General features: G+C 72.9%; 50 protein-coding genes and 1 pseudogene (2 of these 51 only partly in view). 33 read left to right on the forward strand and 18 right to left on the reverse strand.

Going from position 1 to position 56,716, the window contains the following annotated elements; translation table 11 throughout:
• Nucleotides 1–645 carry the 5' portion of a WD40/YVTN/BNR-like repeat-containing protein gene (locus tag ACQUQ1_RS10870; RefSeq protein ID WP_435064317.1) on the reverse strand. It extends 585 nt beyond the left edge of the window, so only the first 645 of its 1,230 coding nucleotides appear in the window; the start codon lies at nt 643–645; its stop codon lies off the left edge, out of view.
• Nucleotides 646–915: 270 nt separating this feature from the next.
• Here ACQUQ1_RS10870 and ACQUQ1_RS10875 point away from each other — a divergent pair, with 270 nt between their 5' ends.
• Nucleotides 916–2,427: a lipopolysaccharide biosynthesis protein gene (locus tag ACQUQ1_RS10875; protein ID WP_435064318.1), complete on the forward strand. Its 1,512-nt coding sequence runs from the start codon at nt 916–918 to the stop codon at nt 2,425–2,427.
• A gap of 70 nt (nt 2,428–2,497) precedes the next feature.
• On the opposite strand, the gene ACQUQ1_RS10880 is transcribed toward ACQUQ1_RS10875, so the two are convergent.
• Nucleotides 2,498–3,796, reverse strand: coding sequence for a Gfo/Idh/MocA family protein (locus tag ACQUQ1_RS10880; protein ID WP_435064319.1), 1,299 nt, complete (start codon nt 3,794–3,796; stop codon nt 2,498–2,500).
• A gap of 291 nt (nt 3,797–4,087) precedes the next feature.
• Here ACQUQ1_RS10880 and ACQUQ1_RS10885 point away from each other — a divergent pair, with 291 nt between their 5' ends.
• From ACQUQ1_RS10885 to ACQUQ1_RS10895, 3 genes are all read left to right on the forward strand, one after another.
• Nucleotides 4,088–5,599: an antibiotic ABC transporter permease gene (locus ACQUQ1_RS10885; RefSeq protein ID WP_435064320.1), complete on the forward strand. Its 1,512-nt coding sequence runs from the start codon at nt 4,088–4,090 to the stop codon at nt 5,597–5,599.
• Nucleotides 5,599–6,606: a hypothetical protein gene (locus ACQUQ1_RS10890; protein WP_435064321.1), complete on the forward strand. Its 1,008-nt coding sequence runs from the start codon at nt 5,599–5,601 to the stop codon at nt 6,604–6,606. Before ACQUQ1_RS10885 ends, ACQUQ1_RS10890 begins: the two co-directional genes overlap by 1 nt.
• Before the next feature lie 72 nt (nt 6,607–6,678).
• Nucleotides 6,679–7,773, forward strand: coding sequence for a DUF354 domain-containing protein (locus ACQUQ1_RS10895; RefSeq protein ID WP_435064322.1), 1,095 nt, complete (start codon nt 6,679–6,681; stop codon nt 7,771–7,773).
• A gap of 57 nt (nt 7,774–7,830) precedes the next feature.
• Here the strand turns inward: ACQUQ1_RS10895 and ACQUQ1_RS10900 are convergent, their stop codons facing one another.
• Complete coding sequence (locus ACQUQ1_RS10900; protein ID WP_435064323.1) at nt 7,831–8,109, reverse strand: hypothetical protein; 279 nt, start codon at nt 8,107–8,109, stop codon at nt 7,831–7,833.
• Between the two features lie 379 nt (nt 8,110–8,488).
• Here ACQUQ1_RS10900 and ACQUQ1_RS10905 point away from each other — a divergent pair, with 379 nt between their 5' ends.
• The 3 genes from ACQUQ1_RS10905 (at nt 8,489) to ACQUQ1_RS10915 (ending at nt 11,463) form a co-directional block, all read left to right on the forward strand.
• The gene (locus ACQUQ1_RS10905) at nt 8,489–9,067 is read left to right on the forward strand and encodes a metal-dependent hydrolase (protein ID WP_435064324.1); all 579 of its coding nucleotides are present in this window, start codon (nt 8,489–8,491) and stop codon (nt 9,065–9,067) included.
• A gap of 185 nt (nt 9,068–9,252) precedes the next feature.
• Nucleotides 9,253–10,089: a glycosyltransferase family 2 protein gene (locus ACQUQ1_RS10910; protein WP_435064325.1), complete on the forward strand. Its 837-nt coding sequence runs from the start codon at nt 9,253–9,255 to the stop codon at nt 10,087–10,089.
• Between the two features lie 174 nt (nt 10,090–10,263).
• Entirely contained in the window at nt 10,264–11,463 is a 1,200-nt protein-coding gene (locus ACQUQ1_RS10915; protein WP_435064326.1) for a glycosyltransferase family 2 protein, read from the forward strand.
• Nucleotides 11,464–11,759: 296 nt separating this feature from the next.
• Here ACQUQ1_RS10915 and ACQUQ1_RS10920 read toward each other — a convergent pair whose 3' ends face one another.
• The gene (locus ACQUQ1_RS10920; protein WP_435064327.1) at nt 11,760–12,374 is read right to left on the reverse strand and encodes a DUF7344 domain-containing protein; all 615 of its coding nucleotides are present in this window, start codon (nt 12,372–12,374) and stop codon (nt 11,760–11,762) included.
• Between the two features lie 830 nt (nt 12,375–13,204).
• Here ACQUQ1_RS10920 and glmS point away from each other — a divergent pair.
• The 3 genes from glmS to ACQUQ1_RS10935 all read left to right on the forward strand — a co-directional run bounded on the left by glmS (nt 13,205) and on the right by ACQUQ1_RS10935 (nt 16,120).
• Nucleotides 13,205–15,028, forward strand: coding sequence for a glutamine--fructose-6-phosphate transaminase (isomerizing) (gene glmS / locus ACQUQ1_RS10925; RefSeq protein ID WP_435064328.1), 1,824 nt, complete (start codon nt 13,205–13,207; stop codon nt 15,026–15,028).
• A 180-nt stretch (nt 15,029–15,208) separates the two neighbouring features.
• A complete protein-coding gene (locus ACQUQ1_RS10930; protein ID WP_435064329.1) occupies nt 15,209–15,724 on the forward strand; it encodes a DUF7344 domain-containing protein in 516 nt (171 codons plus the stop codon).
• A 111-nt stretch (nt 15,725–15,835) separates the two neighbouring features.
• The gene (locus ACQUQ1_RS10935; protein ID WP_435064330.1) at nt 15,836–16,120 is read left to right on the forward strand and encodes an ArsR family transcriptional regulator; all 285 of its coding nucleotides are present in this window, start codon (nt 15,836–15,838) and stop codon (nt 16,118–16,120) included.
• A 356-nt stretch (nt 16,121–16,476) separates the two neighbouring features.
• On the opposite strand, the gene ACQUQ1_RS10940 is transcribed toward ACQUQ1_RS10935, so the two are convergent.
• Nucleotides 16,477–16,899 (reverse strand): hypothetical protein, encoded by a 423-nt coding sequence (locus tag ACQUQ1_RS10940; protein WP_435064331.1) that lies wholly within the window; start codon nt 16,897–16,899, stop codon nt 16,477–16,479.
• Nucleotides 16,900–17,123: 224 nt separating this feature from the next.
• Here ACQUQ1_RS10940 and ACQUQ1_RS10945 point away from each other — a divergent pair, with 224 nt between their 5' ends.
• Together ACQUQ1_RS10945 and ACQUQ1_RS10950 are read left to right on the forward strand one after the other, a co-directional pair.
• The gene (locus ACQUQ1_RS10945) at nt 17,124–17,249 is read left to right on the forward strand and encodes a hypothetical protein (RefSeq protein WP_435064332.1); all 126 of its coding nucleotides are present in this window, start codon (nt 17,124–17,126) and stop codon (nt 17,247–17,249) included.
• A gap of 209 nt (nt 17,250–17,458) precedes the next feature.
• Nucleotides 17,459–17,920, forward strand: a complete 462-nt coding sequence (locus ACQUQ1_RS10950) for a hypothetical protein (protein WP_435064333.1) — start codon at nt 17,459–17,461, stop codon at nt 17,918–17,920.
• A gap of 61 nt (nt 17,921–17,981) precedes the next feature.
• On the opposite strand, the gene ACQUQ1_RS10955 is transcribed toward ACQUQ1_RS10950, so the two are convergent.
• The 4 genes from ACQUQ1_RS10955 to ACQUQ1_RS10970 are packed head-to-tail and all read right to left on the reverse strand — an operon-like array spanning nt 17,982 to nt 22,534.
• The gene (locus ACQUQ1_RS10955) at nt 17,982–18,944 is read right to left on the reverse strand and encodes an NAD-dependent epimerase/dehydratase family protein (protein WP_435064334.1); all 963 of its coding nucleotides are present in this window, start codon (nt 18,942–18,944) and stop codon (nt 17,982–17,984) included.
• On the reverse strand, nt 18,937–19,932 hold the full coding sequence (locus ACQUQ1_RS10960; protein WP_435064335.1) for a hypothetical protein: 996 nt from the start codon (nt 19,930–19,932) through the stop codon (nt 18,937–18,939). Before ACQUQ1_RS10960 ends, ACQUQ1_RS10955 begins: the two co-directional genes overlap by 8 nt.
• Entirely contained in the window at nt 19,929–20,990 is a 1,062-nt protein-coding gene (locus ACQUQ1_RS10965) for a Gfo/Idh/MocA family protein (RefSeq protein ID WP_435064336.1), read from the reverse strand. The genes ACQUQ1_RS10960 and ACQUQ1_RS10965 overlap by 4 nt, the downstream gene beginning before the upstream one ends.
• A complete protein-coding gene (locus tag ACQUQ1_RS10970) occupies nt 20,987–22,534 on the reverse strand; it encodes a DolP-mannose mannosyltransferase (RefSeq protein WP_435064337.1) in 1,548 nt (515 codons plus the stop codon). The genes ACQUQ1_RS10965 and ACQUQ1_RS10970 overlap by 4 nt, the downstream gene beginning before the upstream one ends.
• Before the next feature lie 254 nt (nt 22,535–22,788).
• On the opposite strand from ACQUQ1_RS10970, the gene wecB reads away from it, so the two are divergent.
• The 16 genes from wecB to ACQUQ1_RS11050 all read left to right on the forward strand — a co-directional run bounded on the left by wecB (nt 22,789) and on the right by ACQUQ1_RS11050 (nt 42,105).
• Nucleotides 22,789–23,943, forward strand: a complete 1,155-nt coding sequence (gene wecB, locus ACQUQ1_RS10975; RefSeq protein ID WP_435064338.1) for a non-hydrolyzing UDP-N-acetylglucosamine 2-epimerase — start codon at nt 22,789–22,791, stop codon at nt 23,941–23,943.
• Nucleotides 23,944–24,057: 114 nt separating this feature from the next.
• On the forward strand, nt 24,058–24,411 hold the full coding sequence (locus ACQUQ1_RS10980) for an Htur_1727 family rSAM-partnered candidate RiPP (protein ID WP_435064339.1): 354 nt from the start codon (nt 24,058–24,060) through the stop codon (nt 24,409–24,411).
• Nucleotides 24,408–25,637, forward strand: a complete 1,230-nt coding sequence (locus ACQUQ1_RS10985; protein WP_435064340.1) for a TIGR04347 family pseudo-SAM/SPASM protein — start codon at nt 24,408–24,410, stop codon at nt 25,635–25,637. The genes ACQUQ1_RS10980 and ACQUQ1_RS10985 overlap by 4 nt, the downstream gene beginning before the upstream one ends.
• Nucleotides 25,638–25,724: 87 nt before the next feature.
• Nucleotides 25,725–26,150 (forward strand): pterin cluster protein, encoded by a 426-nt coding sequence (locus ACQUQ1_RS10990; RefSeq protein ID WP_435064341.1) that lies wholly within the window; start codon nt 25,725–25,727, stop codon nt 26,148–26,150.
• 190 nt (nt 26,151–26,340) lie between these two features.
• Nucleotides 26,341–29,559: a molybdopterin-containing oxidoreductase family protein gene (locus ACQUQ1_RS10995; RefSeq protein ID WP_435064342.1), complete on the forward strand. Its 3,219-nt coding sequence runs from the start codon at nt 26,341–26,343 to the stop codon at nt 29,557–29,559.
• Nucleotides 29,559–30,740 (forward strand): 4Fe-4S dicluster domain-containing protein, encoded by a 1,182-nt coding sequence (locus ACQUQ1_RS11000; protein ID WP_435064343.1) that lies wholly within the window; start codon nt 29,559–29,561, stop codon nt 30,738–30,740. Before ACQUQ1_RS10995 ends, ACQUQ1_RS11000 begins: the two co-directional genes overlap by 1 nt.
• Nucleotides 30,741–30,750: 10 nt before the next feature.
• A complete protein-coding gene (locus ACQUQ1_RS11005) occupies nt 30,751–31,500 on the forward strand; it encodes a TorD/DmsD family molecular chaperone (protein ID WP_435064344.1) in 750 nt (249 codons plus the stop codon).
• Nucleotides 31,497–32,567 (forward strand): ethylbenzene dehydrogenase-related protein, encoded by a 1,071-nt coding sequence (locus tag ACQUQ1_RS11010; RefSeq protein WP_435064345.1) that lies wholly within the window; start codon nt 31,497–31,499, stop codon nt 32,565–32,567. The genes ACQUQ1_RS11005 and ACQUQ1_RS11010 overlap by 4 nt, the downstream gene beginning before the upstream one ends.
• 25 nt (nt 32,568–32,592) lie before the next feature.
• Complete coding sequence (locus ACQUQ1_RS11015; protein ID WP_435064346.1) at nt 32,593–33,534, forward strand: HEAT repeat domain-containing protein; 942 nt, start codon at nt 32,593–32,595, stop codon at nt 33,532–33,534.
• A 10-nt stretch (nt 33,535–33,544) separates the two neighbouring features.
• Nucleotides 33,545–34,231 carry a hypothetical protein gene (locus tag ACQUQ1_RS11020; RefSeq protein WP_435064347.1) on the forward strand — a complete coding sequence of 229 codons (687 nt, stop codon included), beginning with the start codon at nt 33,545–33,547 and terminating at the stop codon, nt 34,229–34,231.
• The gene (locus tag ACQUQ1_RS11025; RefSeq protein WP_435064348.1) at nt 34,231–35,817 is read left to right on the forward strand and encodes a P-loop NTPase; all 1,587 of its coding nucleotides are present in this window, start codon (nt 34,231–34,233) and stop codon (nt 35,815–35,817) included. The genes ACQUQ1_RS11020 and ACQUQ1_RS11025 overlap by 1 nt, the downstream gene beginning before the upstream one ends.
• On the forward strand, nt 35,814–36,329 hold the full coding sequence (locus tag ACQUQ1_RS11030) for a molybdopterin-dependent oxidoreductase (RefSeq protein WP_435064349.1): 516 nt from the start codon (nt 35,814–35,816) through the stop codon (nt 36,327–36,329). Before ACQUQ1_RS11025 ends, ACQUQ1_RS11030 begins: the two co-directional genes overlap by 4 nt.
• A gap of 131 nt (nt 36,330–36,460) precedes the next feature.
• Nucleotides 36,461–38,755: a nitric-oxide reductase large subunit gene (locus ACQUQ1_RS11035; RefSeq protein ID WP_435064350.1), complete on the forward strand. Its 2,295-nt coding sequence runs from the start codon at nt 36,461–36,463 to the stop codon at nt 38,753–38,755.
• 114 nt (nt 38,756–38,869) lie between these two features.
• Nucleotides 38,870–40,063, forward strand: coding sequence for a tellurite resistance/C4-dicarboxylate transporter family protein (locus ACQUQ1_RS11040; RefSeq protein WP_435064351.1), 1,194 nt, complete (start codon nt 38,870–38,872; stop codon nt 40,061–40,063).
• A gap of 149 nt (nt 40,064–40,212) precedes the next feature.
• Nucleotides 40,213–41,319: a copper-containing nitrite reductase gene (nirK, locus tag ACQUQ1_RS11045; protein ID WP_435064352.1), complete on the forward strand. Its 1,107-nt coding sequence runs from the start codon at nt 40,213–40,215 to the stop codon at nt 41,317–41,319.
• A gap of 165 nt (nt 41,320–41,484) precedes the next feature.
• A complete protein-coding gene (locus ACQUQ1_RS11050; RefSeq protein ID WP_435064353.1) occupies nt 41,485–42,105 on the forward strand; it encodes a histidine phosphatase family protein in 621 nt (206 codons plus the stop codon).
• A 66-nt stretch (nt 42,106–42,171) separates the two neighbouring features.
• Here the strand turns inward: ACQUQ1_RS11050 and ACQUQ1_RS11055 are convergent, their stop codons facing one another.
• Both ACQUQ1_RS11055 and ACQUQ1_RS11060 read right to left on the reverse strand, forming a co-directional pair.
• Nucleotides 42,172–43,497 carry a hypothetical protein gene (locus tag ACQUQ1_RS11055; RefSeq protein ID WP_435064354.1) on the reverse strand — a complete coding sequence of 442 codons (1,326 nt, stop codon included), beginning with the start codon at nt 43,495–43,497 and terminating at the stop codon, nt 42,172–42,174.
• Nucleotides 43,494–44,174: a hypothetical protein gene (locus tag ACQUQ1_RS11060; RefSeq protein ID WP_435064355.1), complete on the reverse strand. Its 681-nt coding sequence runs from the start codon at nt 44,172–44,174 to the stop codon at nt 43,494–43,496. Before ACQUQ1_RS11060 ends, ACQUQ1_RS11055 begins: the two co-directional genes overlap by 4 nt.
• A gap of 156 nt (nt 44,175–44,330) precedes the next feature.
• Between ACQUQ1_RS11060 and ACQUQ1_RS11065 the strand changes: the two genes are divergently transcribed.
• Nucleotides 44,331–44,690, forward strand: a complete 360-nt coding sequence (locus ACQUQ1_RS11065) for a cupin domain-containing protein (protein ID WP_435064356.1) — start codon at nt 44,331–44,333, stop codon at nt 44,688–44,690.
• Between the two features lie 56 nt (nt 44,691–44,746).
• Here the strand turns inward: ACQUQ1_RS11065 and ACQUQ1_RS11070 are convergent, their stop codons facing one another.
• From ACQUQ1_RS11070 to ACQUQ1_RS11080, 3 genes are all read right to left on the reverse strand, one after another.
• Nucleotides 44,747–45,130, reverse strand: a complete 384-nt coding sequence (locus ACQUQ1_RS11070) for a DUF2249 domain-containing protein (RefSeq protein ID WP_435064357.1) — start codon at nt 45,128–45,130, stop codon at nt 44,747–44,749.
• A gap of 61 nt (nt 45,131–45,191) precedes the next feature.
• A complete protein-coding gene (locus ACQUQ1_RS11075; RefSeq protein ID WP_435064358.1) occupies nt 45,192–45,872 on the reverse strand; it encodes a helix-turn-helix domain-containing protein in 681 nt (226 codons plus the stop codon).
• A 6-nt stretch (nt 45,873–45,878) separates the two neighbouring features.
• Nucleotides 45,879–46,691, reverse strand: a complete 813-nt coding sequence (locus tag ACQUQ1_RS11080; RefSeq protein ID WP_435064359.1) for a halocyanin domain-containing protein — start codon at nt 46,689–46,691, stop codon at nt 45,879–45,881.
• Nucleotides 46,692–46,965: 274 nt separating this feature from the next.
• On the opposite strand from ACQUQ1_RS11080, the gene ACQUQ1_RS11085 reads away from it, so the two are divergent.
• The 4 genes and pseudogenes from ACQUQ1_RS11085 to ACQUQ1_RS11100 form a co-directional block, all read left to right on the forward strand.
• A complete protein-coding gene (locus tag ACQUQ1_RS11085) occupies nt 46,966–47,811 on the forward strand; it encodes a hypothetical protein (RefSeq protein WP_435064360.1) in 846 nt (281 codons plus the stop codon).
• A 56-nt stretch (nt 47,812–47,867) separates the two neighbouring features.
• Nucleotides 47,868–49,049, forward strand: a complete 1,182-nt coding sequence (locus tag ACQUQ1_RS11090) for an anion permease (protein ID WP_435064361.1) — start codon at nt 47,868–47,870, stop codon at nt 49,047–49,049.
• A 53-nt stretch (nt 49,050–49,102) separates the two neighbouring features.
• Nucleotides 49,103–49,801 (forward strand): dolichyl-phosphate hexose transferase, encoded by a 699-nt coding sequence (locus ACQUQ1_RS11095; RefSeq protein ID WP_435064362.1) that lies wholly within the window; start codon nt 49,103–49,105, stop codon nt 49,799–49,801.
• Nucleotides 49,802–49,889: 88 nt separating this feature from the next.
• Nucleotides 49,890–50,816: pseudogene (locus ACQUQ1_RS11100) on the forward strand (formate/nitrite transporter family protein); the annotation flags it as partial.
• 90 nt (nt 50,817–50,906) lie between these two features.
• Here ACQUQ1_RS11100 and ACQUQ1_RS11105 read toward each other — a convergent pair.
• The 4 genes in view from ACQUQ1_RS11105 to ACQUQ1_RS11120 are tightly spaced (at most 18 nt apart) and all read right to left on the reverse strand, a layout consistent with a single transcriptional unit that may run on beyond the window.
• Nucleotides 50,907–53,198, reverse strand: a complete 2,292-nt coding sequence (locus tag ACQUQ1_RS11105; RefSeq protein ID WP_435064363.1) for an ArnT family glycosyltransferase — start codon at nt 53,196–53,198, stop codon at nt 50,907–50,909.
• The gene (locus tag ACQUQ1_RS11110; protein ID WP_435064364.1) at nt 53,199–54,500 is read right to left on the reverse strand and encodes an ABC transporter ATP-binding protein; all 1,302 of its coding nucleotides are present in this window, start codon (nt 54,498–54,500) and stop codon (nt 53,199–53,201) included.
• Nucleotides 54,493–56,151 (reverse strand): ABC transporter permease, encoded by a 1,659-nt coding sequence (locus ACQUQ1_RS11115; protein ID WP_435064365.1) that lies wholly within the window; start codon nt 56,149–56,151, stop codon nt 54,493–54,495. The genes ACQUQ1_RS11110 and ACQUQ1_RS11115 overlap by 8 nt, the downstream gene beginning before the upstream one ends.
• A gap of 18 nt (nt 56,152–56,169) precedes the next feature.
• Nucleotides 56,170–56,716, reverse strand: the 3' portion of a protein-coding gene (locus tag ACQUQ1_RS11120) for an extracellular solute-binding protein (protein WP_435064366.1). The gene runs 692 nt beyond the window's last position; 547 of the gene's 1,239 nt are visible here — the last part of the coding sequence; its start codon lies beyond the right edge, outside the window; the stop codon is at nt 56,170–56,172.

Here is a 56,716-nt window from a genome sequence, read left to right on the forward strand (position 1 = left end):
GCGGCCGTCACGGAGTCGGCCGATCACGCACTCGTCGTCGGCGTCGCCCGTGGTGACCCAGTACTCGCCGGTGTAGGGGTCGCGGGCCACCCCGTGGACGTGCCTGACCTCGGGGAGCGCGAGGGCCGTCTCCCACGTCTCGCCCGCGTCGTGCGAGACGCGGATCCGGGCGGTGTCCCCCGCGGAGAGGGGGTACTCGCCGAGGTGCACCGTCCCCTCGTGGACGCACAGCGCCGACGGGAGGACGCCGACCGGCCCGGACGAGGCCGGGAGCCGGGCGGTCCGTCGCCACGTCGCGCCGCCGTCCGCCGAGGCGAACACCCACCGTCCAGCGGTCGCTACGAGCGCCCCGGCGTCAACGGCCGCGACGGTCGCCGCCGGGAACCGGCCGACGAGCCGCGAGAGGGGTCGCCGGAGCGTCGCGCTCGTTCGGAGCCGGAACCCGGCGCCCGCGACGCCGCCCGCGGGAACCGGGAGGCGGCCGACGCGCCGGAGGCTCGCCGGGGAGGGCCCCCGGTACACCGTGCGCCCGCGGGTCGCGATCAGCTCCCCGTCGCGCACGCCCTCGAGCTTCACCGGCCTGCCGTCGGAGGGTTCGCCACCGGCGTCCTGACGGCCGCCCGGTCCGGATGGTCCGCTGTCCACGGGAGCGCTGCGGCCGGTCGCGACAAAAGTAGACGCCGCATACGGGCCCGCCGCGGTTCCCGCCCCGATAGACGACCGCCGGCCGTCCGACCCGGAGGCCGGCCGCGGGGCCGGCCGACCCGCCGACGTCCGCGGGAACCGTCGTCCCCGGGGACGGATCCGACGTCCGAACGGGTAACCTCTCCATTACAACGCGGACGCGGTACAACGCTCCGTCAGACTCATGATCCGGGGACGAAGCCGGCCGTTCGGGAGCGGCGGGAGCGCGCGATGAGCCTCAGGGAGCGCATCGCCGCCGTTATCAGCAGGTTAAAGCCCACCGGAAGCACCGCACAGCAGGTCGCCAAGAGCGGGGTGTGGCTCGCCGGCCAGAACGCCATCGGTCGGGTGCTCCAGCTGACGATGCTCGCGGCGCTCGCGCGCCTGATCGGCCCCGCCGAACTCGGACTCGTCGGGATCGCCCTGCTCACGCTCTCGGCGATCCGGAAGTTCACCAACATCGGGCTGAACGCGGCGCTGGTGCAGAAGGCCGAGGAGAACGTCGACTCCCACCTGAACACCACGTGGATGCTCGAGATCGGCCGCGGCGTGCTGATATTCGCGGTCATGTACGCGCTGGCCCCGCCGATCGGCGAACTGCTGTTCGGCGAGCCGCGGGCGACGGGCCTGATCCGCGCGCTCGGGCTGTCGCCGCTGCTGCTCGGCTTCCGCAACCCCGGCGTCGTGTACTTCCAGAAGAACCTGGAGTTCGAGAAGCAGTTCCTCTACCAGGTCTCCGCCAACGCCGTCCAGCTGGCGGTCGGCGTCGGGTACGCCCTGATCGAGCCGACCGCCTGGGCGTTCGTGTTCGCGTACCTCGCGGGCGACGCGGTCCGGCTCCTGCTGTCCTACGCCATTCACGGCTACCGGCCGTGGCCGAGCTTCGACCTCGAGATCGCGAAGGAACTGATCGGCTACGGCCGCTGGATAACGGGCTCGTCGATCCTCTACTTCCTGTACAGCGAGGGCGACGACGCCTTCGTCGGGTGGTTGCTCACGCCGACGGCGCTGGCGTTCTACCAGTACACGTACCGCTTCTCGAACGCGCCGGCCACGGAGCTGTCGCAGGTCGTCACCGGCGTGATGTTCCCGGCGTTCTCGAAGCTCCAGGAGGACGAGGAGCAGTTCCGCGACGCCGTGCTGCGGACGGTCCGGATCACCTCGCTCGTGGGGTTCTCGTCGGCCTTCGGCATCATCGCGATCGCGCCGACGTTCGTGCTCGCGGTGTTCGGCGAGGCGTGGATGCCGGCCGTGCCGGCGATGCAGGTGCTCGCGATCTACGGGATGCTCAGGTGCATCGGGCGTACCTTCGGACAGGTGTGGAAGACGGTCGGCCGCCCGGACTACATCACGAAGCTCTCGGCCCTCCGGGTCGCACTGCTCGCGATCGCGATCTATCCGATGACGAGCGCCTACGGGATCGTCGGGACCGCGCTTACGGTCACCGGGATCTACGTGTTCCCGATGATGCCGCTCGACATCGAGATCACCGCCCGCGTGATCGACGTCCGCGCTCGGCGCATCTACTACGAGTTCGTCTACCCCCTTCTCGCGAGCCTCGTGATGCTGGCGGTCGTCCGTACCGCGCGGATCGCGATCGATGCCCCGCCGTTCCTCGAACTCGTCGTGCTGGTGCTGCTCGGCGTCGTCGTGTTCGTCGCCGCCGTCCTCGCCATCGAGCGGCCGACCCGCTGGAGCGTGAGCGACGAGTTCGAACGGATCGCCCGCAACATCGTCTCCTGAGGGTTCACTCTCCCCTGACGGTTCACTCCCGACTGCCCGGCACGGACTCCCGTCCGCCCCCGACTCCGCCTCACTCGGATCGGCCGTCCGCCTCGCCCTCGCCGTCCGCGACCGCCTCCCTGCCGCCGCCGGCGTCCGGGTCCGCCTCCGGCTCCCGGCCCGGTTCGCCCCCGTCCGCGTCGTCGCTCCCCTCCCCGGAGCCGCCGGCGGCGTCGTCCGGGGCCTCGACACCGAGCTTCCCCGCCTCCACCATCGCCTCCAGGGGGTTGTCGTCGACGTCGAGGGGGAGGTCGACGCGGCCGCGCCGCCGTACCGACTCCCAGGCCGCGAACGGGAGCTCCGCGGCCGCCAGCGAGCGGCGGCCGCTGATCCTCGGCTCGCGGCCCTCCCTGAGCGCGTCGACGACCTCCTCGATGGCGCGCTCGACGAAGCTCGTGGGCCGCACCCGCCGCGCGTCGACGCCGGGCACGCGCTCGAGTACCTTCCCCACGCCCGCGCGAACGACCCCGGTTGTCGGCCCGTGGACGGTCTCGCCCACGTCGACGGCCGTCCAGTCCGACCCGTCCGCGCGGTACCGCAGCGACGGGCCGTCCTCGACGCCGATCTCGATGGCGCCGTCGGTCCCGACGAGCCGCATGTAACAGCCGACGAAGTCGGCGCCCATCCCGGCGCCCTCGCCGGTCGACGCGAGGCCGCCGACGCCGTTCCCGTAGCGCCACTGGGCGAGCCCCTGGTTCTCGTTGTGCGTGCCGAACCACCTGTTCTCCTCGCGGTAGTCGATGCCCGCGAGCACCCACTCGACGGCCGCGCCGTCCGCGAAGTAGCCCGCGAGGTCGAACTGGTGGACGCCGGCGTCGAACAGGTTGTCCTGTCCGAACTCGACCCGTTCGAGGTCGCCGACCGTCCCGTCCTCGAGCAGCCGCTTCGCCCTGGTGAACGGCTTGCCGAAGCGGCGCTGGTGATTGATGCTCAGCTGGACGTCGGCGTCCTCGCAGGCCTCGACCATCCGCCTGCAGTCGCCCCACGTCGTCGCCATCGGCTTCTCGCAGTGGATCGCCTCGGGGACCCCGCTCTCGGCACAGCCGATCACGATGTCCGCGTGGACGGCCGGCGGGACGCAGACGCTCACGACGTCCGGGTCCGCGTCCGTCAGCATCGTCTCGTAGTCCTCGTAGACGTGCCGGTCCGGGATGTCGAAGTTGTCCGCGAACGCGGCGGCGTTCTCGGGGACGATGTCGGCGCAGGCGACGAGTTCGACGCCGTCGAGCCGACGGTACCCCGGCGCGTGACGGTACGCCATCGCGTAGCCGGTCCGGTCCCGGTCCTCCGGGTCCGCGCCCGTGCCGACGACGGCGGCCTTCAGAACCATACCGCGGCTTGGCAGAATCCGCACATCAGTATACGGCGGTTACCACGCTCGGCGTCCCGGGCGGCCGCCGCGCGGCCGTCGGCGCGTCCCCCCGGAAGCGACCGGGACGCGGCCCGACGGAGCGCCGAGCGCGGACCGCGGATCCGACCCGCGATCCGTCGACTCCGTCGACCGCGCGTCCGACGCCGCCCCCGGGACCCCGGCGACAGCCATCGCATAACAAAACCCCGAACCGCTCTCGGTGGACGCACCGACCGTCCGGGCGACCCGACCCGCCCGGGCACACACGCCATGATCCCGCACACAGCCGACCTCCTCCCGGAGCCGATACGACGGTACAGCCAGCGGCGACGCGAACGCGCCCACCGCCTGTCGAGGGACGCCCGCCGTCCCGGCGCCGACAGGGAGTTCCTCGTGGGCCTCCTCGAGGACACGCTCGCGTACGCCCGCCAACGCGACTACACCGGCCCCGACTACTTCGACGGCATGAGCAGCCGGGTCCTCCGGGCGCTCCCGGCGGAGCACAAGTGGCTCAACATCGCCGTCCAGGAGGGGATCAAGCGCGCCCCCGTGGACCTCCGGCCGCTGTTCCTGGTGGAGCAGCGGCAGAGCTTCAAGGGGAGCGCGCTGTTCGCGATGGCGAACCGGACCGCCGCCGACCTGACCGGCGACGACCTGTACGACGACGAGGCCGACTACCTCCTCGACTGGCTGCTGGAGCACTCCAGCGAGGACAGGGCGCCCGGGTACGCGGGCTTCTGCGGCGGCCACCGGCACGCCATGCAACTGCTCGACGAGTACCGCGAGGCGGAGGTGCCGAACGTCATCCCGACCTCCTACGCGACGAAGGCGCTGTGTCGCGACGCCGACCGCGACGACCGCTACGCGGAGGCGGCCCGCTCGGCCGCCGACTTCCTCGTCGAGGACCTCCGCTACACCGAACTCGACACGGGCGCGCGCATCGTCTACCAGCCGGAGTACGACGGCGAGTTCTACACGATCAACGGCGGCGCCATCGGCGCGCGCCTGCTCGTCGACCTGTACGACCGCTTCGGCGACGAACGCCACCTGGAGCGCGCGACCGCGCTGCTCGATCACATCGCGACGCGACAGACGGACCTCGGCGGCTGGACGTACCGCGACCCGCCGTCGGCCTCCCACCTCTCGATGGACAGCCACCACAACGGCTTCGTCATCGAGTCGTTCCTCCGGTACCAGGAGGCGACCGGCGAGGAGCGGTACGCGGACACGCTCGACCGCGCGCTGTCGTTCTACCGGACCCGGCTGTTCGAGCCGAACGGCGCGCCGAACTTCGACGAGTCGTCCCGCTACCCACGGGACATCCACGCGGCGACCCAGGGGGTCATCGTCTTCGCGATGGCCGGCGACACGGCGTTCTCCCGGCGGATCCTCGACTGGGTGCTCGCGAACCTCTACGCGGGCGACGGCCAGTTCCACTACCAGCGCCGCCGCTTCTACACCAAGCGGTTCACGCTGATGCGGTGGTGTCAGGCGTGGATGGCCTACGCGATATCGGCGTATCTGGAGGCGACCGCGGCCGGGGGCGGAGACGACGGGGACCGGGAGGGGACGGCCACGCCGGCGGGTGACCACACGTCGGTGCCGGGGACCCCGTCGGCCGGCGCGACGGCGTCCGGAGCCGCCCCCGGGGACGGATCGGACGCGCCGTCGGAGCGGACGGACGACGACAGGGCCGACCCGCCCGAGCCACGGTCCGACGGCGGCGCGCCCGGCTCCGACGCCGGTGGATCCGAGTCCGACGGGGGGCGGGGTGGCGAGTGATGGACCTCGCGAACGTGGTCGCGAACCTCCGGCGCCACTGGGACGACCCCTCCTGGTGGCGCGAGATCGTGCTCCCGTTCGGGGTGCGAACGGCGCTCGTGCAGCCGTACTTCCGGTACGTCGCCGGCAACGACGGCACCCCGGTCCTGGAGGAGGAGTGGGACACGCTGCTCGTGCTCGACGCGTGCCGGTACGACATGTTCGCCGAGCACAACACGATCGAGGGCGACCTCGACCACCGGACCTCGCTGGGGTCGAACACCGAGGAGTTCCTCGTGCGGAACTTCCGGGGCGGACGCTTCGACGACGTGGTGTACGTGACGGCGAACCCGCAGGTGAGCGTCCGCCTCGACGACCCGTTCCACGAGGTGATCCCCGTGTGGCGGGAGTCGTGGGACGAGGAGTTCGACACGGTGCTGCCGGACGTGATGGCCGAGGCCGTGCGGGAGGCCGCCGCGGCGTACCCCGACAAGCGGATCGTCGGCCACTTCGTCCAGCCGCACTACCCGTTCGTCGGCGAGCGCGGGCGCGACCTCCTCGACGAGCAGGCGGGCATGGAGCTGTCCCGGCGGATGGCCGACGGCGAGGAACCCGTCTCCGACCACATGAACGTCTGGGACATGCTCCAGCGCGGGCTGATCGACGAGCGCGACCTCCGGGAGGCGTACGAGGAGAACCTCCGGGTGGCGCTGCCGCACGTCCGCCGTCTCGTCGACGACCTCGACGGGCTCACGGTCGTCACCTCCGACCACGGCAACCTCATCGGCGAGCGACCCCGGCCGTGTCCGGTGCCGATGGAGCTGTACGGCCACCCGCCGGGCGTGTACGCGGAGAACCTCGTGAAGGTGCCCTGGCTGGCCGTCGAGGGCGAGGAGCGACGCCACGTCGTCGCCGAACCCGGAACGGCGACCGAGCCCGCCACGGCGACCGAACCGGACGCGACGAGCGACCCGGACGACGACCCGGAGGCGACGGAACGCCTCCGCGACCTGGGGTACCTGGAGTGATCACCGTGAGAGAACACGTAGCCGCGGACGGGGACGGACCGACAGCCGCCGTCGCCTCGGGGGTGATCGCCCGTGCGTAGTCCCGCGACGGGACACCGGTCGAACGGTGCGGCCACCGGGCGCCCGGCGGACGTGTGGGTCGACCTCGCGAGCCCGTCGCACCCGTTCTTCTTCAAGGCGTTGACGGACGCGATCCCCGACATCCGCACGACCGTGACCGTCCGCGACAAGACCCAGACCGTCTCGCTCGCCCGGGAGGTGGGCTTCCGGTTCCGCACCGTCGGGCGCGACTACGAGCCGTCCCTGCTTCGCATGCTCGGCATCCCGATCCGGACGGCGCAGCTGACCGTCGGGATGCCCGACGCCGACGTGGCGATGGGCGCCCGCAACGCCATGTGCGTCCTCTCGGCGAAGGCGCGCGGGGTGCCGACGATCCACTTCACCGACAACGACATCTGCGCGCACCAAGACGGCCTCTACGCGGACGCGCTGTACCACCGGCTGGTCGCGCAGGCGACCCACAACGTCGTCCCCGAGGCGTTCCGGACGGAGGTGCTCACCGACCGCGGGGCCGACCCCGACAGCGTCCACACCTACGGCGGGTTCAAGGAGGACGTGTACGTCGCCGGCTTCGAGCCCGACGAGTCGTTCCCCGACCGGCTCCCGTTCGGCGGGGAGCCGTTCGCCGTCGTCAGGCCGGAGGCGCTCAACGCGACGTACGTCCAGTCGGAGACGATCGCGCCGGACCTGCTCGCCGAGCTGACGGACCGCGGCGTCAACGTCGTCTACCTGCCCCGGACGGACGACTACCGCGAGTTCACGGCCGACGCCGACCCCGACCGGGTGTACGCGCCGCCGGACGCCCTCTCGGGGCTGGAACTCGCCTGGCACGCCCGGTGCGTCCTCACCGGATCGGGGACGATGGCACGCGAGGCCGCGCGCATGGGGACGCCCGCGGTGTCGTTCTTCCCGAGCGAGCACATCTCCGTCGACCGGGCGCTGATCGAGCGCGGCGAGATCTTCCACTCGCGCGACCCGGTCGAGATCGCAGAGTACGTCGACTCGCTCACGGTCGCGGACGCCCGACCGGACCTCGCGGAGGCGCGGCGCGTCCGGGACGAGGTCGCGTCGCTCACGGGCGACCTCATCGAGGCCGAGCGACGGTGACTCCGACCCGCTCCGGGCGCCGAGGCGCCCCGCGCGGAGCCTCGCCGACGACCGTCGCTACTCCCCGTCGCCGTCCTCCGTCCCGCCCGCGTCCGCCCCGCCGGCCTCGCCGCCGTCCACGTCGAGGTCAGCGAACGCCTCCCGTCCGGGAAGGTCGGCCACGTCCTCGTCGATCCCGCGGTAGGCGGCGTCGTCGACCGCCGACTCGAACGCCGAGAGCGAGGGGTACTCCCGGAACGTCACCACGCGCCCGTCCTCGACGAGGTAGACGACCTCCGCGCTCCCGTCCGGGTGGCGGTAGCTGTCGCCCCCGACCGGTGCCTCGCGGTCGCTCACGGCTCCCCCCGTCCCGGCCGCGTGCCCGGCCCGGGGACCGACCGTCCCGACCCGGTCCTCGGCGCTCCGCACTCGACCCTCGCGTCGCTCGGTGCCGTCGCCACGCGCGGGCCCCCGGCGGGGCGTCGCGCTCGCTCGCACCGTTCGGTGTGATCGCTCACGCCCGCGAGTTCGTCGTCCCCGCTAATGACTGTACGGTGCCTACGACCCGCCGGGGGCGCCGTCTCGTGAGCGTGCCGGCCCCGGGAACGGTAAGACACCGCGTACCGGCCCGGTCGGCCCCGCCGGCGAACCCGCGGATCCCGAACGGCTTATCGCGCTCCGCGGCCGACCGTGCGGAAGTGACCGGACCGGAGCGCGGACCGCAGGGGGTGCGGTGATGTTCCCGTGGGACCACCTCGCGATCGGCTACGTGGCCGTCTCGCTGTGGCTCCGGCTGCGGGGCCGCCGGGTCGACGACCTCGCCTGGCTGGCCGTCGTCGTCGGCACCCAGTTCCCGGACCTCGTCGACAAGCCGCTGTCGTGGACGTTCGCGGTCCTCCCGACCGGGACGACGCTCGCCCACTCGGTGTTCGTGGCGGTCCCGCTGTCGGCGGCGGTGTACCTGCTCGCGCGCCGGCGGGGGCGCCCGGACGCGGGGGCGGCGTTCGGGATCGGCTACCTGCTGCACCTCCCCGCGGACGTCCTCTACGGGCCGCTCGCGCTCGGGTCGCCGGTCGTGCCGGGAACGGTGCTGTGGCCGCTCGTCACGAAGGCGGCCACCGACGCCGGCGGGGGCCTCCTCGCGAACACGGTGTACTACATCCTGCGCTTCTACACGGTGATCGATTCGACGCGCGCGCTGGGGTTCCTGCTCGTCGAGGCGGGGCTGATCCTCGGCGCGCTCGCGCTGTGGATCGCCGACGGCCGCCCCGGCGTCCGGCCGGTGTCGGCGGCCGTCCGGCGGGCCGTGGCGTGACCCACGCGGGCCGTCGCCCGTCCCGCTGTCGCGGTCGGGCGCCGAGTCCCCGCATGTAACCCTATCATAACAAACCGGCCACGGCCGCTGTGTCCCCGTATGGAACCGGACCGTGACCGTCGGCCGTGGAGGTCCGTGGAACCCGCCCGCGCCGTCGGGCCGCGCCGCGACCGTCGGAGGTCCCGATGGTCGAACTGAGCGTCGTCGTCCCGACGCTGTCGCCCCCCGAGGAGGTCGAGTCGGTCCGCTATCTCGAACGGGGCACGGTCGACGACTACGAGGTGATCGTGTGCGACGAGACCCCGGTCACGCGCGCGAGAAACAAGGGAATCGAGCGCGCCTCCGCCGAGAAGATCGTCTTCCTGGACGACGACTCCCGACCGGCCCGCGACTACCTCGAACACGCGTCGGCGGCGCTGGACGAGGCACCGGCGTACGCCGGCCGGACGGTCCACCCGCGGCGGGACGTGTTCAGGCGGCACTTCACCTCCCACTACCACGACGGGATCGAGCCCGCGTCCGTGGACCGGTTCTGGGGGTGCAACATGGGCGTCCGCCGCGAGGTGTTCGAGACCGTCGGCGGGTGGGACGAGGGGATGCGCTGGGGCCACGAGGAGAAGGAACTGGCCGACCGCGTCCGCGCGGAGTTCGAGATCAGGTACGACCCGAAGGTCGCCGTCGAGCACCCGTACGCCGATTCGATCGCGGACTACTGGCGCAAGCAGTACCGCCTGGAGACGCAGACGCCGTACTACTGGCGCAGGCGCGGGGCGACCCGGCGGGAGTGCCTCCGGCGGATCGTCGCCGACGCGACCACCCTCAGGAGCTACCTGCGGCCGGACGTGATCGCGACCGGCGTCCAGGTCGGCGCGGCGCTCGCCAAGACCGCCGGCCGGCTGACCGGCCTGGCGGCGGTGGCGGACCGGCGTTCCGCCGCCGGGGACGTCCCCGAGTTCGAGCCGCGCTCCCGGGAGGGGCCCGACGGGGGCGCGGAGCTGTCGCGTCCGTCGCACGTCGATTGAGTCCGCCGGTCGGTCGTCGACCCGCCGTCCCGACCCGCGCTGTCGGCGGACCGGCCGCGCGGCGTCGCGGGGAGCCCGTCGAGCCGGCGGCGAGTCGGTCGCCGCGGCGGCCGCGTCGGCGGATCCGGCGGTATCGCTCTCATAACTAATCCGGTGCGTGAGGTGGTGTCCTCCGTGACCTATCGAGACGCGACCGTCGGGGTCGTCATCCCCGCGTACAACGAGGAGGCGTTCGTCGGCGACGTGATCGCCGGCCTTCCGTCGTTCGTGGACCGGGTGTACCCGGTCGACGACCGCTCGACCGACGGCACGTGGGACGCGATCCGCGAGGCCGCCGACGGCGCGAACCGCCGCCGCCCGCCCGCCGAGGGGTTCGACAGGGTCGTCGTCCCGCTGCGACATGAGGAGAACCGCGGCGCGGGCGGCGCAGCCCTGACCGGCTACCGCGCGGCGCTGGAGGACGGCGTCGACGTCGTCGCCTCGCTCGACGGCGACGACCAGATGGACCCCGCGTTCCTCCCCTCCCTGCTCGACCCGGTCGTCGAGGGAACCGCGGCGTACGCGAAGGGCGACCGGCTCGCCTCCCGCGAGTACGTCCGCGAGATGTCGCGCTGGCGGCTGTTCGGCAACCTCCTGCTCACGGGGCTCACGCGCGTCGCGAGCGGCTACTGGCGCCTCCGCGACCCGCAGAACGGGTACACGGTCATCTCCGCGGATGTGCTCGACCGGCTCGACCTCGACCGGCTCTACGAGCAGTACGGGTTCCGTAACGACGTCCTCGTCCACCTGAACGTGGCGGGCCACCGCGTCGCCGACGTGCCCCACCCGGCGCGCTACGGCGACGAGACCAGCGGGATCGCCTACTCGTCGTTCGTGCCGAACCTCTCGCTGCTGCTGGCGCGGCGGTTCCTGTGGCGCCTCGCCCGCCAGGCGGCCGACGGCGAGTACGGCCCCGCGGCGTCGTTCGTCGCCGGCGCCGCGGGCGTCGGCGGCGCCGCCCGCTCGTGGCTCGCCTCGGCGGCGCGTCCCCGCGCCCCCTGGCGCTCGCCGGTCGCCTCCGACGGCGGCCGCGCTGCCGGTTCGGCCGGCGCGACCCGCTCGCTCGTCGGGTTCGTCCTCGGGGTCGCCCTCCTGTGTCTCGGATCGGTTCTCGACGCCCGCCGCCGGAGCGGGTCGGTGGTTCGGGTTCCGGCCGACGCCGACCGCGACGGGGCACACGAAGACTGGCCCAGCCCGGACGCCGCGTCGCGCCCGGACGACGGGCGCGCCCGGACCGGGTCCCGCGACGGGGACGGCCGGCCGGACGACGACGCCGACGGCGGCCGACCCGCGGACGTCGACGACGCCACCGATCGACAGCTCGACGCCGACTGACGCCGCTCGACGGGGCTACCGACCCGCGGACGTCGACGGCGTCCCCGACCGACCGCGGGTCGCGGTCGCGGTGACCGTCGACGGGGTCGCGGTCCCCCGTGTTCTCGCTCGCGCTCGCCATCGCAACGTGGGCCGCCGCTGTTCGGTCGTTCCTCGCCGTGTGACTTCGGCGCTCGCCTCAGAAACGTCGGTCGAACGCGACCGGACCGCGACCGCGACGGGGGGACGGACCGTGTACCGCCCGTGCGGGGACCGATGCGACCGAGGACCGTCGGAACTGGTCGCCCCGGACCCCGCTACTCGTCGTCCTCACCCCCCTCGGCGACGGCGAAGGCGACCACGCCCGCGAGGAACCCGAAGACCACGAGGCTCGCGAGCAGGTGGTATCCGAGAAACTGCGTGACCGCGAACACTCCCCCCACGGTCGCCGCCGTGGCGAGGAGCGCGCCGTGGGAGGGGAACGCCCGCTCGTCCCCCTCGTCCTCCTCAGACAGGCTCATGTACTCGAAGAGGTCCTCGGCCTGCGAGGTCAACTCGATGCGCCCCCGGCTCTGCTCGAAGTCGACGACGCCCGCGTCGTCCATCTTCGGGAGGTGGCACTGGTAGAGGCCGATGTACACCCGCTTGCGCTGCTGGGCGTTGAGCGCCTGCACGGTGGTGTCGTTCTCGACGGCGGCGATCTGTTCGGCGAGGTCGCCGATCGTCGCCTTCCCTTCCTCCTGACGGAGCTGTTTCAGGACCAGCCGACGGCGTCTGTTCTTCAGGATATCGAACTTGACGTCCAGCGGCAGCTCCTCCTCCGCTCTCTCGGCCGGTTCGTCCAGCTGTTGTGGTTCTTCGGCGGTCGACTCCTCCGACTCGACCGCGCCGATCTGCTCCCCGTTCGTGACGGCGTCGCTTACTTCAGCCATTGTCTTTCTCCCTCTGTTCGGTCCTCGGCTCTCGTGCGTCGACAACCCGGATCCGCAGAGTCGGCCCCCTCGCCGGTGGAATCCCCACTCCCTCGGAACCGTACGCACGATACCGTCGGATCGCCAATAACTTTTCGGCTCCCCGCGCCTCGGCGCGCGGCTCGCTCGGCGATCCGACGTCGCGGGACGGCGGCGGACCGGACCCGTCCGTCCGTCGCGGTCGAACGCTCCCCTCCGCGGGGGGCGGGTTCGATCCGGTCCCTCGGGGACGACCGCGGACGGGGCGAACGATCCCGTGAGGGCCCGGTAGGCCGGGGATCACGGCCCGGTAGTCGCGCTCCGACGGCTGGCGGGGAGCCGCAGACCGGTCGCGTCCGTCCGACGGCGCCGGCCGGCGGCACGGGTCGTGCGTGACCCGCCGGTAGGACCCACGGACCTGACGGATGCGACCCCCGAGCCGCCGGCTCGGCGCGCGGGCGACCCCCGACATCCGTGAGTATTCTCCGCATACCCGCCCCCACCTCGACGGTCGGTAAGTATTGTTATAGAGCTTGTACGAGCGGTTATCTGTTGTATTCGCCTTGGTATCCGGTAGCCGAACCGATCGGGCGTGAACACCGCTCGACGGCCGCGAGCCCGGCGGATTCCCCGGGAACCGCGTAGCCCGCTACTAACAATATCCGGATACTGGGATGCGTGCACGTTACACGCGCACGGATCATGATACACAGCCACCACCATCGACCGGACCCGACACGGCGGACGGACGAGCGGGAGCCGGACGCTCGCACCGACGAACGACGAGCTGCTCGCGGGAACGGTTCACTGGGATGTGTGGCATAACCGCGTGTGTCGGCGACGACGACGTCGTCGAGACCGTCCTCGCCGGGCTGGAGAACCTGGAGTACCGCGGGTACGACTCGGCGGGTATCGCGACGCTCGACGGCGACGGCGTCTCGGTGCTCAAGCGGGGGGGCCGGATCGGCGACCTGTCCGCCGAGGCCGCCGACCGCGGCATCGCCGGCCGCATCGGGATCGGCCACACCCGGTGGAGCACCCACGGCGCGCCGACCAGGGAGAACGCGCACCCGCACACCGACTGCGCCGGCGGGGTCGCCGTCGCCCACAACGGGATCATCGAGAACCACGCGGACCTCCGTGCGGAGCTGTCGGCCGCGGGCCACGAGTTCGACAGCGAGACGGACACCGAGGTGGTCCCCCACCTGATCGAGGAGGCGCTCGCGACCGGGGACTCGCCCGAGGAGGCGTTCCGGCGTGCCGCCGACCGACTGGAGGGGAGCTACGCCGTCGCCGCCCTGATCGCGGGCCACGAGGGCGTCCTCGCGACGCGGCGCGGGTCGCCGCTCGTGCTCGGCGTCGACGAGGAGGGCGGCCGCCGGTTCCTCGCGAGCGACGTCCCCTCGTTCCTGGAGTTCACCTCGCGGGTGGTGTACATCGAGGACGGCGACGTGGTGCGGATCGGACCCGACGGCCACGAGATCGCGACGGCGGACGGCCGGCCCGCCGACCGCGACGCGGAGACGGTGTCTTGGTCCCCGGAGGACGCCGAACGCGACGGCTACGACCACTACATGCTCAAGGAGATCAACGAACAGCCGGCCGCGCTGGAGCGGGCGATCCGCGGTCGGATCGCCGACGACGGGTCGGTCGACCTCGCGGACTTCCCGTCGGGGTCGTTCGCGGACGTCTCGGAGGTCCACTTCCTCGCCTGCGGCACCTCCTATCACGCCGCCGTCTACGCCCGACAGCTGCTTCGCGACCGCGGCGTGCCCGCACACGCCTTCTCCGGCGGGGAGTACGCGACCACTCCGCCCCCGGTCGACGAGGAGACGCTGGTCGTCGCGGTGACCCAGAGCGGCGAGACCGCCGACACCCTCGCGTCCCTCCGGAGCGCGGGGCGGCGGGGCGCGCGCACGCTCGCGGTGACGAACGTCGTCGGGTCGACCGCCGCGCGGGAGGCCGACGACGCGCTGTTCATCCGCGCGGGCCCGGAGATCGGCGTCGCCGCGACGAAGACGTTCTCCTCGCAGGTGGCGGTGCTCGTGTTGCTGACGGAACTGCTCGCCGCCGACGTCACCGGCTCACCGAGCGACGACCGCGACGCCGTCCTGGAGGCGCTCGGACGGCTCCCGTCCGCCGTCGGGACCGTGCTCTCGGAGTCGGGCGCGCGGCTGCTCGCGCGGCGGTACGTCGACGGGGACGACGGCCGCTTCTTCATCGGCCGCGGGGTCGGCTACCCGGTGGCGCTGGAGGGCGCGCTGAAGTTCAAGGAGATCACATACGAGCACGCCGAGGGGTTCGCCGCCGGGGAGCTGAAACACGGCCCCCTGGCGCTGGTCACCCCGAACACGCCCGTGCTCGCGGTGTTCACCGGCCGCCACGACGGGAAGACGCTCAACAACGTGCAGGAGGTGCGCTCGCGCGGGGCGCCCGTCATCGGCGTCGCCGGCGAGGGGAGCGACCACGTCGCCAACGGCGTCGACGAGTTCCTGCCCGTCCCGGACGTGCACCCGGACCTCGCGGGCGTGCTCGCGAACGTGCAGCTCCAGCTCGTCTCCTACCACGTCGCGGACATGCTCGACCGCTCGATAGACAAGCCGCGGAACCTCGCCAAGAGCGTGACAGTGGAATGATGCGACCTCTCGACCGACGACTCCCGGAATCGAACGGATCGCCCCGAACCGACCGTCCCCGGCGACCGACAGCCCCGCCGCCACGGTACCGGTCGGGCCCCGACCCGCCGGACGGGGGTCGGTCGTCGGCGACGGCGTCGGAACGAGCGGGGAGCTGACCGTGTCGGAGTGACGAGGACAATGTCGACGTCAGACCAAGACAGACTGAGCAGGGACGAGGTGTACGACATCCTGAGCAACGCCCGGCGCAGGTTCACGATCAGTTACCTGCGCGAGCAGGGCGGCCGGGCCGAACTCGGCGACCTCTCCGACGAGGTCGCGGCGTGGGAGAACGACACCGACGTGGAGGACCTGACCCACCAGCAGGTGAAGCGGGTGTACGTCTCGCTGTACCAGACGCACATCCCCAAGCTCGAGGAGGCCGGGATCGTCGAGTACGACTCCGACTCGGGGGTCGTCAGCCTCACCTCCTCCGTGTCGGACCTGGAGGCGTACCTCCCCGAGGAGGACGAGCGGGAGGTGCCCTGGGAGCGCATCTACCTCGCGCTCGCGCTCGTCGGGCTCGTCGCGTACGGCGGGGCCGCCGCCGCGGGCGAGGCGGTCCCCCCGTCGGTGCTCACCGCCGTCGGGCTGGTCATCTTCCTCGCGTTCGGCGCGGTCGTGGCTGCGCAGTACGTATACGAACGGCGGTCCTAACATGAACGGAACCACACCGACCGTGACAATCGACACCGCATCGCCGGCCGTCGGACGCCCGCCCGAGGCGCCCCCCGCACGGGGGCCGCCACGCGAGCCCCCGCCCAGGAGGTGGCGGCCGTGACCGACTGGGACGTCATCGGCTACGTCATCAGCTCCGACCACCGGGTCGCCGTCCTCGGCCGCCTGGCCGAGGGGCCGGCGACGCCGACCCGGATCGCGGACGACGTCGACCTCTCCGTCTCGCACGTCTCGCGCGCGCTGGGGTCGCTCCGCGAGGAGGACCTCGCCGAGCTGCTGGTCCCGGAGGACCGCCGGAAGGGGCGGGTGTACGGGATCACCACCCGGGGCGAGGAGGTCTGGGAGGACATCCGGGCGAAGGACCTCGCCGAGTGAGTCGTCCCGCGGTCGAGCGTCCCGCGGAGGTGTCGAGCGGGCCCGCCGGCCGCGGAGCCGTCGCGGGCGGACTGTTCTGCCGAGCCGTCGACCGCCGACCGTCGAGCCGACCGTGACCTCGACGGGTGTCGGCCCCGGCGCTCCCGTTCGAGAACGAACCCCTCGGAGGCGACCCCACGAACCCGTCGGTGGGCGTTGTGGGTCGTCCGTACGCAAGGGGGAGGAGGGGGAGCAGGCGTTGGATGTCAGGGAGATGGCGGTGAAGCCGATCCGTCCTCCCCTACGCCACGATAGGGGATCGTCGGATTTAGTTAAGAGTCCCGTACGCTCCGCCCGTCGGCGGGAGCGTTCCGGCGTCAGGCGACCAGCGCGGCCGTCAGGACGACGGCCGCGTTGTAGGCGGCGATCCCCAGGTTACAGGCGGCGCCGGCCCCGTAACAGGCGACCCGTCCGGTCCGGCCGTCGACGTCGAGCACCTCCCGCGACGACGTCGCCGCCAGCGAGAGCGTCCCCTCGACGAACAGCACGATAGCCAGCACCGTCGCGGCGGCGACGGCGAACAGCCCCACGACGGGTCCGTGCGCCCCGATCGCCGCCGCCGCGATCGGGTTCACCTCGCGGACGTTCTCCACGACCCGGAGGCCGACGAGCGTCGTGGCGATGTCCGCGCCCTTCGTCGCCACGAGCGCCGCGATCCCGGCCCGCCGGACGGACCACCGGCTCCGTACCGCGCGACCGGCGTGTTCGTCGAGCCATCCACGGGCCGTGGACTGCGACATCGCTGGCCGGAGCTCCGGTCCGAAGCGAGTTCGTTATGGACCCGGTTCGGTCCGGGCGGCGCGGCGCCGGCCCCGGTCCGGGTGACGGTCCGATCGGCACGCGAGGCTGGCGGCCGACGCGATCCGGCGGATCCGATGGAAGAGGGTCTGAGGTCGACGTTAACGGACACCTATTCGACCGTACCGTCATCATTACTTTGACATGGGGATCCTTACCGGGAACCGTGCCGGATTGGATCACGGAGGAGGAGCAGCGGAGGATTCGCAAGTTCGCAGACACCCCGCGCTACATGCGGGGACCCCACTTCCTCGAACCCGAGGAGGAAGACGAGGAAGAGGCCGAGGAATAACGGCGCGTGCCGGGCGGGGTCGACCCGCCACGAACCGGCCGACGGCGGACCGTTCGATCCGTCGAAAATAACCGACACCGTTTCTTTCGAACCCGACCGGCGAGCCGCGCGTCCGCCGCCCGCGGTCCGGGGTGTCGGGCCCGAACGCGGCGATTACCGGCCATGTCCGGGCGAATAACTAATGTGTCGCTTGGGGCACAGCGGGCCATGTGGCGCACTCGGACGGACACGACCGGACAGGGAGCGGCGGGGGCGCGGATCGCACGCACAGCGGGGAAGCCGTGACGGGGTTCGGCGCGGCCGACACGGGCGGGTCCGGCGAACAGACCGCCGAACAGGCTGCCGAACACCGTTCGGTTACCGACGCGGCGGACCTCCTCGGCGTCCTCGACAGCGACGCCTGCAGGGACGTGCTCCGTGTCCTCGGCGACGACTCGTTCACGGCCAAGGAGATCCAGCGCCGCGGCGACATCCCGCTGTCGACCGTCTACCGCTCGGTGAACGAGCTGGTGACCACGCCGCTGCTCGAGGAGACGACGCGGCTCAGCGACGGCGGGTACCACGCGAGCGAGTACTCGCGGCCCGTCGGCGCGCTCGTGATCACCTTCGAGCCGGACGCACAGCCGGCCGTGGTCGGAACCGACGGGCTCGTGCTCCACCTCTCGGTGTAGGGTCAGCGAACGGCCGGCCGGCGGCGGGCGTCTCCCGCCGTCCGTCGGTAGCTCCTCGGCGCTACGCCTTCTCGCGATACCACTCGATCGCCTCCTCTACGTGTGCCGAGAGCGGCCGCGCCGCGTAGCCGAGGTCGCGCTCGGCCTTCGCCGAGGAGTAGAACAGCCGCCGCGTCGCGAGGCGGGCCATCTCCGCGTCGAACGGGAACAGCCGCAGCCCCGCGAGCTCGTTGACGGCGCCGACGACGGGCCCGGCCGCGTGGATCGCCGCCGGCGGCACCCGGACGCTCGGGCCGCGCCCGTCGCCGTGCTCGGCGATGACGCCGAGCGCCTCGCCGTAGGTGAGGTTCTCCCCGCCGAGGACGTAGTGTTCGCCCGCGGACCCGTGCTCCATCGCAGCGAGGATCCCGTCGACCGCGTCGTCGAGCGAGACGAAGCTCGCCCCGCCCGGCAGGTACGCGACCATCTTCGGGTCGAGCGCCAGCGTGAGGAGCCGCGCCGTGAACTCCTCGTCGCCGGGGCCGAACACGGACGTCGGGTGGACCGTCACCGCGTCCAGCCCCCGCTCGGCGGCGCGGTCCACGACGGCCTCGGCGGCCGCCTTCGACTCCTGGTAGGCGCCGATGGGCTCGGCGCGGTCCGTCTCGTCGGCGGGGGTCCCGTCGTCGCGTCGGCGGGTGCCGGCGGTGCTGGTGAACACCAGGCGCTCGACGCCGGCGCGCTCGCAGGCGTCGACGACCGTCCGCGTGCCCTCCTCGTTCACCCGGCGGACGGTCTCGGCGTCCGCGGCCGCCAGTCCCACGCCCGCGAGGTGGAACACCCGGTCGTGGCCGTCGACGGCCTCGCTGACGGCCTCCGGGTCGAGGACGTCCGCGTACACCCACTCGACGTCCACGTCGGCGAGCGCGCTCACGTCCGAGCCGTCCCGGCGGGTGGCGGTCACCGACCAGCCGCGGTCGTCGAGGCGGCGACACAGCCGCGTCCCGAGGAAGCCGGTCGCTCCCGTGACGAGCGCCTCAGGCATCGTCGCCCCCGATGAACTGCGGCGGGACGACGTCCCCCGTCACGCGGGCGTACGCCCGGTAGGCCGTCGCCATCGCCTCCCCCGGTTCGCCCGACTCCTCGGACGGCTTCCGCGGGAGCGACCGACGCAGGGCGTCCGCGTCGACCCCCTCGATCGGGACGGCGGCGGCGCCCGGCGGGAGGTACGGCACGTCGTCGGCGTCCCACCCGAACAGCGACGCGGCGGTCGCGTCGACGGCCGTCGTCGCCGCGCCGCCGAACAGGACGCCGGTCGCGAGCGGGTGGCCCGCGTAGGCGGTCGTCGCGTCGACGACCGTCGCCGCCGCCCCGACCGCGGCGGCGCCCGCGGCGGCCTCCGGTGCCGAGGGCCGGCCCCCGGCGAGCCACCGCCCGAGCGTCGCCGACGCGCCCGCGAGCCGGAGATCCGGGGCGATCCGCAACGAGGGAACGACGACCACCGTCGCGGCCTCCAGCAGCGCGGGCACCTCGACCGCGACCCGACCGAGGTGGGTCTCGACGGTCCGCTCGCTCGCGTCGAGGTCCTCGCGGGCGACGACGGCCGGCGCGGTCGCGTCCGCGTCGTCGCCGTCGCGGTGGCGGGAGCCCGGCTCCGCGGCCTCCGCCCCGCGCCCCGCCGTCTCCGGGTCCGCGGCCGGGGCGCCGTAGCCGAGCAGCTCCGCGGTCCGCCGGTCGCCCACCTGCCCGTCGCCGGCGACGCCGACGAGGACACGGTCGGGGTCAGCCGTCCGGCGGATCCGGGCCGCGAGCGCCCGCACCACCGCGGGGTCCGTGACGGCCCCGGTGCTCGGGTGGTGGGGGTAGCCCGTGTCGGGCAGGAGGAGGACCAGGCCGGCGTCGTCGAGCGTCTCCGGCAGCGGGAACCCGTCGAGCGCGTCCGCGAGCGCGGCGTCGGCGCGTTCGTCCGCGACGCCGGGCGAGCTATCCACGCCGACGCCGACGACCCGCGTGCCGTCCCAGGACGCGCTCACGGCGCCGCCACCTCGCGCTCGCGGTCGAGGCCGGCCGCCTCGTAGGCCCGTTCGACGAGTTCCACGGTGCGGCGCCCCTCGGCCCCGCCCACCGGCGGCCGCTCGCCCGTGCGGACGGCCTCCACGAAGTCGCCGAGCGCCCGGTAGTGCGCCCGATAGTAGTACGTCGGTCCGAAGTACTCGGGGTCGCGTCCGGTCACGCGGCGCCAGGTGTTCGACAGCGCGGACTTCGCGGCGTGGACCGGGAGGTTGTCGGGGACGTACTCGCCGTCGTGGAGCGCGTCGGCGACGCCGTCGAGCCGGAACCGCATGTTGAGGTCCGGGGGCTCCTCCCACTGGAAGAAGCCGCACTGCAGCGTCGCGAGCGTGCCCGTCTCGGCCGACTTCAGGACGACGACGGCGGTGTCCTCGTACGGGAGGTTCAGCTGTCTGTCCGTCGAGGCGTGCTCGACGGTCAGCTCGCCGAAGAACCACTCTAGCACGTCGAACAGGTGCACGCCCAGGTCCAGCAGGGCGCCCCCGCCGGTCGCGTCGGCGTCGAGGCGCCAGTCCGGGACCGCCCGCGTCGCCGGCGGCCGCTCGAAGGGCCAGTTGTTCACGCGGCCGATGCTCGCCATGGGGACGTGCCCGAGGCGCCCCTCGTCGTAGACGCGCTTCATCTCGACGACGGACGGGAAGTAGCGGATCGTGTGGTCGACGCCGAGCGACACGTCCGCGTCCTCGGCCGCCGCCAGCATCCGGTCGGCCGACGCGAGGTCGGTCGCGAACGGCTTCTCGACGAACGCGTCGACCCCGGCCTCCGCGGCCCGGACGACGGCGTCCTCGTGGAGGAACGGCGGGAGCGCGACGACGACGGCGTCCACGGACGCCGACGCGAGGAGGTCGCCGTAGTCGTCGTACGTGTCCGCGACGCCGAAGCGGCGCGCGCGGCGCCGGTTCTCGGGAACGGCGTCGGCGACGGCGCGTACCTCGACACCGTCCATCGCCCGCGCGGACTGGAGGTGGACGGTGCCGACGTTGCCGAGGCCGAGGATCCCCAGGTCGAGCCGGTCAGTCATCGCCCGTTCCCCCCGCCTCCGGCGGTGGCCGTCGGCCAGTGTCGCTCGTGTCGTGCATGGTTATCACGTGGTGGTCGTACCCGGACGCTTCGCTCCGGCCCATTTCGGTATGCGGTCGCTATCGGCGTCGAGACGGCGTCCGTCCCGCGATCGCCGCGGTCGCGCAGCGCGGACAGCGCCGTCCCCAGGTCGCTGCACCCCTCCGACGGACCGCCGTTCGTCATCCGGAGCCACCGAGCCTCCATCAGCGAGAGCCGGTAGTGACACGTCTCCGGCTCGCGCCCGGTCCAGTACAGGTACCGGACGTCCGGGGTGTCGTCCGGGACGTACGGGCTCTCGACCGCCCGCTCGTTCGTCCGCAGCTCGTCCATCGCCACCGGGCCGGGCGTCTCGACCGGCGAGAACACGAGCCCCATCGAGCCGAGGCCGACGACGTTCACGAGCAGGACCCCGACGAGCGCCGCCGAGAGCACCCGCCGGGACCGATCCCCGGACAGGCGGGCGGCGGCCATCCCGACGCCGAGCGCGACGAACGCCAGTCCCGGGATCAGGTCGGTGTAGCCGCCGATCTCGAAGTCGACGAACAGCACGAGCAGGCCGAACCACGCGCCCCCGACGACCACCCACCAGTCCTCGCGCACGACGGGGCCCAGGTCGCGTCGGTACAGGTCCAGCGCCCGGTCGGCGAGCCCCCACGCCCCGACGAGCACGAGCGGCGACGCCCACTTGAAGTGGATCACGCCGCCGTAAACGTGTTCCAGGAGCGACGCCTCCTCGGGGAGCGCCAGCGGGACTATCACCGCCTGGACGATCATCTCCGGCACCGACCGCCACAGCACGACCACGGGGAGGACCACGAGCGCGGCGAACCCGACGCCGCCGGCGACCACCCGGGTCACCTGTCGGGGATCACGCGTCCGCGCCGCGAGGCCGACGACGATGCAGGGGAACACGAGCGCGCCCTGCCAGTAGCCGACGCTCGCGGCGGCGGCGGCGCCCGCGAGGGCCGGCCGGTCGCGCCGGTAGAGGTACACCGCGAGCAGGCCCGCCAGCAGCAGCGGGTACTTCGCCTTGAAGCCGTACACCGGCCTGACGAAGAAGCCGGGGAGCAATAGCATCGACAGCCCCGCGAGCGCCGACGCGTAGCGGTCGCCCGTCAGGTCGAAACACAGCAGACACACCAGCGCGACGATCCCGCAGGCGACGAGGACCATCAGCGCCACCGAGAGCAGGTGGTGGACGTACACGTTCCCGCCGGAGACGAGCGCGAGCGCCGCGGTCGTCTCGAACGGCAGCGGCGGCTTCGGGTCCCACGTGTCGACGTACAGGCGGCCGCCGTGCGCGATGTACCACCCGATCTGCTGGAACACGCCCGCGTCCGGCGTCATCGGCGGCCGCGTGTACGCCAGCAGGACCCGCGCGAGGAGGGTTACCTGGAGGAGGGCTGTCACGAACACGGGGACCGATACCCAGGCGCCGGGGATCGCGTCCCCGGCGGAGCCCGGGAACCGGTCGGGGAGACCGAATTCCTGTCGCTCTGCCATTCGGAGGCGCCGAGGCTCGGACCGTTGTTTAGTATACCCCCCGTAACGACATCGAGGCCGACTGTACGTCCAGATTACCGCCGTCCGGCGGCCCCCCGAGACTCCGTCTCCGGCGTCCTCCGCAGCCGAGACCGCGTTCGCCGGACTCCTCGCCCCCGACCGATATCGTGACGGCGACAGTCCCCCCCGTGGGCCCGACGCCGTCGCGAGTATTCGGCGTATACTAAATCGCGCTCCCCGGTGACCTCACCCCGATGAACGCCCCAGAGTCGGTGATGGTGGTCGCCGGGACGCGCCCGGAGTTCGTCAAGCTCGCGCCCGTGGTCGACGCGCTGGAGCGAAGCGACCGGTTCGAGACGCTCCTCGTCCACAGCGGCCAGCACTACGACGAACTGTTGAGCGAACGGCTCCGGGAGTCTGTCTCGCTCCCCGACCCCGACGTCCACCTGGGCGTCGGGAGCGCCTCCCACGCCGAGCAGACCGGCCGACTCATCACGGCGATCGGCGAGCTCCTCGAGGAACACGAGCCGACCTACACCGTCGCGCAGGGGGACACCAACACAGTGCTGGCGGCGGCGATCGCCGCCAGCAAGCGTCCAACGACGTTCTGTCACGTCGAGGCGGGGCTCCGCAGCGGCGACCGCGAGATGCCCGAGGAGACGAACCGGGTGCTCGCGGACCACGTCGAGGGGCTCTCGTTCGCCCCGACCGAGGAGGCCGCCGAGAACCTCAGGAACGAGGGCGTCACCGAGGACGTGTACGTGACCGGCAACACGGTCGTCGACGCCTGCCGGGACAACCTCGCGGAGGCGCGCGACTCCTCGGACGTGCTCGACCGCTTCGGCGTGCGCCCCGAGGAGTACGTCGTCGCGACGATCCACCGCCCGCGGAACGTCGACGACCCCGCGCGGCTCCGGCGGATCGTGAGCGCGCTCGAGGACGCGCCGGTCCCGGTGATCTTCCCGGCGCACCCGCGTACGGAGGAGGCGCTCCGGCGCGCGGGGCACGGCAGCGGCGGCTCGCTCCGCGTCGTCGACCCGCTGGAGTACCTCGACTTCCTCCGACTCCTCGACGGCGCGACCGCGGTCGTGACCGACTCCGGCGGCGTCCAGGAGGAGGCGAGCCTGCTGTCGGTGCCGTGTCTCACGGTCCGGCCGAACACCGAGCGGCCGGAGACGGTCGAGGCGGGGGTGAACGTCCTCGTCGAGCCGGACGCGATCGGCGGGGAACTCAGGAGCCTGGTGTACGACCCCGACAGGCGGGCCGCGATGACCGGCGCGCGCGACCTCTACGGCGACGGCCGGGCCGGCGAGCGCATCGTCCGGCTGCTCGCCCACCGGCTCGACCACGAGGAGCCGGAACTCGACGCCGACGCCGTCGAGGAGGTCGTCGAGTCGCCCGCCGAGTAGGACCCCTCCGACCGCCGGCGGGGCGGTCGTTCGACGGCCGCGGCCTTGCGCCGATTCCCACGCGCTGGGAGTCGGCGCGGGCGACGTTAGGGGAGCCGCTCGTCCCTGCGCCCGATGGACGACACCGACCGGCGCACGCGGACGGACGCCCCCCGCGCGGACGACGCGCCCGAGTGGGAGGTGTTCCGCCGCGGGACGACCGAGGAACCGCTGCGACACGTCGGGAGCGTCACCGCGCCCACCTCCGAGGTGGCCCACGAGCACGCCGACACGCTGTTCCCCGACGCGGTCGCCCTGTGGCTCTGTCGGAGCGACCTGGTCGAACGCTTCGACGAACGGACGTTAGGAGCTGCCTACTCGCACGACAGCGACGGGACGATGAGCGAGACGGGGACCGACGGCGGACGCGACCGGGGGGACGCGTCCGACGGCGACCGCGCCGCCCCGCCCGGGGGTGTCGAGCCGTGATCTCCGTCAGCAAGCTCCTGTACGGGCTCGACGCCGAGGGCGACGGGCTCCGCTACGGCGACGGCGACTCCTCGGCCGAGCAGATCCGCGAGCGGAGACAGCGCCGCCCGGTCGTCGTCTGGAACGGCACCAAGCGGTGCAACCTCTCGTGTGCCCACTGCTACGCCGGCGCCGACGTGGGCGCCGCCCCGGGCGAGCTCTCGACGGCCGAGGCGAAGGGGATGCTGGACGAACTCGCCGACTACGGCGTCCCGGTCGTCCTCTTCTCGGGCGGCGAACCCCTCGTCCGCGAGGACCTGGAGGAACTAGTCGCCCACGCGAACGACGCCGGCCTGCGGCCGGTCCTCTCGACGAACGGCACCCTGCTCACCCGCGAGCGTGCCCGCGACCTCCGGGACGCCGGCCTCGCGTACGCCGGCGTCTCGGTCGACGGCCGCCGCGAGGTGAACGACGACTTCCGGGGGCAGGAGGGCGCCTTCGACGCCGCGATCCGGGGCATCGAGTCCTGTCTCGACGTGGGCCTCAAGACCGGCCTCCGGTACACGGTCACCGAGGCGACCGTCCCCGACATGGAGGAGGTGGTCGACCTGCTCACGGACGTGGGCGTCGACCGCTTCTGCTTCTACCACCTCGCGTACGGCGGCCGGGGGGTCCCGGACGCCGACATCACGCCGGGGGCGCGCCGCGAGGCCGTCGAGCGCCTGATCGACCTCACCCGGGAGTACCACGAGGCCGGCGAGGAGATAGAGACGCTGCTCGTGGGCAACTACTGCGACGCCGCCTACCTCGTGGCGTACGCCCGCCGGGAGTTCGGCCCCGAGCGCGCCGAGCGCGTCCGCCGCTACCTGGAGGTGAACGGCGGCGACCCCGCCGGCGAGCGCGTCGCCGACATCGACTACCAGGGGAACGTCCACGCGACCCAGTTCTGGCAGTCCTACTCGCTGGGCAACGTCCGGGACCGTCCGTTCGGCGACATCTGGGAGGACGAGTCGAACCCCCTGCTCGGCCGCCTGCGCGACCGCCCCGACAGCCTCGGCGCGGAGTGCCGCGGGTGCGCCTACTCGGACATCTGCCGCGGCGCCTCCCGGCTGCGCGCGCTCACCGTCGAGGGCGAGTTCGGCGCGCGCGACCCGCAGTGTTACCTCACGCCCGCCGAGCGGGCCGGCCCGGACGCGGTCGACCCCGACACCGGCGGGAGCGGCTCCCCGCCGTCGACGGCCGACTGACCCTCGCCGGACGCCCGCCCCGGATCCCCGCAGGTCGAGAACATGTTCGGGACCGTCCTCAGGGGCCGTCCGGACGAACCATCGCGTATGAGTTCAGTCGACGCCGACCGCGCCGCGCGGTCCGAGGCGGAAGCGGACGCCGAGGCGCGGGCCGAGACGACCGTGGAGGTGAAGGGGACCGGCCGGCTGTACGACGCGCTTCCCGAGCACCGCTTCGAGTACACCTTCGAGGGCGACACGCTCGGCGACTTCCTCGACGCCTTCCTGGACGAGTTCGACGTCGAGCACCTCCTGTTCGGGGAGGTCCCCGAGGACGAGGTGGCGAACGGCTGGGCGCCGCAGCCCGAGGAGCTTCCGGACGACTTCACCGCCAACCCCGAGGGCGAGCGAACCCGGGCGTTCGCCCGCATCTGCATCAACGGCCGGTTCAACGAGCACCTCGGCGGCTTCGACGCGGAGCTGGAGGACGGCGACCGCGTCGCGCTGATGTACCCGTTCATGTTCTGCTGCTGAGCGGGCGGGCGCGGGCGCCGGCAGGCCGGTCGCGCCGCCGTCCCCGGCCCGTGTCCTACACGATCCTTTATGACGGACGGATGAACGTGTTCGGGGGCGTCCCCAGGGGCTCGGAACCGGGTGGGTGGGTTGTGGTGATCAGGGTACAACGCACGGGTATGCGTCCGAACCCCGACGGAGGTGACCCGGCGTGGAGCTGACCCGACGCGACTTCGTCACGGCCGCGGCCGCCGGCGCGGTCTCGACGCTCGTCTCCAGCGGGTGGGCCGCCACCCAGTCGGTGGACCCGGTGACCTCGGTCGACAACCCGCTCAAGTCGTACCCCAACCGCGACTGGGAGGAGGTGTACCACGACATCTACGCGTACGACAAGGTCGATTGGACGGTCTGTCACCCCAACTGCACGCAGTCGTGCGCGCTCAACTTCTACATGAAGAACGGCGTGCCCATCCGCGCCGAGCAGATCTACCACGAGGAGGAGGGCAGTCCCGGCCCCGGCTCCCCCGGCGGGTACGAGGAGGCCGGCGTCAGCCGCCACTGGAACCCCCGGGGGTGCATGAAGGGGCTCACCCTCCACCGCCGGACGTTCGAGCCGAGCCGGATCAAGTACCCGCTCGTGCGCAAGGGGTGGGACCCCGAGGGCCCCAACCCCGAGGGCCGCGGCGAGGACGAGTTCGAGCGCGTCTCCTGGGAGGAGGCGATCGACCTCATCGCCGAGAAGATGGCGAGCCTGGAGGACGAGAAGCGCTTCCACGTGTTCAACGCCATCAAGGCCGACGGGCTGATCACCCGCCACGGCGCCGGCCGCCGCCTGGCCTCGATCTTCGGCGGCTGCGAGTGGACCGAGTACGACTGGTACGCCGACCTGCCCCCGGGGCACGTGATCACGACGGGGTACCAGACCTCCGACGCCGACGCCGCCGCCTGGCGGCAGGCCGACTACACGATCATGCAGGGGAAGAACCTCATCCACAACAAGCTCGCGGACAACCACTGGCTCCAGGAGACCCGCGAGCGCGGCGGCACGATGGTCGGGGTCTACCCCGACTACTCGCCGACGGTCCAGAAGTGCGACCGCTGGCTCCCCGTCCGCCCCGGCAGCGACGCCGCCTTCGCGCTCGGCGTCGCGTACGTGATCATCGACGAGGAGCTGTACGACCCCGAGTTCATGCGGCAGTTCACGAGCCTCCCGCTGCTCGTCCGCGAGGACACGGGCAAGTACCTCCGCGCCCACGAGGTGTTCGCGGACCACGAGCCCCCCGAGGGGGGGACCGAGGGGGAGGCGGGCGTCGCCCACCACGGCGGCGACGGCGACTGGGGCGACTTCGTCGCGCTCGACGGCGACGGCGACCCGGTCGCGGTCGCGCGCGAGGAGGTGGGCGAGGAGACGCCGGCGGACGCCCGCCTGCGGGTCGACACCGAGGTGACTCTCGCGGACGGGTCCGCGGTCGCCGTCCGGTCGGACTTCGCGCGGCAGGCCGACAACATCCTCGACAGCTACGACCCCGAGACCGTCGAGGACATCACGACTATCCCGGCGGACGCGCTCCGGAAGACCGCCCGGGAGTTCGCGGCCGCCGAGAAGGGCCAGTGGTTCACCGGCGAGGGGATCAACCACTGGTTCCACTCCAACGACTCCCTCCAGCGCACCATCTTCTTCGTCCAGTCGATGCTGGGGAACGTCGGGAAACGCGGGGCGGGCTACTACAACTACTCCGGCCAGTACAAGATCGAACTCCTCGACGGCTACCCCGCCTACGTCAACCCCGACGGGCACTCGGCCCACGGGATGTACCCCGGCTACGCGTTCGCGTTCTTCGGCGGGGAGACGCTCGACCCACACGACGTCCGCGGCGACTTCGACCGCGACCTCGACCTCGTCCCGCAGGGGGACGCCGACGAGCCCGTGATCCCGGAGGGGGCCGACTCCTACACGATGTCGCGGCCGGCGGTGCTGTGGACGATGAACTGCAACCTCCTGAACCAGACGAAACACCAGGAGCACGTCGTCGAGAACTTCGTCAAACACCCCGACACGGGCAACGAGCTGTTCGTCGTCTCGGACATGCACATGACGTACTCCGCCCGGCACGCCGACATCGTCCTGCCGGTGCCCTCGTGGCTGGAGTGCGAGTACCCCGACATCACCGTCGGCCCGGAGAACCCCTTCCTGCACATGGACAGCGGGGTGATGGACCCCATCTACGACACCAAGCAGGACGGGGAGATCTGCGCGCTCGTCGCCGAGAAGCTCGACGAGAAGATCCCGCCCGAGGAACGGAACGTCGACTCCTACCGCGAGTACTTCGCGGAGTTCCTCGACGACGACGGGGACGTCCGCACCTACATCCAGGAGGCGCTCGACGCCGGGATGACCACCCGCGACATCGACGTCGAGGACATCGAGGACGGGCCCGTCCGGCTCCAGCTCAAGACGTACCCGCGGGTGCCGTTCTACTCGCAGATCCACGAGGACCGGCCCTTCTACACCAAGACGGGTCGCATGGAGTTCCACAAGGAGGAGGACCGCTTCCTCGAACTCGGCCGGGCCGACCTCGACCACTTCGAGAGCCCCGAGGGGACCCCCTACGGGACGAACGCGAAGTGGGAGGAGGCCAAGGACGAGGAGAACCCGCTGTACCACGACCAGGGGTACCAGTTCTACTACAACACCCCCCACCCGAAGTACCGCACCCACTCCTCGTGGGGGATGACCGACTGGAACCTCGTGTGGTCCAGCCGGGACTTCGGGTCGACCAACGCCGACCCCGAGGGGACCGAGCGGCTCGTCGACGACTTCTCGTTCCCCGCCGGCGACGGCGAGACGAACGACGCGCCGCCGCTGGGCGAGGCCTTCGTCGAGATCCACCCCGAGGACGCCGCCGACATCGACGTGGAGAACGGCGACTACGTCCGCATCACGGGCAAGCGGGGCGACCTGGTCGTGCGCGCGATGGTGAGCGAGCGCCAGCGCCCCCGCTCGGCCGGCGACATGGGCCAGCTCACCATCTGGCACGGCTGGTGGCCCCAGCACTTCCCGGACGACGAGGAGAACGACGACTCGATCACTGGGTACAACGTCACGACCAACATCTGGCTCGACCCCGCCCAGGAGACCGACGACCTCGTCCACAAGGGGGTGTTCGGCGACCCCAACATCTCCGAGCAGGTCGAGGAGGACCTCGCGTGGCACGGCGCCACGCTGGAGGCGGGCTACGAGGAGACGGTTTGGGCGCCGACGGGAACGAACCGCGACGACCTCGTCACCGTCGAGAAGTACGAGGAGGCGGACTGGTGGCCCGGCGACGCCCGGAAGGACGACCTCGTGAGCGACTACGTCGGCGGAACGCTGCAGACGGACGGCGGACGAGACGCCGACGCCGACGGCGACAGCGGAGGTGACTCCTGATGCCGCAGACCTACAACCCGCAACTGGGCCGCGAGCACAGCTACCCCTACGAGCACCGCGAGGAGGAGCGCGACTGGCACTGGGGGATGGTGATCAACACGAACCGGTGCATCAACTGCAACACCTGCTCGTTCGCGTGCAAGTCCACCTGGACCAGCGGCGAGGGCGAGGAGTACATGTGGTGGATGAACGTCGAGACCGAGCCGTACGGCGGCTACCCGATGGGCTGGGACATGCGCCTGCTCGACGACCTCGACGCGAACGAGACGATATTCGAGGCCGCCGAGGACGGCGAGCAGGTCCGCGGGTACGTCGCCGCCAAGGAGGAGTGGGAGTACCCCGCCCTCGGCGACGACCAGTCCCACGGGGAGTACCCGACCGGCGAGGTGGTCGAGTCCGACCCCCACGAGGAGCAGTACCACGACATGTGGCAGTTCTACCTGCCGCGCCTGTGCAACCACTGCAAGAACCCCGCCTGCCTGGCGGCGTGTCCGCGGCAGGCGGTCTACAAGCGCGAGGAGGACGGCATCGTCCTGCTCGACCAGGAGCGGTGCCGGGGGTACCGCCGGTGCGTGAAGGCGTGCCCGTACCACAAGCCGATGTACAACCCCGAGACGGGCATCACCGAGAAGCCCGTCGGCTGCTTCCCCCGCATCGAGGACGGCAACGTCCCGCGATGCGTCTCCTCGTGCATCGGGAAGACGCGCCTGCACGGCAACATCAACCGCGGGCCGGACGCGGGCCACCCGAACGGCGTCTCCTCGGCGGCCGACGGCCGCTCGCCGATCAACTACCTCGTCAAGTCCGACGAGAAGGTCGCGCTCCCGCTGTACCCCCAGTTCGGCACCCGGCCGCAGGTGTTCTACATGCCGCCGTATCACGTGCCCCCGGAGTTCCTCACCCAGATGTTCACGCCGAACGTCGAGGAGAAGCGCAACGACTGGCCGGGTTCCACCTACGAGGAGTCGGTGAAGATAATCCAGCAGCGCGCCCGCGACCCGAGCCACCACGTGCTCGGCATCCTCCAGCTGTTCGGCGCGACCACCCGGCTCATCGAGACGTACCGGGTGAAGGAGAACCGCGTGAAGGGGTGGGACCGCAAGGGGAAGAAGGTCGTCGACATGCCCATCGAGGAGCCCATGGAGGTCCGCGAGGGCGAACAGTGGACCAACCAGCCGTGAGGTGACCGCCATGACGGACACACCCACCACGCCCGAGGAGTTCGAGGCAGTCAAGCGACGCCACGGCGCTCGCGCGGCGCTGTACGCCGTCGTCGCGGGGGCGTTCTGCTACCCCGAGACGGATCGCTTCGCCGAACTCACCGCCGCGGACGCCGTCGAGAGCCTGCGGGAGGCGGCCGAGCGGCTCGGCGTCGGCGACGCGGCCGCGGACCTCGCGGCCGCGCTGACGGACCCCGAACTGGACGCCGAGACCCTCGCCGACGGGTACGACGCGCTGTTCGGCCTGCCGGGCGACGACGGCGAGTACCCGGTCGTCCCGTACGAGGCGGCCTACACCGTCCGCGACGACTTGAGCGCCAAGCAGCGCCGGATCGCGACCGTCTCCGGGCTGCTGGAGGCGTTCGACCTCGACCGCGCCGACGGCTTCCACGAGCGCCACGACCACGTCGCCGTCGAGCTGGAGGTCATGCAGGTGCTCGCGGCGCGCCGGGCCGTCGCCGAGGCGGACCCCGACGCCGGCGGGGAGGCGCGCTCGCTCGAACTGGCGGAGGCGACCGTGCTGGAGACGCACCTGGCGGACTTCCTACCCGGCCTCGCCCACGACCTCGGCGCCGCCGTCGAGGAGGGGGACGTGTCCCGGGCGGCCGCCGACGTGTACGTCGCCGCCGCGGACCTGGCGGGCGAGCTGGTCGAGCGGGACCGGGCGCGCCATCCCGACCCGCCCGAGGCCGACGCCGCGAATGGGGGTGAGCCGGCGTGAGCGTCGGAGCCGGCGTCGCCGCCGCGAAACGGGCCGTGTCCGACCGCGTCGACACCTCCGCGGCGGTCGGCGCGACCGCGGTGACGGCCGTCGTCCTCGCGCTCCTCGTGTCGGCGCAGGCGGCCGTCGGCGCCGCCGTGACGAGCGGCAGCCAGCCCGTCGCGGCCGTCGAGGACGTGCCCGAACAGCCCGACGCGCTCGCGTGGGAGAACGCAACCGACCGGACGGTCCAGCTCAACCCCCAGCAGATGGCGGTTCCCTACGGGGGCGGGAGCGTCGGGGAGCTGACCGTCGAGACGGCCGCCAACGACACGCACGTGGCCTTCCGGCTGACGTGGGCGGACCCGACGGCCGACACGAACATCTCCGAGCCCGGCGCCTACAGCGACGCGGCGGCGATCATGCTGCGGCGCGGCGAGCAGCCGCCGATCATGATGGGCGGGGGCGACGCGCCCGTGAACATCTGGTACTGGCGGGCGAGCTGGCAGCACGGCGACGACCCCGTCGGCGGCGACATGTACGTGTACCCGCACCCGGACGCCGAGACCAAGCCCGGGCTCGCGGCCGGCAACCCCCTCTCGAAGGAGCAGTACGCCGACTACGGGCAGAACTACTACGCGAAGGGGTACGGCTCGCTGAGCTACGCGCCGACCCAGCCGGTGCACGCCTCCGGCCGCCGGGTCGACGGCGGCTGGCAGGTGGTGTTCGTCCGCGAGCGGACGACGAACGGCACCTACGACGCCGGCCTCTCGGGCGGCGAGCCGGTCCACCTCGCGTTCGCCGTCTGGAACGGCAGCGCCGACGAGGTGAACGGGAAGAAGTCGATCACGCTCCGGTTCAGCCGGCTCCGCGGCGACGAGCTGTCGGTGCCGTCCGACTCCTCCGGCGGCGCCGGCGGCTCCGGCTCCGGCGGCGGCGACGCCGCCGGCACCGGCGAGGGAACGGCGAGCGGCGACGACGACGGGCTCTGGGTGACCCGGAGCTTCGGCAACGGCGTGGTCGGGACGCTCGCCGTCGTCGTCGTCACGTACCTCGTCGCGTACCGCTCGATCAGACGGCGGTCCTGACACACCACACTACACCACACAACACATGCACACCGACGACTACGCGAACTGGAGCGCCCGGGAGCGGGCGCCCGCCGAGGACGAGCAGTCGCTCCGGGCGGGCCTGCGCGCCCCGGAGGCCGCGACCAGGCGCGACGCCGCGCTGGGGCTGGTCGACGCGGCCGCGGACGGCCTCGCCGGGGAGACGGTGTCGCGGCTCGCCGAGCGCGCCGAGCGCGACGACGACCCGGACGTGCGGCAGTTCGCCGTCGAGGCGCTCGGCGTCGCCGGCGCGGACGCGGCCGCGGTCGCGCCCGCCCTCGACGACGCGAACGAGTGGGTCCGCGCCGAGGCGGTGGTCGCGCTGGCGCGGGCGGCGCCGGAGGCGGCCGGCGAGCGCCTGCGGGCGGCGCTCGCGGACGACTCGGGCTTCGTCCGCCGCAACGCCGTCGTCGCGCTCGCGAAGACCGGCGCCGCGGACGCGGAGACGTTGCGCGAGCGGCTGAAGGAGGACCCCCACGCCGGCGTGCGCGAGTACGCCGCGAAGTACCTCGCGACGTTCCCCGGCGAGGAGACCGAGACGGTGACCGTCCTGGCGGCGGTGCTCGCGCGCGACCCCGAGGCGTTCGTCCGGGCGGGCGCGGCGACCGCGCTGGGCGAACTGGGAACCGACCGAGCCGTGGAGGCGCTGGAGTCGCAGGGCGTCACCGACCGCAGCGAGGACGTGGTCCGGGCCGCCAGACGCGCGCTGGCGACGGCCCGCGGGGAGGACCCGGAGGAGGTCGAGGTCCCGTCGTCCGCGCCCGGCGGCGGTCCGGACCGGACGGAGGAGACGCCCGGCGGACGCCCCGGGGGCGTCGGCGCCCCGGGCGGCCCGCCGACCGACTCCTCGCGCGACCCGCCCGAACCGTCGGGCGGCCTCGGCGGCGCGCCGACCGGCCCCCCGACGCGATCGGACGACCGCCACGACGGCGGGAACCGGAGGTGAATCCCACAACATGAGCGACTACCGACTCGACGCGACCGGCGGCGGATCGGGCGAAGAGAGACGCGAGGACGCGCCGGAGGGACGCGGCCAGTCGGCCGATCGTGAGTCCACGGACGAGTCCGGGAGCGAGGCCGGTGCCGCCGCCGGCGACGCGGCGCCCGGGGCGGGCGAACGGCTGGGGATCGAGGTCCCGGACGAACACGTCGCGGCGTTCGTCGCCGAGGCGTTCGAGGACCCCGAGCGCGACGTGACCTGGGAGGAGGTCGTCGAGGAGTTCGTCCCCGCGGGCGCCCGCGACGACTGGCGCGAGCTGTCGATGCGCGAGCGCGTCGTCGAGGTGCTGGCCGCGGCCGACGGCTACGACGCCCGCGCGGTCGACCTGCTCGACGGCGTGCCGCTCGACCGCGAGGAGGCGACCGACGCCGTCGAGGAGACGTTCGAGGAGGCGATGCGCCTGCGGCGAAACGCCGACACCTTCCGCTCGGGGATCGCCGACGCCCACGCCGCCGGACGGATCGACGACGACGGCCTCGTCGCGGCCGTCGAGGGGTACGGATACGAGACGGAGACCATCGCCGAGCGCGAGGACCTCGTCGAGGCGGTCGCCGAGCGCTACGGCCTCGGCTTCCGACCCTACGGCGGCACGCTGATGGACACCGACGACCCCGAGGACCGGGAAACCGGGGAGGTGTGGTGATGGCCGGCGATCCGGGCACGGCCGACGGCGCCGGCGACACCGCCGACCCCGGCGACGTCGCCCTCGTCGAGGGGGCGGCCGACGCCCTCGCGGACGTGTCGCTCCCGGACCGCGTCGGCGACGACCCGTTCACCGCGGGCGTCGTCAGCGACGTCCGCGCCGACGACGGGACGGTCACGCTCGCCGTGTCCCTCGGTCCGAGCCGGACGAGCGGGGACCTCGACCCCGCGGCCGCCGACGCCCTGGTCGAACGGCTCCGGGGCGCCGTCTTTGGGGTGGCGGGCGTCGAGGAGGTCCGGGTCGAGGAGACGGGACCGGGCGACGACGACCCCGACGACGCGGGTGCACACGACCGCGACAGCCACGACGGCCACGGCCGCGAAGGACACGACGAGGGACACGAACATCCCGCCCCCGCGGCCGACCGGACGCTCGACGGCGTCGACCACGTCGTCGCCGTCGCCAGCGCGAAGGGCGGCGTCGGCAAGACGACCGTCTCGGTCGCGCTCGCGCGCGGGCTGGCGGCCGCCGGCCTCGACGTCGGGCTGTTCGACGCCGACGTCTACGGGCCGAACGTCCCCGAACTGCTCGACGTCGAGGGTCCGGTGCGGGCGACCGACGACGGCGCCGCCGCGCCCGTCGGGCGCGCGGGGGTCGAGACGATGAGCGTCGGCCTGCTCGCGGACGGCGGCCCCGTCGCCTGGCGCGGCTCGATGGCCCACGAGGCGCTCTCGGAACTGCTGTTCGACACCGCGTGGGGCCACACCGTGGGGGACGGCGAGGCCGGCGAAAACGGCGCCGCCGCCGGCACCCTCGACGTGCTCGTGCTCGACGTCCCGCCGGGCACCGGCGACGTCCCCCTCACGGTCACCCAGTCGGTGCCCGTCGACGGGACGGTGCTGGTGACGACGCCGGCGGCGACGGCCCTCTCGGACACCGCGCGCTTCCGCGACCTGCTCGACGAGAACGGGGTGCCGACGCTGGGCGTCGTCCGCAACATGGACGGGTTCACGTGCCCGTCCTGCGGCGACACTCACGACCTGTTCGACGCGGACGCCGACCCCGCCGAGCGCCTCGACGCCCCGGTCCTCGCGAGCCTCCCGTTCGATGCGTCGCTCCGGGGACGGCTCGCCGTCGACGCCGACGGCGACGGCGGTACGGACGCGACGGGGAGGGGAGACGTTCCGGACCCGGCCCGGGACCTGGCGGGGGCCGTCCGCGACCGCCTCGCCCTCGGCGACGACGCCCCCGTCCCGGAGGCGGCCGTGGACGTACGCGGGATGCCCGGGCGGCCGCGCCGCGAACACGTTCGCGCCGAGGCGGCCGACACCGCGCCAGGGGAGCCGCTGTCGGTGGTCGACGCCGCGCCGCCGGATCCGCTTCTCGGACCCATCGCCGACGGGTTCGACTGCGCGGTCGAGCGGCTCGACCCGCGGGTGCGCCGCCACGACGCCGACCGCTGGTCGCTGACGGTCGAGCGCCCCCCGTCGGCGACCGACCCCGACGCCGATCCGACTGCGGCGAACGGTGACGGGACGACGCCGGACGACCGGGAGGCCGACCGCACCGAGGTGACCGGACCGTGAGCGCGCCCGACGCGGGGGGCCCGGTCGCGTCCGCCGACGGCGACTCCGCTCCCGACGCCGGCGACGCTCAGCACGTGCCCGACGACCCGCCCGGCGTGACCGTCCGCGACGGCGACGAGCGGGCGACCGTCGAGGGCCGCCGCCTGCTCGCGATGGACCGCGAGCGGGTCGAACGCGAGTACCTGTGTGCCAGCGGCGAGCGCTGGGGCGGCGTCTGGCGGGGCGTCCCCCTCGCCGCGGTGCTGGCGGCCGCGGGCGTCGACCTCGACGGCGACGCCACTCACCTCCGCGTCGCCGCCGCCGGCGAGTACGCCGTCTGCGTCCCCGTGACGACGGCGCTGGACGCCCACCTCGCCGTCGAGCGCGACGGGGGCCCGTTGCCCCCGGACCGCGGCCCGCGGTTCCTCGCGCGCGTCGACGCCGGGAAGACCGTGAAGGCCGTGCGGGACCTCGAACTCCTGCGGCTCGACCCGGGTGAGGACCCCGAGGACTACGAGGATCTGGGGTATTGAGCGGATTCGAAGCCGTCTCCCCGGTCTGTGGGTCTCGGTGGGTCCGCTCCCCGTGAACATGTTCGTGTCAATCCCCGCCCCCGCGGAACGCCGGACGGACTGAAACCCTTCACGGGAGTACTTCCGCCCGCATGAGAGTCACGAGACGGACGCTGGCGAAGGCGCTCGTCGCCGCCTTCGTGGTCAACCTCGTCGTGATGGGCGCCGGCGCGGCGCTGGCGTACGAGAAGGCGCCGCCAATGCCCGAGCGGATCGTCGGTCCCGACGGCGAGACCATCGCGACCGGCGACGACGTGCAGGCCGGCAAGGCGGTCTTCCAGCGGAACGGGCTGATGAACCACGGCTCGATCCTCGGCAACGGGGCGTACTTCGGCCCCGACTACACCGCCGACGCGCTGGACCTGAAAGTGCAGTACATGCGCGCGTACTACGCCGAGGAGCGCTACGGCGACGCCTACGGCGACCTTCCCGCCGAGAAGCAGGCCGCCGTCGACTCGCTGGTGAAGTCCGACCTCTCGGACGGCACGCCCGGCGACGGCGTCATCGAGTACTCCGCCGCCGAGGCGTACGCCCACGAGCAGGTCCGCGAGGAGTACGTCGAGCGCTACCACGAGGGCTCGGACGCACGGGGCGTCCCCGCGAACATGATCGACTCCGAGGAGGAGGCGCGGCGGTTCGCCGACTTCGCGCTGTGGACCGCGTGGTTCTCCCACACCGACCGCCCGGGCGCCGACCACAGCTACACGAACGACTGGCCGCCCGCGCCGGCCGCCGGGAACACGCCCGGCGCGTCTGCGATGACCTGGAGCGTGGTCGCCATGGTGTTGCTCGTCGCCGGCGCCGGCGTCGGCGTCTGGCTGTACACGTCGATCGACCTCCCCGAACCGTCGACCGAGGGCGTCGACGTGCCGCATCCCGACGACATCGACCTCCTCCCGAGCCAGTCGGCCGCGCTGTGGTTCGTCCCCGTCGCGGCGCTGTTGTTCCTCGCGCAGACGCTGCTCGGGGGACTGCTCGCCCACTACTACGTCGAGCGGCACGCGTTCTTCGGGCTGGAGACGCTGCCCGTACTCGGCGTCGACGTCCTCCAGGTGCTCCCGTTCGCGATGGCGAAGACGTGGCACATCGACCTGGGGATCCTCTGGATCGCCACCCTCTGGCTCGGGGCGGGGCTGTTCCTCCCGCCGCTGCTCACCGGCTACGAGCCGCGCAACCAGGCCCGGTACGTCAGGGGCCTGCTCGGCGCGCTCGTGGTCGTCGCCGTCGGCGGCCTCTCGGGCATCTGGCTCGGCGCGCACGGCTACATCGACGGCCAGCTCTGGTGGATCCTCGGTAACGAGGGGCTGGAGTACCTCGAAGTGGGGAAGTTCTGGCAGGCCGGCCTGCTCGTCGGGTTCCTCGCGTGGGCCGCGCTCGCGGCGCGCGGGCTGAAGCCCCTGCTGGATCGCGAGACGCCGTACGGCCTCGCGCACATGATCCTCTACGCCGGCGGCTCCATCGCCCTGCTGTTCTGCGCCGGGTTCCTGTTCACCCCGACGACGAACATCGCGGTCACGGAGTTCTGGCGCTGGTGGGTCGTCCACATGTGGGTCGAGGGCGCCTTCGAGTTCTTCATCGTCGCCGTCGTCGCGATGACGCTGGTGTCGATGAACCTCCTCCGGCGGCGCTCGGCCGAGAAGGCGGTCATGCTGGAGGCGCTGCTCGTGATGGGCACGGGCGTCATCGGGGTGAGCCACCACTACTGGTGGATCGGCATGCCCGACCTCTGGGTGCCCATCGGGAGCGTGTTCTCCACGCTGGAGCTGATCCCGCTGGTGTTCATCCTCTTCGAGGCGATCAACGAGTACCGCGCCCTCGCGGCGAGCAGCGAGTCGTTCCCCTACACGCTCCCGTTCATGTTCATCATCGCCTCGGGCGTGTGGAACTTCGTCGGGGCCGGCGTGCTCGGGTTCTTCATCAACCTCCCACTGATCAACTACTACGAGCACGGCACCTACCTCACGGTGGGGCACGCCCACGCCGCCATGTTCGGGGCGTTCGGGTTCCTCGCCATCGGCATGGCCACGTACGTCCTCCGGTTCACCGTCGCGAACTGGACGGGCCGGCGCCTCCGGTGGGCGTTCTGGCTGTGGAACGTCGGCCTCGCGCTGATGGTGTTCGTCTCCGTCCTCCCGGTCGGCTTCCTGCAGCTGGAGGCGTCGTTCACCGCCGGTTACGACGCCGCCCGGTCGCTGGCGTTCTACGAGCGGCCGCTCGTCCAGGCGCTGTTCTGGGCGCGCCTGCCGGGCGACACGATGATCATCGCCGGGACGGCGCTGTTCGCCTACGACGTGGCCGCGAAGCTGACCGCCCGCCGCGTCGTCGACGACCCCGACCGGGTGCCCACCGCCGGTCCCGTTCGGGCGTTCCTCGAGGACGACGACTGAGGGCGGGGGCGGCCTCCCCCGCCCGTCTCGGCGGCGAGCGGTCGCGGCTGAATGCCGCGCCTTTTTCGTTACACCGTCCCGTTGCGGCCGGTGTCTCCCACGGAGGACCGCCGCATGGACCCGAACGAACGCGCGTCGGAGCGGGACGCCGGGGACGCCGCCGCAGAGGGAGAGCCGTCTCCGGCCGGCGTCGTGGACGGGATCGAGACGTTCGACCACGCCTACTTCGGGCTCGTCATGTCCACCGGGATCGTCTCGATCGCGTTCCGCGAGCTCGGGATCGACGCGGTCGCGTGGCCGCTGGCGCTGCTCAACGTCGCCTGCTACGCCCTGCTCGTCGGCGTCCTCGCGGCCCGCGTCGGCCTCTTTCCCGGGCGGGTCCTCGCGGACCTCCGCGACAGGGACCGTCACTGGGGCGCGCTGACGTTCGTCGTCGGGACGAACACGGTCGGCGTGCAGCTGCTGACGTTCCTCGACGCGGCACGGACGGCGGCGGCGCTGTGGATCGCGATGGTCGTCGCGACCCCGCTGCTGTTGTACTATCTGTTCGGAACGGAGTTCGTCGGCGCCGCCAAGCCGGCGGTCAGCGAACGCATCGACGGGGCCTTCCTGCTGGTGATCGTCTGCATGCAGTCGCTCGCGATCCTCGGCGGGGAGCTCTCGGCAGCCGTCGGCGGGTATACCCACGAGGCCGTCCTGTTGAGCATGAGCTACTTCGGCGCGGGGTACGTCCTCTACTTCGTCGTCGTGACGATCGTGACGTACCGGCTCCTCGAGGGCGCGGTGCGTCCCGAGGACTGGACGGGGCCCTACTGGATCACGATGGGTGCGGCGGCGATCACGACGCTGGCGGGGGCGACGCTCGGCCCGCGGCTGGAGGCGGTTTCCGTCTGGGAACCGTACGCGCCGGTGATACTCGGAGTCACCTTCCTCGCGTGGGCGATCGCCTCGTGGTGGGTCCCGCTGCTGCTCGCGCTCGACGTGTGGGCGTTCCTGTCCGGCGGGACCGAGGGGAGGCCGCCGGCGTGGGTACTGCTCGTTCCCTGGTCCCGGCTGGCCTTCGGCCGTCGGCTGCACTCGTACGCGCCGACCGCGTGGGGCCGGGTGTTCCCGATGGGGATGTACACCGCCTGCACGGTGAACCTCGCGGGAATCGGGACGTTCAGCCTGCTCGCTGTCGTCCCCGCCTACTGGGGCTGGTTCGCGCTGTTCGTGTGGGCGCTCACGCTCGTCGGGTCGATCCGGGCGCTGTTCCGGGTGCTCCTCGCCGGGCGGTTCGCCGCCACGGGTCGTTCGGAGTCGGCGTAGCGGGGGGCGGCCGGGGGACCGTTTATCCACCGCCGGCCGAACCCGTTCGGCGACGTCCCCTCGTGCTGGCAACGGTTTCCCGTCGGTGAGAACCACGGACCCGGTTGATGGGCGTTCCGTCCCGATCACCGAACGCGAGGTGACCACGGATGCCCACTACTCGACGGACGACGCTGAAGGCGATGGGCGCGGGAGCCGGCGGCGCCGCCCTCGCAGGCTGTTCGGCGAACGCCCCGACCGACGCCGAGACCGAGACCGCGCGGCGGACGAGCGAACGAAGCGCCGGTAAGCCGACGGCCAGCCGCGTCGCCGCAGACCCGACCGACATCCCCGATCCGATCGACCGGGACACGTCGAAGACGGTGCGGGTCGACCTGACGGCGAAGGAGGTCCGCGCGGAGATCGAGGACGGCGTCGTCTTCGACTACATGACCTTCGAGGGGCAGATCCCCGGCCCGATGGTCCGCGTCCGCCAGGGGGACACCGTCGAGTTCACCCTGAAGAACGCGCCCGAGAACGCGATGCCGCACAACGTCGACTTCCACGCCGTGTACGGGACGGGCGGCGGCAACGTCGCCACGACCGCGGCGCCGGGGAAGGAGAACGGCATGCGCTTCGAGGCGCGCTACCCGGGCGCGTTCATCTACCACTGTGCCGTCCCGAACCTGGATTACCACATCTCGTCGGGGATGTTCGGGATGATCCTCGTCGAGCCGAAGGACGGGCTGCCCGAGGTGGACCGGGAGTTCTACTTCGGCCAGCACGAGGTGTACACGGACAAGCCCGCCGGCGAGCAGGGCCGACACAGCTTCGACATGGAGGCGATGAAGGCCGAGGAGCCGACGTACGTCCTGCTCAACGGGCAGAAGTACGCCATCACGCCCGACAACTTCGGCGCCGTCTCGGCGGAGACCGGCGAGACCGTCCGCGTGTTCATGGTCGACGGCGGGCCGAACCTCAACAGCAACTTCCACCCGATCGGCAACGTCTGGACGGAGGCGTACCGCGACGGCGGCCTCGCCGGTCGCCCCGAGCGCTACCTCCAGACGGTGAACGTCCCGCCGGGCAGCTGCATGGTCGGCACGCTCGACCTCCCCGTGCCCGAGCACGTCAAGCTCGTCGACCACGCCCTCTCGCGCGTCGCCCGCAAGGGGATGATGGGCGTGATCAGCGTCGAGGGCGAGGAGAAGCCCGGCGTGTTCGACCCGTCGCCGGACACCGCCGCCGGGAAGGACGAGGAGGGGCCGGTCTACTGACGCCGTCAGACGTCCCTCCGTGACGATATTCGCCACCGCGGGGTGGCGAAGTTCGTGAAGTGTCTACCTCCGACGGCGTGACCGGTTCCGCCGGCTCGCCGCCCATCCCCGCCGGGCGGCGGACCGACCCCAACCGATACCCCGTCCCGGATCGAACACCGGGGCATGGCAGACGTCGTCTGGGCCGTTCGACACGGCGAGCGGCGCGACAGCGTCGACCCGGAGTGGGAGTCGACCGCCGAGCGGCCCCACGACCCGCCGCTGACCGAACTCGGGCGCTGGGCGGCATGGCGGGTCGGCCGCCGCTTGGCCGACGCCGACGTCGGGTTCGACGCCGTGTACGCGTCGCCGTTCCTCCGGACCGTCGAGACGGCCGCGGAGATCTGCGACGAACTCGACCGCCGCTTCCGGCTGGAGCCGGGACTCGGCGAGCACCGCAACGCCGAGTGGTTCGACGCCGAGCCCGAGACGCTCCCGGTCGGGGAACTCGCCGACCGGTTCCCCCGGATCGACCCCGGACACGAGCCGTTGGCGACGCCGTCGTTCCCGGAGCGCCACCCCGAGGCGCTCGCGCGCGTCGGCGAGACCGCCCGGCGACTGGTCGGGGCGACGGAGGGGCCGCTGCTGCTCGTCGGTCACGGCCTCACTATCGGGGGCGTGGTGGACGGGCTCGCCGGCTCCGCAGACGGAGCCGACGCCCCCCTGTGCGGGCTCACGCGTCTCAGCAGGGGCGACGACGGCTGGCGGCTGGACTTCTCCGGGGACACCGCACACCTCGACGAGTAGCGCGTCCGCGCCGGTCGCGGACGACGCGCCGCCGCGCCCGACGGGCCGGACCGGCCGGCCGTCGCCTCACCTGTCGGCGACGCCCCCGCCGAGGAGCGCCGCGGGCGACCAGGGCGCGTGCTCGGTCACGACGCGCGCCAGGTTGTACGCGACGCCGAGCGCCGCGAGCGCGACCAGGGCCGAACCGGCGACCCCGACCACCGACGGAGCCCCGGCGGCGTCGGCCGCGAGCACGCCGACGCCCACCGCGAGCGCGGCGCCGTCGAGGGAGGCGACCCGCCGGTCGTACAGGTCGTCCACGTCGGGGACCGGCTCCAGGCCGAGGCGGTCGGCGTACCGCTCCAGCCACACGAGGAAGGGACCGACGTGGTACAGCGAGCCGACGACGAGGAACGCGACCGCGCCCCACAGGGCCGCCTCGGCGACGGCGCCGCCGAGCACCGCCGGCCGCGACAGCGGCGCCTCGACCCACCGCACCCCCGCGATGACGCCCCACGCGGGCAACGCGACGGCGACGGCGCGGTACCGCCGCGTCGCCGCCGAGGACTCGCCGCCGGTCCACAGCCGGTGGGCGACGACGCCGCCGGCGGCGACGGCGCACGCGGCGACTGCGACCCCGCCGGCGACGGCGACGCCCCCGGCGCCGACCAGCCGGCCGCCCGCGAGCAGGAGCACGCCCGCCGGGTGGGCCAGCGAGACGGCGCGGGCGACCCGGTCGGCCGCGCGGGAGTCCGGCGCGCCGGTCAGCATCGATGAGAGCTGGAACACGCCGCCGTAGCCGACCCCGAGCACGCCCCCGAGCGCCATCAGGGTCACGTGCGCGAGCGTCGCGCCCGCGAGGCCGACCCCGGCGACCGTCACGACGACGCCCGCCCGGCCCGCGCCGGCGGCGAGCCCGAGCAGGCTCCCGGCGGCGAGGCTCCAGGTCCCGGCCAGGAGCAGGCGCTCGGTCGCGTCCCACGGGCGGACGGCCGCGAGGGTGCGCGTCGTCGCGGCCGCCAGCGCCCACAGCCCCGTCGCCAGCGCCGTCCCGCCGGCGAGGAGCGCGGCGCTCGACCCGCCGAGCAGACCGCCGGCGACGCCGACGGTCCCGGCGGCGACGAGGGGTGCCGCCGCCAGCGCCGTCCGTTCGAGCCGCAGCGGCGTGTCCGACCAGACGGCGACGAACTTCGGGACGGCCGCCGCGATGGCCGTGCAGGCCACCCCCGCGAACAGCAGGTGGCTCGCGGCCGGCCCGGCCAACCCGCCCGCGAGACCGGCGCGGTCGGCGACGACGACGACGGCCCACGCGAGGAACAGCGTCGTCGCCAGCAGGGCGCCGCGGACCGTCGCCGCCGTCGACGGGCCCCGGCTCCCGCCGCCCGCGACGGCCGCGCCGCCGGGGAGGCTCACGGCTCGGTCACCCCCTCGGCGACGCCGTTCCCGCCCTCGGTCCCGTCCCCCGAGGGGAGGCGACCGGTCTCACGCAGCGTCTCCTCGGCCTCGGCGAGCCGCTCGTTCACCGACTCGCTCGCGTGGTAGGACGGCGAGACCCTGACCGCGACGTGGTCGAACTCGTGGGCGTCGGGGTCGGCGTTCCAGGCGCGGAACGCCGCCGTCGCGAGCGCGCCGCCCTGCGGGCAGAACCCGGTGGTCGGGGTGAACTCGACGCGCAGCAGGTCGCCGTCGCGGGCGTACCGGAACCCCGCGTCCGGGTGGTTCCGGTCGCGGTCGAGCTTCGTCAGCACGTAGCCGAACGTGGCGTCGCGGACGCCGCGCTCGCCGAACAGCTCGCGGGCGGTGTCGCGCACCGAGACGTGGTCCTCGCCGGTCAGAACCGTCGCGTCCCCGGCCGAGAGGAACGGCCCCGGGTCCGGGAGCGACTCGGGGACGAACGCTTCGGGGGGGTCGAAGCGGTCCCCGTCGCGGTCGTCGCTGAGACCGGTCGCGGTCGCGCCCGCGGCGACGTCGCCGCCGGCGTTCCGGTCGGCGCTCGGGTCGCGGGTGGTCCCCTCCGTCCCGGTGCCGTCGGGGCCGTCCAGGTCCTCCGGGTCGTCCGCGTCGTCGCCGCCGATCGGCAGGTCGAACATACCCGTACTACGGTCCCCGTCCCCCTGTCGGTCGTCCCGAAGATGTTCAGCCGGCGCCCGCGGGCGCTCGCGGCCACCCGAGCAGGCGGGCGTGGGGCGCCCACGCGAACGCGTTCGGGACAACGCCGAGTGTGGAGCGGACCCGAGGATCGGGTGATGACGACGGATCTCTCCGAGGCGAACGCGGACGGTGGCGTGGAGGTCGCGACGCTCGGCGACCCGGAGCGGGCGGACGCCGACGGGGGCGGCCCGCGGACGCCAGTCCTCGGCGGCGACCCGCGGGTCGTGTCGGTGACGCTCGACGCCGGCGAGACGATCCCGGAGCACGAGCACCCCGGGACGCGGGTGCTGTTCCTCGTGCGGTCCGGGACCGCGTCGGTGACGGTCGCCGGGAGCGAACGGACGCTCGACGCCGGGTCGGTCGCCCGGTTCGACGGCGGCGACGGCGTCGCCGTCGAGGCGGAGACGGACTGCGCGGCGCTGGTCGTGTTGAGCGAGGCGGAGGAGGAGAACTGACGGGTCACGCGGCCCCCTGCGGACCCGAGTAGACCGGACGGACGTCGACAGGCCGTTCACTCCCGCCAGATGGCGGTGAGCACCTCGTCCGCTCGCTCGGCGGTCGCGTGGCGGTATCCCCGCTCGTCGAGCTGGTCGAACAGGTGGACGGGGACGCGGTCGTTGCGCTGGAGCAGCACCGTCGCGTCGGGAATCGACTCCAGCGTCTCCAGCGTCCGCGTGAGCGGCTCCGGAGGCGGCGCCTCGCGCACGTCGATCCCCGTTGCGGCCCGCCCCTCGGGGACGCCGAGCGCCTCCAGGAGCTCGGCGTCGAGCGCGTCGACGGACGACGCGTCCGTCGGGTCGACGCCCCACGGCGGGTCGCCGGACGACGCCTCCGCGGTCGATCGGTCGCCCTGTTCGCCCTCGTACGTGGGTTCGTCCGGCTCGGAGTCGGTCATGGCGTCGGTCTGGCTGCCGTGGCGTCCGGGCGTGACGGTCGGTCGTCGGGGGCCGGCCCGGTCAGCCCCCGGCGGCCGGCGCGAGCGGCGAGCGCTCGGGGTCCACGTCGAGGGCGTCCTCGGCGAAGCGCTTGATCACCTTCCCCTCGGCGCGGTGGAGCCGCTCGCTCGCGGTCGACTTGGCGATGCCCTGGCGGTCCGCAAGCTCCGTCAGCGTCGTCTCGCGCGGGGTGTCGTAGTACCCCGCCTCGATGGCCGCCGTCAGCAGCTCGCGCTGGCCGTCCGTGAGGAGGTCCTCGGCGTCGAGCGCGTCGTGGACGTAGCCGACGCTGTAGTCGAACCCCATCGTCTCCAGCGCCGTCGCGAGCGCGGAGAGCCGGTCGCGCGAGCCCGCGACGGTGAGCTGTGCCGTCCCGTCGGCGACGACCACCGGGTGCTCGACGGGGAGCCGCGAGTCGCGCAGCGGCATCAGCAGCCGTGGGTCGGTGGTCTCGACGCGCAGGACGGCCTCGCGGACGTCCTCGGCGGCCCGCTGGAGCTCCACCTCCTCGACGCCGTCGGCCTCCTCGATGTCGCGGACGACGGCCGGCGCGTCGTCGGCCCGGAGGCTGATGAGCGCGACGCCGCCCTCGTCGGTCGGGAGCACCGACAGCACCGACAGCGTCGCCTCGGGGTGCGAGCGGGTCACCCGTCCGACCCACACGTCGTCGGGGAGCGTTACCTCGAGTCGGGCGCGCGCCATCGCCGATCACCTCGCCCCGTCGTCGCGGCCGGTCGCCGGGCCCGCCCCGCCGTCGGCCCGGTAGCCGCCTCCGGCGCCCCTGTCGGTGCGGTCCGCCCCGCCGGAGTCGTCGCCGAACAACAGGAGCAACAGGCCGAACACGAGCGGCGAGAGCGCGGCGCCGACGCCGCCGCCGAACAGGAGCCACGCGGGGGCGTCGCCCGCGCCGCCGCCCCCGTCGCCGCCGCTCGCGCCGTCCGCGGCCCCGCCGGCCGACTCGTTCCCCTCACCGGCGGGGTCCGTCGCCGGGGCCGTGCCCCCGGCGGACTCGCCGTCGCTGCCGCCGCTGTCGTCCCCGCCGGAGCCGCCCACCTCGACGTCGCCGACGACGACGGCGCCCTTCATGCCCAGCGCCTTGTGGGGGGTGCAGGCGTACCTGAACACGCCCGACTCCTCGAAGGTGTGGCTGAACGTGTGTCCCGCCTCGCCGACGAGTTCCGACTCGAAGGAGCCGTCCTCGGCGACGACGTTGTGCGACCCGCCGTTGCCGGTCCACTCCCAGACGACGGTCGTGCCGGGCTCCACGCGGACCGCGGCGGGACCGAAGCCGAAGGCGCCGCCGTTGGCCTCGACGCCCACCTCGACGGTCACCTCCCCGGCGCCCGTCTCGTCGACCACGCCGTCGTAGTTGCTCGTGTTCGAGAACCACTCGGCGAGCCCGCCGGAGGACTGGGCGGCCGCCGGCGCCGCCGCCGCGCCGCCCGCGGCCGCCATCCCGCCCGCGAGGGTCGTCCGGAGCACGGTCCGCCGCGACACCGATGGTGTTCGAGCGTCCGTCATACATGTTCGCGTAGGGAACCGTCGGAAAAGGGCGGGGGAGGTGGTTCCCAGCGACTGGGAACCGCCCGTCCCGTCGCGCGCGGCGGTGCGGCGGTGCGACGGGACCGGCGAGTCGACCCGGGCGCGTGTCGGCGTCCTCGCCGGCAGGCGTCGATACACGGCTTTAACCCCGACGAGACACCACTACCCGTATGGACGTATCCTTCCCCGAGCGCCGGGATCTGCGGACGTCGGCGGAGTCGACGACGACCACCGACGCGGGCCGCGAGGAAGCGTGAACCCGAGCCGCGTCGACTCCGTCGTCGATCTGACCTACGGGCTGCTGCTGGCCGTGGCTGTCGGGCTCATCCTCGTGCTCGGCACGGACGTCGGCGTCGCCTTCGGCCTCGGCGTCATCCTCTCGTTCGTCATCCACATCGCCTGGAAGATGGCGCGGTTCGACCCGCAGTGGATGACCACCGAGGTCCGCCAGACCGTCGAGGACACCGTCGCCGACACGGTCGACGAGTCCGTCGAGGAGACCGTCGGCGAGACCGTCGAGAAGACCGTGGGGGAGACGGTGGACAGGACGGTCGAGGAGAAGATGGACGAGACCGTGGAGAAGACCGTCGAGGAGACTGTCGGCGAGACAGTCGAGAAGACGGTCGGGGAGACGGTGAACAAGACCGTCGAGGAAACGGTGGACAAGACGGTCGAACAAACCGTGGACAAGACCGTCGGCGAGACCGTCGCGGACACGGTCGACAAGACGGTCGAGGAGAAGATGGACGAGGCGGTCGAGAAGACCGTCAGCGAGACCGTCGAGAAGACGGTCGAGGAGAAGATGGGCGAGCAGGTGGACGAGACGGTCGGGGAGACTGTCGAGGAAACGGTCGACGAGACCGTGGAGGAGAAGGTGGGCGAGACCGTCGAAGAGACCGTCGAGAAGACGGTGGAGGAGAAGGTAGGCGAGACCGTCGAAGAGACCGTCGAGAAGACGGTGGAGGAGAAGGTCGAAGAACGGGTCGAGGAGAAGGTGGACGAAACGGTCGACGAACAGCTCGACGGGAAGGCCGCGGCCGACGGGGACGGGACGGACGGCGAGGGCGACGAGGACGGCGGGGACGACTCCGAGAACTGATCCCGCACCGGACGAGAGAACAGGTACTTAGGCCCCCGGGAATTAGTACCGGTAATATGGCCGAGGTCCTTCTTTTCGTCGGGGTGCTCGTCGCGATGTTCGTCGGCTACAACATCGGCGGATCGACCACGGGGCCGGCGTTCGGGCCGGCCGTCGGCGCCGGCGCGGTGTCCAAGTCCACGGCGGCGGCGTTGATGACCGGGTTCTTCTTCCTCGGCGCGTGGACCATCGGCAGGCGCGTCGTCGACACCCTCGGGTCCGACCTCGTCACGAGCCCCGGCGTCTTCACGCTGGAGACGAGCATCGGCGTGCTGTTCTTCATCGGCCTCGCGCTGTTCGTCGGCAACGTCTTCGGCGTCCCGGCCTCGACGTCGATGACTGCCGTGGGCGCTATCGCCGGCCTCGGCGTCGCCAACGGCGCGCTCGACTGGGCGGTCATGGGCGGCATCGTCATCTGGTGGATCGTCGCCCCGGTGATCGGCTTCTGGGTGTCGCTGGTCATCGGGCGGTACTTCTACGGCCGGCTGGACCGCCTCCTCGCGATGGACCAGACCGAGGGGGCGGTGTTCCAGGTCGACCGATCGGACGGGCTGCTCCCGACGGTCTCCGTGCGCGAGGACGCCAGCAACAGGGAGGCGATCGGCGTCGTCTCGGTCGTCGTGATCGGCTGTCTGATGGCGTTCAGCTCCGGCACCTCCAACATCGCGAACGCCATCGCGCCGCTCGTCGGGTCCGGCGAGCTCGCGATGAACCCCGGAATCCTCATCGGCGGGCTCGCGGTCGGGATCGGGGCGTTCACCATCGCGCGGCGGACGCTGGAGACGATGGGCAGCGACATCACCGACCTCCCGCTGACGGCCGCCATCGTCGTCGCCACCGTGAGCGCGGCGCTGGTCGTGTTCCTCTCGTTCATCGGTATCCCTGCGAGCTTCGTCGTCATCGCGACGATGTCGATCGTCGGCCTCGGCTGGGGGCGCGCGACGCGGCCGATCAAGGTCACCGACGCGGTCCGCGGCGAGGCGGAGGAGACGCCGCCGGTGTCGGTCCACGCGCTCGCGGCCGACGGCGACGGCGACCCCGCCCCGCCCATCGGCGAGGAGGACCCCTCCGACATCCCCACCCCCGGGGAGCTGTTCGACCCCGCGACGACCGCCCGGGTCGTCCTCATGCAGAACGTCGTCCCGCTCATCTCGACGGTCGGCGCGTTCCTCACCTTCCGGTACGCCCCGTTCTTCTGACGGGACTCGAAACCTTTCGGCAGACCTAAAACCGCTCGGCGGCAGCCTCCGGTATGGACGAACGGCCGTACGACCTCGACGACGTGAGCGTCGTCATGGGCGCGTACAACGAGGCGGAGGCGATCGGCCCGGTGCTGGACGACATCGAGGCGGCCACCGAGGGTCGGGCGGAGGTCGTCGTCGTCGACAGCTCGGACGACGGGACCGCCGACATCGCCCGCGACCGCGGGGCTCGCGTCGTGAAGCAGCCGCCGAAGGGGTACGGCGCGGCGGTCCGGCGCGCGCTGCTGGAGGCGTCGAACCCGGTCCGGGTCACCACCGACTGCGACGGCACGTACCCGATGGAGCGGATCCCGGACTTCCTGGACCTGGTGAACGAGGGGTACGACGTGGTGAGCGGCGACCGCCTCTACCACGGCGCCGACACGATGCCGCCGCTGAACCGCCTCGGAAACAGGGTGTTCGCCGCGACCGCCAGCCTGCTCGGCGGCGAGCGCCTCCACGACGTGACCACGGGGATGCGCGCCTACCACGAGGACGTGATCGAGTCGGTCCGGTGGACCGAGAACACCGGCCTGTCCGCGGAACTGCTGATCCGCCCCGCGATGCGCGGCTACCGCGTCCGCCAGGAGCCCATCGAGTACGACGAACGCCTCGGGGAAACGAAGCTCGACCCGTTCTCCGGCGGCGCCGAGATCGGCAAGTCGATCCTGAAGTGCTGTCTGGAGGAGCGGGTCCGCGCGCTCCGGTAGCGCCGCGCCCGCCCCGTCTTCGAGAGGCGTCTACCGCCGCGTCGCCGGAACGACGGGCTTTTTGCCGGCCCCGGGGCTGTGAGCGTCCATGAGAGACGAGCGGAGCGGCGAGGAGAGCGTCCGCGACGCCATCGAGCACTCGCGCAGCGGCGCGCCGGCCGTCGGCGGCGTGGTGCGCGACCAGTTCGAGACGTACGAGGTGTTCCAGCGGATCGTCGCCGTCGCCGACGAGGAGGCGACGACCGGCGCGCGCGAGCTGTTCTTCAGCGCGCTCGCGGCGGGCTTCTCGATCACCGTCACGTACCTCCTGTACGCGTCGCTGACGGCCGCGACCGACCGCGACCCGATCGCCAGCGCCCTGCTGTACCCGCTGGGGTTCACGTTCATCATCCTCGGCGGCTACCAGCTGTACACCGAGAACACCCTCCCGCCGGTCGTGCTCCTCCTGGAGCGGCTGATAAGCGTCCCGAAACTCCTGACCATCTGGGGGCTCGTCCTCGCGGGCAACTTCGCGGGCGGCGGCCTCGGCGCGCTCGTGCTCGCACGGACGGGCGTGCTCTCGGCCGAGAGCGCGGCGGCGGCAACGTACCTCGCCGAGAAGGGCGTCGGGACGCCGTTCTGGGACCTCTTCTTCAAGGCCGTCTTCGCCGGCCTCATCGTCGCCGGCGTCGTCTGGCTGATGTACGCCGTCCGCGACAACGTCTCGCGCGTGCTGATCGTGTACGTCTCCTTCCTCGCGGTGCCGTTCGGCAACCTCTTTCACGTCGTCGTCTCGTTCACGGAGGCGCTGTACCTCGTGTTCACGGGCGCCGCCGCGGTCGCCCCCGTCATGCTCGGGTTCGTCCTCCCGGTGCTGCTCGGGAACACCATCGGCGGCGTCCTCCTCGTCACGGTCGTCAACTACTTCCAGACGACCGAGGAGCGCCTGGACATCGCCCGCTCCGACGGCACCGAGCGGAAGTTGACCCCGCGGGAACTCGTCTTCGGCGAACGCGCCGGGCGGTCGTACGTGCCGAGCCGTCCAGGCGACGACGACTGACGGACCGGCGACGGACGGTCGGCGGTCGACGGGCGGCCGGCGTGGGGGTCCTCCCGCGCCCCTCCCTCACTTCGTCGCCGTCCCGTTCGAGAACGTCACGTCGATCCCCCGGTCCGGCGGCGACTCCCCGACGCCGTCGGGGACACACCGCGTCGGCACCGGGCACCGCTCGGCGGTCGCGGTCAGCGCCCGGACCGTGCCGTCGATCCGCTCCAGCGGGAACGACAGCCGGTAGCTGTACCCGCTGGCGGGCCCGGTGGAGACGAACACCTCCACCTCGATCTCGTCGCCGTCGTCCAGCGGGAGGGTCGCGGCCCCTCCCTCGTCGCCTCCGTTCTCGGCACCGCCCCCGTCCCCGCCGCCGGCGACGACGAGCCCCTCGCCCGACACCCGGAGTTCGTCGCCCTCGACGACCAGCGACAGCGACAGCGGGCCGCCGCTGTCGGTCGCGACGAGGTACGTCGACCCGCGGTCGCCGGTGACGCGGACGGTCGTCCCCTCGACCGAGGCGGGGCGGCCGAGCGTCGCGTTCAGGTATATCCGGTCGCCGGCGACGCGCTCGACCTCGCGGATCCCCCCGCGGACCGTCGAGCCGTCCGTCGGCACCCACGTTCCCGTGTAGACGTAGCGGTAGAGGTCCCTGTCGGGGTACGTCCGGGCGACCGCCAGTTCCCGGACGCCGCCGAGCGCGTACACCCTGGGGCCGTCGAAGTCGGGGTCGTTGCGGAGCGCCTGGAACGGGTGGTTGAGCCACGGGCCGTACGGCGTCGGGAGGAACACGACCGAGCCCGGCGGGACACCGGCGCCGGCGTTGCCCTCGGCCACGAGCGGGCCGTAGCCGGCGCGGAGTTCCTCGGTCACCTCGGCGTTGCGCTCGACCGTCTCGCCGACGGCGCCGGCGGCGACGCCGCCCGCGGCCGCGCCGGCGACGAGTAGCGCGACCGTCGCGACCGCGCGGGCGTGTGTCGGGTCGATCCGACCCCGCCGCTCCGCGAGGGCCGTCGCCGCCGCGCGCAGGCCGTCCGCGAGCGCGACGCACGCGACCGCCGCGAACACCGCCGTCGGGACGATCAGGTCGTAGTGGTAGTACGGGCCGAGATAGTAGATCAGGCCGTCCGTCCGCACCTCCAGCGCCCCGAGGACGTTGAAGTTGCCCCAGAAGGCGACGTTGCCGGCGGCGACCGTCGCGAACGTCGCCGCCAGCAGGCCGCGCCGGACGCGCCCGCCGGGCGCGCGCCGAGCGGACCCCGGGGCGCCCCTGTCCGGTCCCGGGACGCCCCGGCCCGCGAGCGCGAGCGCGACGCCGACCGCCGCCGCCGCGGCGCCGAGCGATCCGGCGACGACCCAGTCGGTGAGGAGGGTGTCCAGGACGATCCGGTTGGCCTCGACCCCGAGGTCGACGGTGTAGTTCACCTCGTGGCCGAGGATCTCCCGCTCGCCGAAGCCCACGCCGTCCTCCGGCGCGAACGCGAGGTACGGGAACACCAGCGGGTCGCCCGTCACCGCGGCGTTGTAGCCGAGCGTGACCAGCACGCCCGCGCTCCCCAGCGCCGCGGTGACGGCGCGGCGGACGAACAGCCCCCGCGCGTGCCCGTTCGCGGGCGATCGGACGAGACCTGCGGCCGCGAGGGGGACGCGCCACGCGCCCGAGGCGGCGAGCGTGACGACCGCGTGTGCGACGAACGGGAGCGCGAACAGCACGGCCGTGTACGGCCGCGCGAAGAACGCGAGGCCGACGGCGACGCCCGCGAGCGTCGCGTCTCGCCGGCTCCCGCGACGTTCGCCCCGGAGATACGACACCGCGAACGCGACGTTCAGCGCCGTCGTGAGCGCGTACGGGAGGAACACGCCGGCGTGGACGACGAACAGCGGCGTCGCGAGCAGGAGGACGCCGGCGAGCAGGCCGACGCGCGCGTCGAACAGCTCCCGCCCCAGGGCGACCGTGCCCGCGACGAGGCCCGCCGCGATCCCCGCCAGCGCGACCGTGTAGCCCCCGAGGAGCCGACCGAGCGCGAAGACGGCCGCCGGGACGGGCGCGTACTTCGAGTACAGCCCCCGCGGGCTCTCGACGAAGAACCACGGCCGGAAGGCGTCCTCGACGGGCGGGCGCAGGAACAACCGACCGGCCAGGAGCAGCTCGGCCTGCTGGAGGTACACGCCCTCGTCGTGGTTGAGCGAGCGGAACGGGAACACCTCGCCGGCGACGACGAGGGCGACGAGGGCCCCCGCGAGCGCGAGCACCCCGGCGCCGACGCGGGCCGGGTCGACCGACCCGACACGCTCGGGGAGCGCCCCGACGGGCGACGAACGCCGCGCCCCCCGGGCGTCGCCCCCCTCGGGTGGTGACCGGTCCGACATCTACTCCGCCGGGTACCACGCGAGCGCGTGGTCGGCGACGAGCGTCACCGCGACCGGCTCGCCGACCGCGAACTCCTCGGTGTGGTTGTGGAGACACCTGACGACCGTTCCGTCGTTCAGCCGGACGTGGTAGACGAACGACGGGCCGGTGTACTGTCGGCGGATCACCTCGCCGTCGGCGTCGCCCTCGGCGACCGGCGTCGCCCGCAGGTCGTCCGGCCGGACGAGCACGTCGACGCCGGTCCCGACGTAGGCGTCGTCGAGCCCCTTCAGCCGGTCGCGGTCGTAGGAGCCCACCGCCGTCTCGACGCCGTCCCCGGTCACGCGCGCCGGGAGGAAGCTCGCCTGCCCGAGGAAGGAGGCGACGAACCGCGAGGCGGGGTGCTCGAACACCTCGCCCGGCGTCCCCACCTGTTCGACGGCGCCGTCGTTGACGACGGCGACGCGGTCCGACAGCGACAGCGCCTCCTCCTGGTCGTGGGTGACGGAGACGGCGGTGACGCCCGCCTCCTCGAGGATCCGCTTCACCTCCTCGCGCATCCGCACCCGGAGGCTCACGTCGAGGTTCGAGAACGGCTCGTCCAGCAGGAGCACGTCCGGCTCCGGCGCCAGCGAGCGCGCGAGCGCCACGCGCTGGCGCTGCCCGCCCGAGAGGTCGCCCGGCGAGCGGTCGCCGTAGTCGGCGAGGCCCACCAGGTCCAGGAGGTCGGCCACGCGCTCGTCGGCCTCGGCGGAGTCCGGGTCCTCCAGCCCGAAGGCGACGTTCTCCGCCACCGTGAGGTGGGGGAACAGCGCGAACTCCTGGAACACGAGCCCCACGTCGCGCTCCTCCGGCGGGACGACGGACCCCTCGCCGGCGACGACCTCGCCGCCGACCGAGATGGTGCCCTCGGTGGGCGTCTCCAGCCCGGCGACGAGCCGGAGGGTCGTCGTCTTCCCGCACCCGGAGGGGCCGAGCAGGGTGACCAGTTCGCCCTCGCGGACCGTCAGGTCCATGCCCGACACCGCCGTCTCGGAGCCGTACCGCTTCACGACGCCGTCCAGTTCCAGGACCACGTCCGGCTCGGCGCGGTCGGCCGACCGGGACGCCCCGTCGTCGGCGACGACGACGGGGTCGACCGCGTCGGCCGCGTCGCCGCCGTCGGTCCCCGCGCCCACGGCCGTCCCGCCGTCCGGCGCGGCGGTCGAGGCGGCCGTGTCTCCCCCGCCGGGCGGGGCGCCGTCCGTCCGGGCGTCGCCGTCGGCGGTCGCTGGCTCCGTGTCGCTCGCGTCGCCGTCCCGGGGTACTGTGTCGTCAGGCATCGTCGTTCGATCGCAGCAGCGGCACCATCGAGAGGCCGGAGACGGCGACCAGCACCAGCGCCGGCAGCGCGGCCCGGCCGTAGTAGCCGGCCTCCTGAACTCGCCAGATGTAGGTCACTATCGTTGTAAACCCTGTCGGATGGAGGATGAGCGTGGTGTCGAGCTCCTTCATCGTCGTGAGGAACACGAGCGCGGCGCCCGCGAGCAGCCCCGGCGAGATGAGCGGGAGCGTCACCCGCCGGAACGCCCCGCCGGGCGACTCGCCGAGCAGGCGCGCCGCGCCCACCAGGTCCCGGTCGACGCCCAGAACCGACGAGCGCGTCGCGCCCACCGCCTGCGGCAGGAACCGGACCACGTACGCGAACACGAGGAGCGGCAGCGACTGGTACACCACCCGCGCCGCCACCGGGCTCACCGTGTCGCGGAGCCACTGGCTGGAGAAGAACACCAGCGCCAGCCCGAGCACGACGCCCGGCATCGCGTACCCGAGGTACGTCGCCCGCTCGGAGAGCCACGCGAGGGTGGAGTCGGAACGCCCGGCGTAGTAGGCGACCGGCAGCGCGAACAGCACCGTCACCGCCGCCGCGAGCGCCGCGACGTACACCGAGTTCGTGGCGAACGCCGCCCGGAACGCCAGCCCGCCGCCGCTGTACCCCGGCCCCGAGCGCACGAGCCACATCGCCAGGATGCCCACCGGGAGCGCGAGCGTGAACAGGCTCACCAGTGCCGGGACGAGCGCGGCGAGCCACCGGAACGGGCCGAGCGGGACGACCGCGCTCGCCGACGACGGCGTGCCGTATCCGGCGGCGGTATCGCCGCTGACGCGCGATTCGAGCGCGAGGACGACGGCGGTCACCGCGAGCAGCTGGATCGACAACAGCGTCGCGTTCGCCCGTCCGATGCCGAAGCTGTTCAGCTCCACGTAGATGACGCGCGTGAACACGTCGAAGCGCATGATCGCGGGCGTCCCGAAGTCCGAGAGGGTGTACAGCGCGACCAGCAGCGCCCCCGCGGTGACGCCCGGCGCGATCTGCGGGAGGATCACCCGGCGGAACGCCTCGGGGTAGCTCTGGTTCAGCGTCCGCGCCGCCTCCAGTTGCGCGGTGTCAAACGACAGCAGGGACGCGCGCGTCGTCAGGAACACGTAGGGGTACGTGAACAGCGTCAACACCAGCGCCGTCCCCCCGAGGCCGTACACCGTCGGGAGGTACGGCGTCACGAACCCGAGCCCCGACTGCGTCAGCAGGTCCGGCAGGGCGCCGCTGGGGCCGAACGCCGACACGTACGCGAACGCGCCGATGTAGCTGGGGACGACCAGCGGGAGCGCCGCGACGACCGTCCAGAAGCGGCGGAACGGGAGGTCCGTCTGCACCGTGAGCACGGCGAGCGGGACGCCCACCGCGACGGAGGCGCCGGTGACGACCCCGACGAGCACGAGGCTGTTGGCGAGCACCTCGGTCGTCGTCCCCGAGGCGACCAGCGAGAGGGCGTCGTCGAGCGACAGCGACGCGGCGCTGACGAGCAGCCACGCGAGCGGGGACACCACGGCCGCCGCGACCGCCGCGGCGAGGACCGCGACCGCCACCCCGGGCTCCTCGTCGCCGTCGGCGACCAGCCCGCGGACGCGGCCGAACCCCCCGCCGGAGCTCATCTCAGCGACCCTCCCGCATCACAGCACCCCGACGTCGCGCATCAGCTCGAGGGTCGGCTGGATGTTCGACAGCTCGGTCAGGTCGATGCTCGGCGGGTTCAGCTCGTCGATGGTCGGCAGGCCTCCCACCGGCGGGACGCCCGGGATCATCGGGTACGCGTACGTCCGGGTGGCGAAGAACTCCTGGGCCTCCGCCGACAGCAGGTGCCGGAGGAAATCGAACGCCAGTTCCTGGTTCTGGCTCGCCGACAGCACCGCCGCGCCGGCGGCGTTGATCAGCGCGCCCGCGTCGCCGCTGGTGAACGCCAGGTCGATCGGCGCGTTCGGGCGGGCCGCCTGGACCCGCAGCGCGTAGTAGTGGTTCGCGAAGCCGGCGTCGAGCGCGCCGTCGGCGACGGCGTTGGAGACGAGGAACTCGTTGTTGAACTCGGTGACGCCCGCGTCGAGCATCCCCCGGAGCCACTCGCGGGTGGCCTCCTCGCCCTCGATGATCCGCATCGCCGTGACGAACGACTGGAAGGCGCCGTAGGTGGGCGCCCAGCCGATGGCGTCGCGGAACGCCTCG

The organism is Halobaculum sp. EA56 (assembly GCF_051195075.1).
In the GTDB taxonomy this organism is placed as follows: Archaea; Halobacteriota; Halobacteria; order Halobacteriales; family Haloferacaceae; genus Halobaculum.

Excerpts from the sequence above, each read along its gene's own strand:
- ACQUQ1_RS10875 (WP_435064318.1), top strand. The coding sequence starts at position 916 with ATGAGCCTCAGGGAGCGCATCGCCGCCGTTATCAGCAGGTTAAAGCCC.
- ACQUQ1_RS10880 (WP_435064319.1), bottom strand. The coding sequence starts at position 3,796 with ATGGTTCTGAAGGCCGCCGTCGTCGGCACGGGCGCGGACCCGGAGGAC.
- ACQUQ1_RS10885 (WP_435064320.1), top strand. The coding sequence starts at position 4,088 with ATGATCCCGCACACAGCCGACCTCCTCCCGGAGCCGATACGACGGTAC.
- ACQUQ1_RS10890 (WP_435064321.1), top strand. The coding sequence starts at position 5,599 with ATGGACCTCGCGAACGTGGTCGCGAACCTCCGGCGCCACTGGGACGAC.
- ACQUQ1_RS10905 (WP_435064324.1), top strand. The coding sequence starts at position 8,489 with ATGTTCCCGTGGGACCACCTCGCGATCGGCTACGTGGCCGTCTCGCTG.
- ACQUQ1_RS10910 (WP_435064325.1), top strand. The coding sequence starts at position 9,253 with ATGGTCGAACTGAGCGTCGTCGTCCCGACGCTGTCGCCCCCCGAGGAG.
- ACQUQ1_RS10920 (WP_435064327.1), bottom strand. The coding sequence starts at position 12,374 with ATGGCTGAAGTAAGCGACGCCGTCACGAACGGGGAGCAGATCGGCGCG.
- glmS (WP_435064328.1), top strand. The coding sequence starts at position 13,205 with ATGTGTGGCATAACCGCGTGTGTCGGCGACGACGACGTCGTCGAGACC.
- ACQUQ1_RS10930 (WP_435064329.1), top strand. The coding sequence starts at position 15,209 with ATGTCGACGTCAGACCAAGACAGACTGAGCAGGGACGAGGTGTACGAC.
- ACQUQ1_RS10940 (WP_435064331.1), bottom strand. The coding sequence starts at position 16,899 with ATGTCGCAGTCCACGGCCCGTGGATGGCTCGACGAACACGCCGGTCGC.
- ACQUQ1_RS10955 (WP_435064334.1), bottom strand. The coding sequence starts at position 18,944 with ATGCCTGAGGCGCTCGTCACGGGAGCGACCGGCTTCCTCGGGACGCGG.
- ACQUQ1_RS10965 (WP_435064336.1), bottom strand. The coding sequence starts at position 20,990 with ATGACTGACCGGCTCGACCTGGGGATCCTCGGCCTCGGCAACGTCGGC.
- ACQUQ1_RS10970 (WP_435064337.1), bottom strand. The coding sequence starts at position 22,534 with ATGGCAGAGCGACAGGAATTCGGTCTCCCCGACCGGTTCCCGGGCTCC.
- wecB (WP_435064338.1), top strand. The coding sequence starts at position 22,789 with ATGAACGCCCCAGAGTCGGTGATGGTGGTCGCCGGGACGCGCCCGGAG.
- ACQUQ1_RS10980 (WP_435064339.1), top strand. The coding sequence starts at position 24,058 with ATGGACGACACCGACCGGCGCACGCGGACGGACGCCCCCCGCGCGGAC.
- ACQUQ1_RS10990 (WP_435064341.1), top strand. The coding sequence starts at position 25,725 with ATGAGTTCAGTCGACGCCGACCGCGCCGCGCGGTCCGAGGCGGAAGCG.
- ACQUQ1_RS11000 (WP_435064343.1), top strand. The coding sequence starts at position 29,559 with ATGCCGCAGACCTACAACCCGCAACTGGGCCGCGAGCACAGCTACCCC.
- ACQUQ1_RS11005 (WP_435064344.1), top strand. The coding sequence starts at position 30,751 with ATGACGGACACACCCACCACGCCCGAGGAGTTCGAGGCAGTCAAGCGA.
- ACQUQ1_RS11015 (WP_435064346.1), top strand. The coding sequence starts at position 32,593 with ATGCACACCGACGACTACGCGAACTGGAGCGCCCGGGAGCGGGCGCCC.
- ACQUQ1_RS11020 (WP_435064347.1), top strand. The coding sequence starts at position 33,545 with ATGAGCGACTACCGACTCGACGCGACCGGCGGCGGATCGGGCGAAGAG.
- ACQUQ1_RS11025 (WP_435064348.1), top strand. The coding sequence starts at position 34,231 with ATGGCCGGCGATCCGGGCACGGCCGACGGCGCCGGCGACACCGCCGAC.
- ACQUQ1_RS11035 (WP_435064350.1), top strand. The coding sequence starts at position 36,461 with ATGAGAGTCACGAGACGGACGCTGGCGAAGGCGCTCGTCGCCGCCTTC.
- ACQUQ1_RS11040 (WP_435064351.1), top strand. The coding sequence starts at position 38,870 with ATGGACCCGAACGAACGCGCGTCGGAGCGGGACGCCGGGGACGCCGCC.
- nirK (WP_435064352.1), top strand. The coding sequence starts at position 40,213 with ATGCCCACTACTCGACGGACGACGCTGAAGGCGATGGGCGCGGGAGCC.
- ACQUQ1_RS11050 (WP_435064353.1), top strand. The coding sequence starts at position 41,485 with ATGGCAGACGTCGTCTGGGCCGTTCGACACGGCGAGCGGCGCGACAGC.
- ACQUQ1_RS11060 (WP_435064355.1), bottom strand. The coding sequence starts at position 44,174 with ATGTTCGACCTGCCGATCGGCGGCGACGACGCGGACGACCCGGAGGAC.
- ACQUQ1_RS11065 (WP_435064356.1), top strand. The coding sequence starts at position 44,331 with ATGACGACGGATCTCTCCGAGGCGAACGCGGACGGTGGCGTGGAGGTC.
- ACQUQ1_RS11070 (WP_435064357.1), bottom strand. The coding sequence starts at position 45,130 with ATGACCGACTCCGAGCCGGACGAACCCACGTACGAGGGCGAACAGGGC.
- ACQUQ1_RS11075 (WP_435064358.1), bottom strand. The coding sequence starts at position 45,872 with ATGGCGCGCGCCCGACTCGAGGTAACGCTCCCCGACGACGTGTGGGTC.
- ACQUQ1_RS11080 (WP_435064359.1), bottom strand. The coding sequence starts at position 46,691 with ATGACGGACGCTCGAACACCATCGGTGTCGCGGCGGACCGTGCTCCGG.
- ACQUQ1_RS11090 (WP_435064361.1), top strand. The coding sequence starts at position 47,868 with ATGGCCGAGGTCCTTCTTTTCGTCGGGGTGCTCGTCGCGATGTTCGTC.
- ACQUQ1_RS11095 (WP_435064362.1), top strand. The coding sequence starts at position 49,103 with ATGGACGAACGGCCGTACGACCTCGACGACGTGAGCGTCGTCATGGGC.
- ACQUQ1_RS11105 (WP_435064363.1), bottom strand. The coding sequence starts at position 53,198 with ATGTCGGACCGGTCACCACCCGAGGGGGGCGACGCCCGGGGGGCGCGG.
- ACQUQ1_RS11110 (WP_435064364.1), bottom strand. The coding sequence starts at position 54,500 with ATGCCTGACGACACAGTACCCCGGGACGGCGACGCGAGCGACACGGAG.
- ACQUQ1_RS11115 (WP_435064365.1), bottom strand. The coding sequence starts at position 56,151 with ATGAGCTCCGGCGGGGGGTTCGGCCGCGTCCGCGGGCTGGTCGCCGAC.